Annotated in this window: 54 protein-coding genes, 1 tRNA gene and 2 pseudogenes (1 of these 57 running past the window's edge); 40 read left to right on the top strand and 17 right to left on the bottom strand. The window is 67.4% G+C overall.

All coding sequences use genetic code 11. The annotated features are described in order from the left end of the window. Positions 1-1,006, bottom strand: the 5' portion of a protein-coding gene (locus ACIHAO_RS24320; protein WP_396561368.1) for a hypothetical protein. Its footprint begins 845 nt before the window's first position; 1,006 of the gene's 1,851 nt are visible here — the first part of the coding sequence; it begins with the start codon at positions 1,004-1,006; its stop codon lies beyond the left edge, outside the window. Between the two features lie 111 nt (positions 1,007-1,117). Between ACIHAO_RS24320 and ACIHAO_RS24315 the strand changes: the two genes are divergently transcribed. From ACIHAO_RS24315 to ACIHAO_RS24305, 3 genes are all read left to right on the top strand, one after another. Next, positions 1,118-1,243, top strand: coding sequence for a hypothetical protein (locus ACIHAO_RS24315; protein WP_396561366.1), 126 nt, complete (start codon positions 1,118-1,120; stop codon positions 1,241-1,243). Positions 1,244-1,653: 410 nt separating this feature from the next. Then, positions 1,654-2,487 (top strand): hypothetical protein, encoded by an 834-nt coding sequence (locus ACIHAO_RS24310; protein ID WP_396561364.1) that lies wholly within the window; start codon positions 1,654-1,656, stop codon positions 2,485-2,487. Between the two features lie 79 nt (positions 2,488-2,566). Continuing rightward, on the top strand, positions 2,567-6,643 hold the full coding sequence (locus ACIHAO_RS24305) for a caspase family protein (RefSeq protein ID WP_396561362.1): 4,077 nt from the start codon (positions 2,567-2,569) through the stop codon (positions 6,641-6,643). Between the two features lie 68 nt (positions 6,644-6,711). Here the strand turns inward: ACIHAO_RS24305 and ACIHAO_RS24300 are convergent, their stop codons facing one another. From ACIHAO_RS24300 to ACIHAO_RS24290, 3 genes are all read right to left on the bottom strand, one after another. After that, positions 6,712-7,575: a hypothetical protein gene (locus ACIHAO_RS24300; protein ID WP_396561360.1), complete on the bottom strand. Its 864-nt coding sequence runs from the start codon at positions 7,573-7,575 to the stop codon at positions 6,712-6,714. Positions 7,576-8,173: 598 nt separating this feature from the next. Beyond that, positions 8,174-8,246, bottom strand: a tRNA-Arg gene (locus ACIHAO_RS24295). Between the two features lie 65 nt (positions 8,247-8,311). Further along, complete coding sequence (locus ACIHAO_RS24290; protein WP_396561358.1) at positions 8,312-8,749, bottom strand: MarR family winged helix-turn-helix transcriptional regulator; 438 nt, start codon at positions 8,747-8,749, stop codon at positions 8,312-8,314. A 44-nt stretch (positions 8,750-8,793) separates the two neighbouring features. Here ACIHAO_RS24290 and ACIHAO_RS24285 point away from each other — a divergent pair, with 44 nt between their 5' ends. Further along, positions 8,794-9,918, top strand: a complete 1,125-nt coding sequence (locus ACIHAO_RS24285) for an epoxide hydrolase family protein (RefSeq protein WP_396561356.1) — start codon at positions 8,794-8,796, stop codon at positions 9,916-9,918. 151 nt (positions 9,919-10,069) lie between these two features. Beyond that, positions 10,070-10,987: a cation diffusion facilitator family transporter gene (locus ACIHAO_RS24280; protein ID WP_125785155.1), complete on the top strand. Its 918-nt coding sequence runs from the start codon at positions 10,070-10,072 to the stop codon at positions 10,985-10,987. Between the two features lie 220 nt (positions 10,988-11,207). Here the strand turns inward: ACIHAO_RS24280 and ACIHAO_RS24275 are convergent, their stop codons facing one another. Together ACIHAO_RS24275 and ACIHAO_RS24270 are read right to left on the bottom strand one after the other, a co-directional pair. Then, complete coding sequence (locus tag ACIHAO_RS24275) at positions 11,208-11,921, bottom strand: DUF305 domain-containing protein (RefSeq protein ID WP_396561353.1); 714 nt, start codon at positions 11,919-11,921, stop codon at positions 11,208-11,210. A gap of 8 nt (positions 11,922-11,929) precedes the next feature. Continuing rightward, positions 11,930-12,721, bottom strand: a complete 792-nt coding sequence (locus tag ACIHAO_RS24270; protein ID WP_396561567.1) for a DUF3105 domain-containing protein — start codon at positions 12,719-12,721, stop codon at positions 11,930-11,932. A 203-nt stretch (positions 12,722-12,924) separates the two neighbouring features. On the opposite strand from ACIHAO_RS24270, the gene argS reads away from it, so the two are divergent. From argS to ACIHAO_RS24235, 7 genes are all read left to right on the top strand, one after another. Further along, positions 12,925-14,580, top strand: a complete 1,656-nt coding sequence (argS, locus tag ACIHAO_RS24265) for an arginine--tRNA ligase (RefSeq protein WP_396561351.1) — start codon at positions 12,925-12,927, stop codon at positions 14,578-14,580. 6 nt (positions 14,581-14,586) lie between these two features. Beyond that, positions 14,587-16,020 carry a diaminopimelate decarboxylase gene (gene lysA, locus ACIHAO_RS24260; protein ID WP_396561349.1) on the top strand — a complete coding sequence of 478 codons (1,434 nt, stop codon included), beginning with the start codon at positions 14,587-14,589 and terminating at the stop codon, positions 16,018-16,020. Positions 16,021-16,023: 3 nt separating this feature from the next. Further along, on the top strand, positions 16,024-17,334 hold the full coding sequence (locus tag ACIHAO_RS24255) for a homoserine dehydrogenase (RefSeq protein WP_396561347.1): 1,311 nt from the start codon (positions 16,024-16,026) through the stop codon (positions 17,332-17,334). Further along, positions 17,331-18,392 carry a threonine synthase gene (thrC, locus tag ACIHAO_RS24250; protein WP_396561345.1) on the top strand — a complete coding sequence of 354 codons (1,062 nt, stop codon included), beginning with the start codon at positions 17,331-17,333 and terminating at the stop codon, positions 18,390-18,392. Before ACIHAO_RS24255 ends, thrC begins: the two co-directional genes overlap by 4 nt. Beyond that, on the top strand, positions 18,389-19,270 hold the full coding sequence (thrB, locus tag ACIHAO_RS24245; protein WP_396561343.1) for a homoserine kinase: 882 nt from the start codon (positions 18,389-18,391) through the stop codon (positions 19,268-19,270). Before thrC ends, thrB begins: the two co-directional genes overlap by 4 nt. Positions 19,271-19,705: 435 nt before the next feature. Further along, positions 19,706-21,736, top strand: a complete 2,031-nt coding sequence (gene rho, locus ACIHAO_RS24240; RefSeq protein ID WP_396561341.1) for a transcription termination factor Rho — start codon at positions 19,706-19,708, stop codon at positions 21,734-21,736. A 92-nt stretch (positions 21,737-21,828) separates the two neighbouring features. Continuing rightward, positions 21,829-22,362, top strand: coding sequence for an AAA family ATPase (locus ACIHAO_RS24235; protein WP_396561339.1), 534 nt, complete (start codon positions 21,829-21,831; stop codon positions 22,360-22,362). Positions 22,363-22,425: 63 nt separating this feature from the next. Here ACIHAO_RS24235 and ACIHAO_RS24230 read toward each other — a convergent pair whose 3' ends face one another. Continuing rightward, positions 22,426-22,971 (bottom strand): CHAP domain-containing protein, encoded by a 546-nt coding sequence (locus tag ACIHAO_RS24230; RefSeq protein WP_396561337.1) that lies wholly within the window; start codon positions 22,969-22,971, stop codon positions 22,426-22,428. Between the two features lie 222 nt (positions 22,972-23,193). Between ACIHAO_RS24230 and rpmE the strand changes: the two genes are divergently transcribed. Then, complete coding sequence (rpmE, locus tag ACIHAO_RS24225) at positions 23,194-23,421, top strand: 50S ribosomal protein L31 (RefSeq protein ID WP_007028345.1); 228 nt, start codon at positions 23,194-23,196, stop codon at positions 23,419-23,421. An 80-nt stretch (positions 23,422-23,501) separates the two neighbouring features. Next, the gene (gene prfA, locus ACIHAO_RS24220; RefSeq protein WP_396561334.1) at positions 23,502-24,572 is read left to right on the top strand and encodes a peptide chain release factor 1; all 1,071 of its coding nucleotides are present in this window, start codon (positions 23,502-23,504) and stop codon (positions 24,570-24,572) included. Positions 24,573-24,617: 45 nt separating this feature from the next. On the opposite strand, the gene ACIHAO_RS24215 is transcribed toward prfA, so the two are convergent. Both ACIHAO_RS24215 and ACIHAO_RS24210 read right to left on the bottom strand, forming a co-directional pair. Next, a complete protein-coding gene (locus ACIHAO_RS24215; RefSeq protein ID WP_396561332.1) occupies positions 24,618-25,355 on the bottom strand; it encodes a hypothetical protein in 738 nt (245 codons plus the stop codon). A 506-nt stretch (positions 25,356-25,861) separates the two neighbouring features. Further along, entirely contained in the window at positions 25,862-26,248 is a 387-nt protein-coding gene (locus ACIHAO_RS24210) for a hypothetical protein (RefSeq protein WP_396561330.1), read from the bottom strand. Between the two features lie 173 nt (positions 26,249-26,421). Between ACIHAO_RS24210 and ACIHAO_RS24205 the strand changes: the two genes are divergently transcribed. Then, positions 26,422-27,654: an arabinofuranosyltransferase gene (locus tag ACIHAO_RS24205; protein WP_396561328.1), complete on the top strand. Its 1,233-nt coding sequence runs from the start codon at positions 26,422-26,424 to the stop codon at positions 27,652-27,654. Positions 27,655-27,657: 3 nt separating this feature from the next. Here the strand turns inward: ACIHAO_RS24205 and ACIHAO_RS24200 are convergent, their stop codons facing one another. Together ACIHAO_RS24200 and ACIHAO_RS24195 are read right to left on the bottom strand one after the other, a co-directional pair. Continuing rightward, positions 27,658-29,091 (bottom strand): hypothetical protein, encoded by a 1,434-nt coding sequence (locus ACIHAO_RS24200; protein WP_396561326.1) that lies wholly within the window; start codon positions 29,089-29,091, stop codon positions 27,658-27,660. A gap of 31 nt (positions 29,092-29,122) precedes the next feature. After that, positions 29,123-29,904, bottom strand: a pseudogene (locus tag ACIHAO_RS24195) (alpha/beta fold hydrolase). A gap of 59 nt (positions 29,905-29,963) precedes the next feature. Between ACIHAO_RS24195 and ACIHAO_RS24190 the strand changes: the two are divergent. The 18 genes from ACIHAO_RS24190 (at position 29,964) to ACIHAO_RS24105 (ending at position 46,036) form a co-directional block, all read left to right on the top strand. Continuing rightward, positions 29,964-30,311 (top strand): MerR family transcriptional regulator, encoded by a 348-nt coding sequence (locus tag ACIHAO_RS24190; RefSeq protein WP_396561324.1) that lies wholly within the window; start codon positions 29,964-29,966, stop codon positions 30,309-30,311. Positions 30,312-30,318: 7 nt separating this feature from the next. Beyond that, positions 30,319-30,867 carry an HD family hydrolase gene (locus tag ACIHAO_RS24185; protein ID WP_396561322.1) on the top strand — a complete coding sequence of 183 codons (549 nt, stop codon included), beginning with the start codon at positions 30,319-30,321 and terminating at the stop codon, positions 30,865-30,867. A gap of 84 nt (positions 30,868-30,951) precedes the next feature. Next, positions 30,952-31,818, top strand: a complete 867-nt coding sequence (gene prmC / locus ACIHAO_RS24180; protein WP_396561320.1) for a peptide chain release factor N(5)-glutamine methyltransferase — start codon at positions 30,952-30,954, stop codon at positions 31,816-31,818. 193 nt (positions 31,819-32,011) lie between these two features. Continuing rightward, the gene (locus ACIHAO_RS24175) at positions 32,012-33,997 is read left to right on the top strand and encodes a M6 family metalloprotease domain-containing protein (protein WP_396561318.1); all 1,986 of its coding nucleotides are present in this window, start codon (positions 32,012-32,014) and stop codon (positions 33,995-33,997) included. A 116-nt stretch (positions 33,998-34,113) separates the two neighbouring features. Further along, the gene (locus ACIHAO_RS24170; RefSeq protein WP_276363696.1) at positions 34,114-34,764 is read left to right on the top strand and encodes an L-threonylcarbamoyladenylate synthase; all 651 of its coding nucleotides are present in this window, start codon (positions 34,114-34,116) and stop codon (positions 34,762-34,764) included. Positions 34,765-34,836: 72 nt separating this feature from the next. Further along, positions 34,837-35,988, top strand: coding sequence for a glycosyltransferase family 4 protein (locus ACIHAO_RS24165; protein WP_125792169.1), 1,152 nt, complete (start codon positions 34,837-34,839; stop codon positions 35,986-35,988). A 56-nt stretch (positions 35,989-36,044) separates the two neighbouring features. Then, the gene (locus ACIHAO_RS24160) at positions 36,045-36,500 is read left to right on the top strand and encodes a hypothetical protein (RefSeq protein WP_125785138.1); all 456 of its coding nucleotides are present in this window, start codon (positions 36,045-36,047) and stop codon (positions 36,498-36,500) included. A 378-nt stretch (positions 36,501-36,878) separates the two neighbouring features. Beyond that, the gene (gene atpB / locus ACIHAO_RS24155) at positions 36,879-37,676 is read left to right on the top strand and encodes a F0F1 ATP synthase subunit A (RefSeq protein WP_396561315.1); all 798 of its coding nucleotides are present in this window, start codon (positions 36,879-36,881) and stop codon (positions 37,674-37,676) included. A 61-nt stretch (positions 37,677-37,737) separates the two neighbouring features. Continuing rightward, on the top strand, positions 37,738-37,995 hold the full coding sequence (locus ACIHAO_RS24150) for an ATP F0F1 synthase subunit C (protein ID WP_125785136.1): 258 nt from the start codon (positions 37,738-37,740) through the stop codon (positions 37,993-37,995). Positions 37,996-38,028: 33 nt separating this feature from the next. Further along, a complete protein-coding gene (locus ACIHAO_RS24145; RefSeq protein WP_396561313.1) occupies positions 38,029-38,595 on the top strand; it encodes a F0F1 ATP synthase subunit B in 567 nt (188 codons plus the stop codon). A 6-nt stretch (positions 38,596-38,601) separates the two neighbouring features. Further along, positions 38,602-39,423 (top strand): F0F1 ATP synthase subunit delta, encoded by an 822-nt coding sequence (locus ACIHAO_RS24140; RefSeq protein ID WP_396561311.1) that lies wholly within the window; start codon positions 38,602-38,604, stop codon positions 39,421-39,423. Positions 39,424-39,533: 110 nt separating this feature from the next. Further along, positions 39,534-41,171, top strand: a complete 1,638-nt coding sequence (gene atpA / locus ACIHAO_RS24135) for a F0F1 ATP synthase subunit alpha (protein ID WP_396561309.1) — start codon at positions 39,534-39,536, stop codon at positions 41,169-41,171. 11 nt (positions 41,172-41,182) lie between these two features. Beyond that, positions 41,183-42,118, top strand: coding sequence for a F0F1 ATP synthase subunit gamma (locus ACIHAO_RS24130; RefSeq protein ID WP_396561307.1), 936 nt, complete (start codon positions 41,183-41,185; stop codon positions 42,116-42,118). Then, on the top strand, positions 42,118-43,542 hold the full coding sequence (gene atpD / locus ACIHAO_RS24125; protein ID WP_125785131.1) for a F0F1 ATP synthase subunit beta: 1,425 nt from the start codon (positions 42,118-42,120) through the stop codon (positions 43,540-43,542). Before ACIHAO_RS24130 ends, atpD begins: the two co-directional genes overlap by 1 nt. A gap of 114 nt (positions 43,543-43,656) precedes the next feature. Then, the gene (locus tag ACIHAO_RS24120) at positions 43,657-44,022 is read left to right on the top strand and encodes a F0F1 ATP synthase subunit epsilon (RefSeq protein ID WP_125785130.1); all 366 of its coding nucleotides are present in this window, start codon (positions 43,657-43,659) and stop codon (positions 44,020-44,022) included. Positions 44,023-44,047: 25 nt separating this feature from the next. Next, positions 44,048-44,482 carry a DUF2550 domain-containing protein gene (locus ACIHAO_RS24115; RefSeq protein WP_125792177.1) on the top strand — a complete coding sequence of 145 codons (435 nt, stop codon included), beginning with the start codon at positions 44,048-44,050 and terminating at the stop codon, positions 44,480-44,482. 75 nt (positions 44,483-44,557) lie between these two features. Next, positions 44,558-45,793 (top strand): 3-phosphoshikimate 1-carboxyvinyltransferase, encoded by a 1,236-nt coding sequence (gene aroA, locus ACIHAO_RS24110; RefSeq protein WP_396561303.1) that lies wholly within the window; start codon positions 44,558-44,560, stop codon positions 45,791-45,793. 90 nt (positions 45,794-45,883) lie between these two features. Beyond that, positions 45,884-46,036 carry a hypothetical protein gene (locus tag ACIHAO_RS24105; protein ID WP_396561301.1) on the top strand — a complete coding sequence of 51 codons (153 nt, stop codon included), beginning with the start codon at positions 45,884-45,886 and terminating at the stop codon, positions 46,034-46,036. 81 nt (positions 46,037-46,117) lie between these two features. On the opposite strand, the gene ACIHAO_RS24100 is transcribed toward ACIHAO_RS24105, so the two are convergent. Further along, the gene (locus ACIHAO_RS24100; RefSeq protein WP_396561299.1) at positions 46,118-46,690 is read right to left on the bottom strand and encodes a cob(I)yrinic acid a,c-diamide adenosyltransferase; all 573 of its coding nucleotides are present in this window, start codon (positions 46,688-46,690) and stop codon (positions 46,118-46,120) included. Positions 46,691-46,751: 61 nt separating this feature from the next. On the opposite strand from ACIHAO_RS24100, the gene murA reads away from it, so the two are divergent. Beyond that, a complete protein-coding gene (gene murA / locus ACIHAO_RS24095; RefSeq protein ID WP_396561297.1) occupies positions 46,752-48,026 on the top strand; it encodes a UDP-N-acetylglucosamine 1-carboxyvinyltransferase in 1,275 nt (424 codons plus the stop codon). 63 nt (positions 48,027-48,089) lie between these two features. On the opposite strand, the gene ACIHAO_RS24090 is transcribed toward murA, so the two are convergent. The 4 genes from ACIHAO_RS24090 to ACIHAO_RS24075 form a co-directional block, all read right to left on the bottom strand. Further along, positions 48,090-48,962 (bottom strand): trypsin-like serine protease, encoded by an 873-nt coding sequence (locus ACIHAO_RS24090; RefSeq protein ID WP_396561295.1) that lies wholly within the window; start codon positions 48,960-48,962, stop codon positions 48,090-48,092. Between the two features lie 78 nt (positions 48,963-49,040). Then, positions 49,041-49,691: a hypothetical protein gene (locus tag ACIHAO_RS24085; RefSeq protein ID WP_396561293.1), complete on the bottom strand. Its 651-nt coding sequence runs from the start codon at positions 49,689-49,691 to the stop codon at positions 49,041-49,043. A 62-nt stretch (positions 49,692-49,753) separates the two neighbouring features. Continuing rightward, on the bottom strand, positions 49,754-50,377 hold the full coding sequence (locus ACIHAO_RS24080) for a LysE family translocator (protein WP_396561291.1): 624 nt from the start codon (positions 50,375-50,377) through the stop codon (positions 49,754-49,756). Next, entirely contained in the window at positions 50,374-51,000 is a 627-nt protein-coding gene (locus ACIHAO_RS24075) for a LysE family translocator (protein ID WP_125785121.1), read from the bottom strand. Before ACIHAO_RS24075 ends, ACIHAO_RS24080 begins: the two co-directional genes overlap by 4 nt. 373 nt (positions 51,001-51,373) lie before the next feature. Here ACIHAO_RS24075 and ACIHAO_RS24070 point away from each other — a divergent pair, with 373 nt between their 5' ends. The 6 genes from ACIHAO_RS24070 to ehuA all read left to right on the top strand — a co-directional run bounded on the left by ACIHAO_RS24070 (position 51,374) and on the right by ehuA (position 57,191). Next, positions 51,374-51,940, top strand: coding sequence for a hypothetical protein (locus tag ACIHAO_RS24070; protein ID WP_396561288.1), 567 nt, complete (start codon positions 51,374-51,376; stop codon positions 51,938-51,940). 81 nt (positions 51,941-52,021) lie between these two features. After that, positions 52,022-54,043 carry a protein meaA gene (locus tag ACIHAO_RS24065; RefSeq protein ID WP_396561286.1) on the top strand — a complete coding sequence of 674 codons (2,022 nt, stop codon included), beginning with the start codon at positions 52,022-52,024 and terminating at the stop codon, positions 54,041-54,043. Between the two features lie 117 nt (positions 54,044-54,160). Further along, entirely contained in the window at positions 54,161-55,054 is an 894-nt protein-coding gene (gene ehuB / locus ACIHAO_RS24060; protein WP_396561285.1) for an ectoine/hydroxyectoine ABC transporter substrate-binding protein EhuB, read from the top strand. 13 nt (positions 55,055-55,067) lie between these two features. After that, a complete protein-coding gene (gene ehuC, locus ACIHAO_RS24055; protein WP_125785116.1) occupies positions 55,068-55,763 on the top strand; it encodes an ectoine/hydroxyectoine ABC transporter permease subunit EhuC in 696 nt (231 codons plus the stop codon). Next, positions 55,763-56,419: an ectoine/hydroxyectoine ABC transporter permease subunit EhuD gene (ehuD, locus tag ACIHAO_RS24050; RefSeq protein ID WP_396561283.1), complete on the top strand. Its 657-nt coding sequence runs from the start codon at positions 55,763-55,765 to the stop codon at positions 56,417-56,419. Before ehuC ends, ehuD begins: the two co-directional genes overlap by 1 nt. A 7-nt stretch (positions 56,420-56,426) precedes the next feature. Continuing rightward, positions 56,427-57,191, top strand: coding sequence for an ectoine/hydroxyectoine ABC transporter ATP-binding protein EhuA (ehuA, locus tag ACIHAO_RS24045; protein ID WP_396561565.1), 765 nt, complete (start codon positions 56,427-56,429; stop codon positions 57,189-57,191). Between the two features lie 72 nt (positions 57,192-57,263). On the opposite strand, the pseudogene ACIHAO_RS24040 reads toward ehuA, so the two are convergent. Next, positions 57,264-57,386 (bottom strand): annotated as a pseudogene (locus ACIHAO_RS24040) (IS110 family transposase); the annotation flags it as partial.

Here is a 57,386-nt window from a genome sequence, read left to right as displayed (position 1 = left end):
CTTGGTCCTCGGCGACCAAGGCGGCTGTGACGAGCAAAGCCAACGGGTGGTGCCCCAGGTCGTCAGCGAGGGACGCCGCGTCCTCGGGCGTGATGGCTGGCAAAACCAGTGACAGCAAAGCAGCGGACTCGGCCGGCGCCATTTCGCCGACTTCGATGTGGTCGATACCGGGGAGGCGGTGGGTGGTGGTCAGCACGACTGTCGTGTCGGTCTTGGTCGCGGTCAGGAACTGAGCGATCTCAATGTCCCCAGCGTCCTCGATCACCACGAACCGGGGGCTGCTTGGTGACAGCACCAGCTCTCGGAGCGAATGCCTCGGCACGTGATAGTTGATGTTTTGCACGGCGAGCCGGTCCAACTCGGCGATGATCGACTGCTGAAGCGCCTCCTGACTCGAACCGAGGAGTCGCACGACCGACGAACCAGGAGCCCGATACTCATCGGTGAGCCGCCGTGCCAGCGTCCGCTTACCGACGCTCGGCGGGCCCGCAAAGGCGATCACCGGCGAATGGGACCTGAGCAGCTCCCGGAATCGGTTCTCCAGTTGCGGACGGGGCACGAACGGCTCCTGCTCGGCCGGGGCGGCAACGAGCACGTACCGGTGTTTCTCGACGAGACTGAGAATCGCTTCTGCCACGTCGCCGAGGCGCTGATGCCTCACGTGTGGCTTGCGGTAGGAACCGTAGGCAATGCCTAGTATCCGTGCCGCTCGCTTCTCACGCTCGGTGAGTTTACCCTTGTCGATGTGCGTTCCTGAGGTGCCGAACGCGACGAGCAACGCGTTTTGCTCGGCTTTCGAGTAGCGGCTAGTGATCGCTTCGGACGCGATGGCATCCCGCAGCAGCGCACTGACCACCTGGCTGGGGCGCGGCAGGGCAGCGGCGGCGAGGTTCGCGGTGTGCACCAGTTGCAGCAGCGCGGCGACGTTGGCGTCATCGTCGCCCAGATTGGACGCGCCGACCTTCCGCACATGTTCGAGCACCCCGACGACGTCGTTTAGTCGCACGCTCACTCCGTTCATGAACTGAGCAGGATCCGCTCAGGGAGGCGGCGTTTCCATTGGCAGCCTTGGACATGAGCCGGCTCGTCCTTGTCCGCCCAGCACCAGGAGACGCACATGACCAGCATCAATCCTCGACGTGGCAGCCGATGGACCCGCCTCGTCCTCATGGCCGCGGCCGTCCGCGGCACCTGCGCTGGCGCGGCTCGCGCCGTCGCCGACTATTTGATCGATCTGTTCTGACAGAGGGGCCGGGGGATTGCCTGGCGACGATTCTCCCGGCCCTCCGTCCCACTATCGCTCCCACCTTAGACGGGGTTAACACTGTTTCGGAGGTTCGCCCGAACGGCGGCACCCGCCTGCGGTCCCTTTTGAACCTTTTACAGCGAAAGTGGCGGGCTTGCCCGCGCCCTCTCACCGAACAAACTGTAGGACCGGGCACAACTCGTCGCGCGCTCCGCTGACGTCCGCTTCTCGGCATGAGCGGACGTTCGGTCGCGACCGCCATGATCGGTCCACAGTGGGTGTCTGATCAGGAACTGGATGCACGACTACTCCGTTTAGGTGCTTGAGGTAGCGCAACGGCGCGGTTCGCATGCTGATCACTATCTGCTGCTACAACATGAGGTCCCTCTGACCGATGAGGGGTGTTCGTGAGCGAGATAGTGTGTGTGCACGGAGTGGGCAAGCAGCTAGCCGGCGAGCAGATGCTGCACACCCAGTGGGCACCTGCGATCGCCGATGGCCTCACTCGCGCTGGCGCGACCGCGCCCCACGTGACGATGGCGTTCTATGGCGACCTGTTCCGTCCCGTCGGCGAAGTCCTCGCGGTTGGCGACCCGCTGTTCACTTCCGAGGACGTCGAGTCCGGGTGGGAGCATGACATGTTGCTCGCCTGGTGGCGGGAGGCCGCCGTCGTCGATTCCCGGGTCGCGCCGCCGGACTCCGACACCCTCGCGCGCGTGCCTGGCTCGGTCCAGACGGCGCTAAGACAGCTTTCGCGTTCGAAGTTCTTCGGCGGTGTGGCGTTGCGGGCATTGGTATTCGATCTCAAGCAGGTCAGCCGTTACCTGCTACACCCCGCACTACGCCGCGCCGCCCGCGATCGCGTCGGCAGGGCGATCACGGACGACACGCGCGTCGTGGTCGCACATTCACTCGGCTCGATCGTGGCCTACGAGACCCTCGCCGCCAGCTCGGGGCACGGTGTCCACACCTTGGTCACGATCGGCTCGCCGCTAGGCATCTCGAACCTGATCTTCGAGCGTCTCGACCCTAGTGGTGGCCTGTGGCCAGGCACCGAGAGCTGGACTAACATCGCCGATCACGGCGACATTGTCGCACTGGAAAAGGATCTACGGCCACGGTTTGGGCCACGGGTGATGAATGCAATCGTCCACAATGGATCCCACGCGCACGACGCCACCGCCTACCTGACTGACAAGCTCACCGGCACTGCGATCGCGGGAGGGCTGCGTGCACGCTGACACAAGTGGTCCACGGCGGTACCTGATTGCGACTGCGACCGCTCAGTACACGAACGCCCCCCAATGGAATCGCCCGGGCTTGGCCGCTGCTCGCGACGAAATCGTCTCGTTGTTCACCCAGGACCTCGGCTATACCCACGTCAGCGACCTTGGCCTCAATCCGACTAGCAACCAACTCATCACGCTGCTGCGGACGTTTTGCCGACACAAGGATCGGCGCCCGGACGACTTGGTCGCCGTCTACATCGGCGGCCACGGCGAAGTCCTCGACGCCACCCACGACCACGTACTGCTCACCGCCGACACTGACCCCGATGACGTCGCGGACGCTTTGCAGACGGCGCAGTTGGCCCGGAAGATGCTGCTCAACACCCGTGTGCGGCGGGTGCTGCTGATGTTGGACACCTGCTACTCCGGACATGGCGGCGACGAGTTCACAGCCGCCGCGATCACCGCAATGATCCGGAATTGGGGAGAGGAGCGCGGATCAGGCCTAGCCGTGATCACCTCAGCGCAACCGTCCGAGCAGGCGCAGACCGGCGCGTTTCCCCAGCTGCTGCGTGCAGCGGTCCACAGCCTGCCCACTGCAGGGTATAACCCCGACACGCTGCCGCTGGGCTCCGTCGTCGAGGCGATGAACTCCAGCAAGGACAAGCCCGGTTACCAGACCATCGGGTCAAGCGTGGCAGCACTGACCGGTGATACACCGCCGTTCCTGCCGAACCCGCGTCACGACCCACGGATGACCGAGGTCGACCTGGCGATTCAGCACGCCAGCGAATGGGACGCCTACGCTGAGCGGCGGGACATCGAGTTCCGAAGCCGGTTGCTGGTCCGTGCGATGGGCGGCCACGACGCACAGGGCTGGTGGTTCGCCGGACGCCATACCGCGCTGCTCGACATCGCGAGCTGGCTGCGACACCCCGACCCGCACTCGCCGCTGCTAGCCGTGACAGGTGATCCGGGATCGGGCAAGACCGCCGTCCTCGGGCTAATTGCCAGCCTTGCCCACTCCACCTGGCGCACGACCGTTCCCCTGAGCACCCTAGGGCTTCCTGCCGCGGCGGTACCCGCACCCAGCGCTGTGGACGTCGTCATTTACGCCCAGGGGCTCACCACCGACGAAGTGTTGAAGGGCATCGCCGCCGCTGCAAGACTCCACGCGAACACCCCAGGCGAACTCCTGGACGGGCTCAGTGGCACTGGTGCCCCGTTGACCGTACTTCTAGACGCCGTTGACGAAGCCGTGGACCCCGACCATCTCACCCGGAACCTGCTGCGGCATCTAGTTGAGCACGCCGCAGGCCGGCTGCGCCTGCTCATTGGCACACGCCCTTACCTGCTCGACCGCCTCGGGCGACAACGTGACGACGCCGTGGATCTGGACTCCGATCGGTACGCCGACCTCGACGCATTGACGACCTATGCCGCCCGAGGCCTCCTCGAATCCAACCCATACAGCCCGTACCGTGTGCAGCCCCACAGAGTCCGTGCCGTCGCCGAGGCGGTTGCTGCGGCTGCAAGTCCCTCGTTTCTGGTCGTGCGCATCACCAGCGCCACCCTCGCGGCCCAATCGGATATTGCCGATCCTCGTGATCCCGCCTGGCTCCGTGACCTTCCGCGCCTGCCTAGCGACGCGATGCGACGCGATCTCGAGACCCGGCTGGGAAGCAACGCCACCACAGTGCGTGATCTGCTCCGGCCGCTCGCCTTTGCAGAAGGGCAGGGTTTGCCGTGGGAAGACATCTGGGCCGCCGTCGCCACACGCGCGGCCGACACTACGTACACCGACGACGACCTGTTCTGGCTCCGCCAGCACGCAGGATCGTACTTCGTCGAAGCAGCTGAGGCCGGCCGCTCCACTTACCGGCTCTACCATCAAGCGCTTGCCGAGCACCTGCGCTCCGACGTTGATGCCACCACCATGCACCGCGCTATCGCTGAGGTGTTGCAGAACCGGGTACCCCGCACTCTCGACGGCCGATGCGACTGGGCCCGGGCTCACCCCTACACCCTGCGGCACCTGGCCGCCCACGCCGCATACGCAGGCGTACTGGACAGACTAATCGCTGATACAGGCTACCTCGTCCACGCGGATCCGGGTCCTCTTCTCCACGCTCTTCACCAGACAGCCTCCGACAACGCCGCGATCACCGCCGCGATTTACCGCTGCTCCGCTGACATCCATCGCACACTCCCACCGCTGCGGCGCCAGCAAGTTCTAGCCATCGACGCCGCCCGCTTTAGGGCAAGTGACCTCCACCAGGATTTGTCTGCAGGGCTTGCCTGGCCACCGCGCTGGGCAACCGGACTCCAAACCACGCCAGCCCTTCGCACCACGTTCAGCGGCTCGGAGGGCGCATTGGCTTGTAGCGTGCTGGACGGTCGCCCCGTCGCCATCACCAACGGCCGCGGTGGCGCAGTGCAGGTGTGGGACCTGGCCACCGCCGAACGCATCACCACCTACAGCGGCCACACCCGACGAGTCGTCGCAGTGGCCTGCAGCGTGCTCGACGACCGCCCAGTCGCCATCAGTACCAGCCAAGACGGCACTGCGCAGGTCTGGGACCTGGCCACAGCCAGACAGATCAACTGCTTCAGCCACCGCACCAATCAGGTAAGCGCGGTGGCCTGCAGTGTGCTCGACGACCGCCCAGTCGCTGTCACAACAGGCCATGATGGCGCCGCACGGGTCTGGGATCTGGCCACTGCAAACGAACTCAGCTGCGTCACAGGCCACGCTGGACGGGTAAGCGCGGTGGCCTGCAGCGTACTCAACGGTCGCCCAGTCGCCATCACCACGAGCTACGATGGCACCGCGTGGGTGTGGGATTTGGCCACTTCCGAAAGTGTCGCCGTCTATACCGGTCACATCAAGCCAGTCGTCGCGGTAGCTTGCAGTGTGCTCGACGACCGCCCTGTCGCTATCACTACGAGCCAAGACGGCACCGCGCAGGTCTGGGACCTAGCCACAGCCAAACAGATCAACTGGTTCAGCGGCCGCACCGAAACAGTCGTCGCGGTAGCTTGCAGTGTGCTCCACGACCGCCCCGTTGCCATCACCTCGAGCTGCGAGGGGGTTGCGCGGGTGTGGGATCTGGCGACAGCCGAACACATCACCACCTACACCGGCCACACCAGCGAGGTAGTCGCGGTGACGAGCAGCGTGCTCGACAATCGTCCCGTTGTCGTCACCTCCAGTAAAGACGGCACCACTCGGGTGTGGCGTTCTCTACCGTCAGCCTTCAAACTGCCTGCCTTCACTGGTCATTCTGCCAAAATCTCTGCGGCAGCATATGGCGTGCTTGGCCGCCGCCCGGTCGTGGTGACCGGCAGTGCGGATAGCACCGTGAGAGTGTGGGACTCGGCTACCGCCGAACATATTGCGACCTATACCGGCCACACCAAACCAGTCGTCGCGGTAGCTTGCAGTGTGCTCCACGACCGTCCCGTTGCCATCACCTCGAGCGGCGAGAGGGTTGCACGGGTGTGGGATCTGGCTACCGCCGAACACATCACCACCTACACCGGCCACACCAGCGAGGTAGTCGCGGTGACGAGCAGCGTGCTCGACAATCGTCCCGTTGCCATCACCTCCAGCAACGAGGGGGTCGCACGGGTGTGGGATCTGGCTACCGCCGAACACATCGCGACCTATACCGGCCACACCAGACGGGTGGATGCGGTGGCTTGCAGTGTGCTCGACGGCCGCGTAGTCGCCATCACGGCAAGCAGCGATAAGACCGTTCAGGTTTGGGATCTGGCTACCGCCGAACACATTGCGACCTATACCGGCCACACCAAACCAGTCGTCGCGGTGGCTTGCAGTGTGCTCGACAATCGCCCCGTTGTCGTCACTACCAGCAAAGACCGCACCGCGCAGGTGTGGGATCTGGCTACCGCCGAACACATCACCACTTACGCCGGCCATGCCAGATGGGTAACTGCGGTGGGATGCAGCGTGTTCGACAACCGCCGCGTCGCCATCACCACCAGCCACGACGACACCGCACGGGTGTGGGATCTTGCCAACGCCAAAGAGATCAATATCTTTGACCTGCGTGACACCCAATGTCTGGCCGTTGGACCGGGCGGCGAACTTGTGATCGCCACAGGCTGGGACCTCGTAGTGCTCGACCGGGCGGCGAAACACTGAGATGCCGGGTCCACGGTCCCTTGTCGCGCGACCAACGATCGCGTGATGAGGTTGGCAGGCAGCCGCTCTCAGATGCAGTCCGGTTGGATGAGTTGGGCCGACGGGAGGAGGCTGGCCGCCAACGAGAAAGCCATCGCGATCGGCCGTCGGTTGGCGGAACAGTGGCCAGGATGGTCGCGGCGGTGGCGCTGAACACGATGCGGGCGACCGGATCCGGCCCGTCGGGCCCACATCCGGGTCCAGTATTCAGTCCTCTGTGGATAGTACGGGACGGTGGCCGTCGCCATCAGCGCCCGAATCTTGTTATCCTCGCCAAGCCGTCCGGCGGACGGTGACGATGCCACCACGGGAGGTAGATGGTGAACGCGGTCGTTACCGCGGAGGGGTCGGACACCGGCAGCGACCAGACGAGAGCAGTCGAAGGTGTCCGCGACGGTGATCGTCACGTCGTAGACCTCCCCATCGAGGCATGGGCGGCCGCCGACTTCGTGTAGGAAATCCTTGTCGCTGAACGTTCGGGCGCCCGGGTCCTCCCAGGAGTCGTGATTGCCGTCGTCCCAGGAGCGCTGCAAGGCCAGTTGCAGCCCGAGCCGCCACGCGGAGCTATAGCTGTTGGAACCTTGCGTTCGCAGCAGCGGCTGATTGCCGATCACCTTGTGGCTACGCGGAAGAACCCAGTTGAAATGGCAATGAGACAGCTTGCCTTCCCAGCTGTGATGGGTCAGACGCAAGGGCCTAAGATCGCCCAGGTCCAGCAGCGACGTTGGCTCTGGGCCCGACCAATCAAGATCCAGCACGTCCACCTTCTTCCAGTCCAGATCGATGCCGGTGATCTGTCCGGCAGTCCAAGTCCCAAGCGCGTCCGAGTACGCCGCGACAACGTCACCGACCACGATGGGCCGCGGCGGCGAGGAAAACGATCTAGCAGCCATGCGAAGAACCTACCGATCCGCAAGCTGCTCGCGACCTCGGCACGACAGTGGCTAGACACACCCGCTCATCGGCATGAGCGCGCGCATGGTCATTCTTCGACCGATTCCAGTACTGCACTGCGCTCGCGTGGCGCAGAGGTGCAGAGCCGAAACGTCGCCCGGGACGTCTGATTTGAGTCGAACCGTAGCGTCCCTGCTTGGTCGATACAGGGCGGGAGCTCGACAGTGAGGGACACAGGACCTTCAAGTGACGCCTGCGCCGCCGGGCGCATTGCCTGCCCGTTGTTGGCTACCTCGTGGGCAGTGCTCACGATGCACTTACCGTTCGGCGCCGTGCTGATTGTGGGTTTGCAGGACGTCCGCACTCAGGAACTTGCCACGAGGCGTCCACGAGAGCAGCTTCGTCGTGCCAAATTTCGCGATCGAACTGCGGAAAGCTGGTGATGAAGTTGACAGGGAGGACTGAAGAGACTTGAGAGGCTGTACACAATCGAGTGAAGCTGGCTAAAGGTGCTGGGCCAGCCCATTTGGCGAGTTCATGTCACGAATCATGGTATGATCGATGTAGATGAACAGCAGAAAGCGCTGTTCATCAGTGTGCCCTCGGCAGGATTCGAACCTGCGACACCTGCCTCCGGAGGGCAGTGCTCTATCCCCTGAGCTACGAGGGCGTTGCCGCCTGGGCGACGTTGGAAGCTTAGCGCATGTCTCCCGGGCCTCTCGCGAGTGGTGGTCGTTAACCGTTGTGGTGCTCGACGACGCGGGCGAGCAGCCTGGTCAGCTGCTCGCGTTCGGCGGGGTCCAGTGGCGCGAGGAGCGTGTCCTGCGTGTCTCTGACCAGGTCTTCCAGCTGGTCCAGGCGCCGGATGCCGGGGTCGGTGAGGCTGATCAGGTTGCGTCTGGCGTCGGCCGGGTCGGGGGCGCGGTCGACGTGGCCGGCGGCGGCGAGTTCGTTGATGACGGCGACGACGTCGCTGCGGTCGATGCCGGTGCAGCGGCTCAAGGTGGCCTGGCTCGACGGGCCGTTCTCGTCGATGGCCGCCAGGATCCCGTAGTGGTACCGGCGGGAGCCGCTTTTCGCGAATTCGTCCATGGTGAGCCGGTGGGCCACGGTGGCGGCCTGGTTGACCAGCCAGCTGGCCTTGGTGCGGAGCCGGACGGGTGCGGTGGTCATCGGGACAGCGTAGCGTTGGTGTCACCAACGAACTGGGAGGGCGCATGATCGAACCGTTCGAGGTGGCGATCCCCGAATCCGCCATCGCCGATCTGCGAACCCGGCTGCGCGCCACGCGCTGGCCCGAACCGGCCACTGTGGATGGTTGGGAGCAAGGGGTTCCGCTTGAGTTCGCGCGCGAGCTGTGCCGGTACTGGGCGGAGGACTACGACTTCGGTTTGGCAGGGCGCGTCAACGTCTTTCCGGGTTTCAAGACCACTGTGGACGGTCTCGGGATCCATTTCCTCCACGTTCGCTCGCCGGAGCCGGACGCGACGCCGCTCGTGCTCACGCACGGCTGGCCGGGTTCCGTGGTCGAGTTCCTCGACGTACTCGGACCGCTGACCGATCCCGCCGCGCACGGAGGCGATCCGGCGGACGCCTTCCATGTCGTGGCGCCGTCGCTGCCGGGGTTCGGCTGGAGCGACAAGCCGTCGTCGGCGGGGTGGAACGTCGAGCGGATCGCCCGGGCCTGGGACGAGCTGATGGGGCGGCTCGGCTACGGGCGTTACGCCGCGCAGGGTGGCGACTGGGGTGCCGGGGTGACGAACATGCTCGCCAAGGTCGCGCCGGAACACCTGATCGGGGTGCACGTGAACATGGCGGGTGTCCCGTACGACGAGACCCGGCTCGGAGAGCCGACGGCGGAGGAGAAGGCGGCGATCGCCGATCTCGCCCGGTTCCGCGCGGTCGGGTCCGCGTACTCGCAGCAGCAGGCCACACGTCCGCAGACGGTCGGCTACGGCCTCACCGACTCGCCGGCGGCGCAGGCGGTGTGGATCGCCGAGAAGTTCTGGGAGTGGACCGACAACGACGGCTCGCCGGAGACCGCTCTGTCCTGGCGGCAGATGGTCGACGCGATCTCCGTCTACTGGTTCACCGGGACGGCGGCCTCGTCGGCGCGGATCTATTGGGAGAGCAAGGAGCGGGACCTCTCGGCTGTTGAGGTTCCTTCGGGTATCTCGATCTTCCCGAGGGAGATCATCCGGCCGTCACGGCGCTGGGCGGAGCTGCGCTACACCGATCTTCGCTGGTACGAGGTGCTGTCCAAGGGCGGTCACTTCGCCGCGTTCGAGCAGCCTGAAGCCTTCGTCGGCCAGTTGCGGGGGTTCTTCCGGTCGCTTCGGTAGCGGTGCGTGTCGGTTCCAGGTTTCGGGAAGGCCCTCATGGGGGATGGTTTCCATGTGTGGCTTAAGACATGGTGAACTTAGGCTCACCTGTATTGCACATATGCGCATGTGACAATATATTCGGCCTGTCGACTTCACGAGAGGCGGAGCAATGGGTCACGGGCACGGGCATGGGACGGCGTCGCCGTCGAGCGCGTCAGGCCGCTACCTCAAGAGCTTGACGATCGCCCTGGTCATCGGCGCCGGTTTCATGGTCATGGAGTTCATCGTCGGGTTCGCCACGGGCTCGCTCGCGCTGATCTCCGACGCCGCGCACATGTTCACCGACGTCCTCGGGGTCGGCATGGCGCTGGCGGCCATCATGCTCGCCCGGCGAAGCGGCCCGACCCTCACCCGGACCTTCGGGTTCTACCGGGCCGAGGTGCTCGCGGCGCTGGGCAACGCCATCCTGCTGTTCGGCGTCGCGGGTTACGTCCTGATCGAGGCCATCGGCCGCATCAGCGACCCGCCCGTCGTCCCCGGCCTGCCCGTCCTGCTGGCCGCCGCGGCGGGTCTCGTCGCGAACATCGTCTCCTTCCTGGTCCTGCGCAAGGGCGCGGAGGAGAGCATCAACGTCCGCGGCGCGTACCTCGAAGTCCTCGCCGACCTGATCGGCTCCGTCGGCGTGCTGCTGAGCGGCGCGATCACCCTGCTGTTCGGCTGGCGCTACGCCGACCCGATCATCGGTGTCGCGATCGGCCTGTTCGTCCTGCCCCGCACCTACGCCCTCGCCCGCCGCGCGCTGCGGATCCTGTTCCAGCACGCGCCGAAGGGGGTCGACGTCGCCGGGATCCAGGCCGAACTCGGCGGCCTGAAGGGCGTCGAGGACGTCCACGACCTGCACGTCTGGACGCTGACTTCGGGGATGGAGGTCGCTTCGGCGCACCTCACCATCGCGCCGACCGTCGAGCAGGCGGCCGTGCTGACCGAAGCGCAGAACCTCCTGGCGGACCGCTACTCGATCGAGCACGCGACGTTGCAGATAGAAGTGCCCCAATGCGCGCAGCGCTGCCGGGAGCTTTCCTGGTAGCGCCGCCCGCGATCGGCTCAGCCGAGGAAACTCGGCCTTGCCAAGTACATGAAGGCCCCCTTCCTTGCGCCAGGCGCAAGGAAGGGGGCCTTCATGTACTTCACGCGCATCGAGGCCACCGCGGCGCCCTCTCCAGGCTGGGGGTCACCCAATGCCGTGAAGGCCTCCTTGAGGGACCCTGGGTCCCTCAAGGAGGCCTTCACGGAACAACAGAAACGCCTCAAGCAGGAAGCGGAGCGGCACCGCGCTCCTGCAACAGCCCCTTCATCAGGGTGATCTCGGCACCCTGCGACACCAGCATGCTCTGCGTCAGCGACTTCACGTCCGCGATCGCCGTGTGGTCGTGGCCGTACTGCGCCATCGCCGTCCCGCCCTCGTGGTGCCGCAGCATCAGCTGGAGGAAGAAGACGTCCATTTCCTTGCCGGTCAGCGACCGCAGTTTGGTCAGTTCGGCCGTTGTCGCCATGCCGGGCATCGGGGCGCCGTTCGACGGCTTCATGCCGGCGTCACCGTGCGCGCCGTGGCCCGCCATCGGTTCGGTCATCCAGGTCATGTAGGCGCCGGTCGCCTGTTCGGGCCGGCCCCACAGGCCGAGCCAGCCCTTCATCCGGCCGACCTGGCCGGTCTGCGTGCGCTCGATGTCGAACGCGAGGGTCTTGATCGCCGGATCGGCCGTGTGGTCCCGCGCCCAGCCCGCCATGGTGACGGCCTGGAGGTGGTGCACCGACATGTCCTGCGCGAAGCCGACCTCGACCGAGCCCGCGGCCGGGGTCGTGGGCTCCGCGTCGGAGTCGATCAGCCTGGTCGTCAGTGCGCCGAGGCCGAAGCCGAGGATCAGCATGACGACCAGGGCGGCCCCGATCACCAGCCATCGGCTCTTGGCCGACCGCGAGGTGTCGTCCGGTTCGTCGACGTACTGGAGATCGGGGTCCACTTGGCTCACTACTTGCTCGCGGGCGCCGAGGGCTGGGTGGCGGGCGCGGACGGCTGACCGGCGCCGGGCTGGTCCTGCTGCGTTCCGGCGGTGCCCTTGTAGTCCATCGGCTTCGCGTCCGGGCCCGGCGGGGCCGGGTCGAAGTCGCCCGGCTCGATCTGCGCGTCGCAGGTGGCGTCACGCTCGGGGTACGCGCCGAACGGGTTGGTGCGCAGCGCGGCGATGAACTGGTCGATCCGCTCGTCGGAGGCGGAGTCGAGCTTCAGCTGGTGGCCCCACGACTGGACCGAGATCGGCTTGTCCAGGTTCGGGTACGGCGACATCACCGTGTACGGCTTGCCCTCGACGCGGACCCGCAGCAGCTCCAGCGCGTCGCCGGAGATCTGGGCCGGGTTGTAGGCGATCCAGACCGCGCCGTGCTCGAGACCGTGGACCATGTTCTCGTTGCGGACGGCCTTCTCGTAGACGACGCCGTTGCACGCGGCCCAGGCCTGGTCGTGCGGGCCGCCGAAGGGCGGGGTCTTGTCGTAGGCGACGCGCTCGGCGGCCGTGACGTGCACGGATCCCTCGTAGGTCGCCGTGGTCACGCCGGCGATCCGCTTCGAGGGGTCCGGGTCCTGCTGCGAGGGCGCGAAGGCGGCCGCGGCCTCTTCGCGGGTCTTCTGCTCGCGCTTCGGGGCCGAGGCGACCATGTAGTAGGTGACCACCGAGGCAGCCAGGGCGACGATCGCGACGACGGCGATGATCGTGCCCCAGGGCGTGCCCTTCTTGGACACGACGGAACTACGGGCGGCCTTCATGGCGTTCTTCGACGACGCGCCCTTTTTTCTGGTTGTCCCGTTAGCCATGGCTCCTGCGTTCTCCAAAGGGGGTGGTCCCTGCGCGGGCCAGTGTAGAGACCGCGCGTCTGATCACCGTGAACAGCCGGAAGATCACCGGCTTGGCTCACACCTTCCGGCGGTCGCTGCGAAGCCCGGACCAGGTCACACCTAGAATTCCGCGAGTGACTCCCGCAGCTCTCGCCGACCTGGTCCGTAACTCCGCCGTGCAGGTTCTCGCCGCGCGCGGCCTCGACGATTCCGTGCTGCCGGAGAAGGTGACGATCGAACGTCCCCGCAACCCCGAGCACGGCGATTACGCGACCAACCTGGCGCTGCAGGTGGCCAAGAAGGCGGGGATGAAGCCCCGTGACTTCGCCGACGCGCTGGCCGAAGCCCTCGCCGCGACCGACGGGATCGACTCGGCCGAGGTCGCCGGGCCGGGCTTCCTCAACCTGCGGCTCGCCGCGGACGCGCAGGGCCAGATCGTCCAGCAGGTGCTCGACGCCGGTGAGAGGTACGGCCTCGGCGACACGCTGGCCGGCCTCAAGATCAACCTCGAGTTCGTGTCGGCGAACCCGACCGGCCCGATCCACCTCGGCGGCACGCGCTGGGCCGCGGTCGGCGACGCGCTGGGCCGCGTGCTGTCCGCGCAGGGCGGCCTGGTCACCCGGGAGTACTACTTCAACGACCACGGCGCGCAGATCGACCGCTTCGTCCGGTCACTGGTCGCCGCCGCCAAGGGCGAGCCCGCCCCCGAGGACGGCTACGCGGGCGGCTACATCAACGACATCGCCGCCGAGGTCATCCGACAGGAGCCGAGCGCGCTTTCGCTGCCGGACGACGAGCGGGCCGAGACCTTCCGCCGGGTCGGCATCGAGCTGATGTTCACCGAGATCAAGCAGAGCCTGCACGACTTCGGCACCGATTTCGACGTCTACTTCCACGAGAACTCGCTGCACGACTCCGGCGCCGTCGCGTCGTCGGTCCAGCAGCTGAAGGACTCCGGCAACCTGTACTTCGAGGACGGCGCCTGGTGGCTCAAGTCCAAGGAGCACGGCGACGACAAGGACCGCGTCGTCATCAAGAAGGACGGCAACCCGGCCTACATCGCCGGTGACCTCGCCTACTTCCAGGACAAGCGCAAACGCGGTTTCGACCTCTGCATCTACATGCTCGGCGCGGATCACCACGGCTACATCGCCCGCCTGAAGGCCGCCGCTGCCGCCTTCGGTGACGACCCGGCCGTGGTCGAGGTGCTGATCGGCCAGATGGTCAACCTGGTCTCCGATGGCAAGCCGGTCCGGATGAGCAAGCGGGCGGGCACCGTGATCACCATGGAGGACCTGGTCGGCACCGTCGGCGTCGACGCGGCCCGCTACGAGCTGATCCGCTACTCGGTCGATTCCACTTTGGACATCGACCTCGATCTGCTGCGCAAGCACTCCAACGACAACCCGGTCTACTACGTCCAGTACGCCCACGCGCGGCTGGCCTCGTTGCAGCGCAACGCTGCCGACCTGGGACTGAAATCCGATGGCGAAGTCGACTACGGCCTGCTTACGCTGCCGGCCGAGGGCGATCTGATCCGCACGATCGGCGAGTTCCCGACCGTCCTCCGCCGGGCCGCACTGCTGCGCGAACCGCACCGCGTCGCCCGGTACCTCGAAGAACTCGCCGGCGCGTACCACAAGTTCTACACCGTGGGCCGTGTTCTTCCCCAGGGCGACGAGGAGGCCACCCCCCTCACGTTCGCCCGGCTCGCGCTGTGCCAGGCCGCCCGCCAGGTGCTGGCGAACGGCCTGGACGTGCTCGGTGTCTCTGCTCCGGAACGGATGTAACCCAGAATGGCTCACCCCGCGGGCCCCCGCCACGCCGACGTCTACCCCCACGCCGACGCCTCCGGTTTCCCGCCGTCGAGTCCGGAAGAACTCGACCGGCTGTACCCGAAAGTCTGGCCCCGTAACACCTTCCGCGGTGGAGACGGCGTCGTGCGCATCGCGGGCGTCGACGTCCGCGAACTCGCCGAGAAGTACGGCACGCCGCTGTTCGTGGTCGACGAGGCCGACTTCAAATCCCGCTGTGCCGACTACGCGGAGGCGTTCGACGACCCGGCGCTCGTGCACTACGCGTCCAAGGCGTTCCTCTCCATCGAGATCGCCCGCTGGGTGGCCGAGCAGGGGCTGAGCCTGGACGTCTGCAGCGGTGGCGAACTCGCCGTCGCGCAGCGCGCGGACTTCCCGGCGGAGCGGATCACCTTCCACGGCAACAACAAGTCGCTGCCCGAGCTCGAAGCCGCTGTCGAAGCGGGCGTCGGCACGGTCGTGGTGGACTCCTACTACGAGATCGCGCGGCTGGCCGATGTCGCCGCCCGGAACGACGTCGTGCAGAACGTGCTGATCCGGGTCACCGTCGGCGTCGAGGCGCACACCCACGAATTCATCGCGACCGCGCACGAGGACCAGAAGTTCGGTTTCTCGCTGGCCTCCGGTGACGCGGCCGAGGCCGTGCGCCGGGTGCTCAACGCGCCGTCGCTCAAGCTGATCGGCCTGCACAGCCACATCGGTTCGCAGATCTTCGACGCCGACGGTTTCGAGGTCGCCGCCCGCCGCGTGGTCGGCCTGATGGCCGAACTCGCCAAGGAGCACGGCACCGAGCTGCTCGACCAGCTGGCCATCGTCGACCTCGGCGGCGGTTTCGGTATCGCCTACACCGACAAGGACAACCCGCCCCCGCCCGCGCAGATGATCACGCAGATCCGCGAGATCGTCCGCAAGGAATGCGAGTACGCGGGCCTTCCGGTGCCGAAGATCGCCGGCGAACCCGGCCGCGCCATCGCCGGTCCCGGCACGATCACGCTGTACGAGGTCGGCACCATCAAGGATGTCTCGCTCGGCGACAAGGCCGCCCGGCGGTACGTCAGCGTCGACGGCGGGATGAGCGACAACATCCGCACCGCGCTCTACGACGCGGTGTACGACTGCCGTCTCGTTTCCCGCTCCGCCGACGACGACGGGGACGGCCAGGCCGCCGCCGCGCTGTCCCGGGTCGTGGGAAAACACTGTGAGTCCGGCGACATCGTCGTCCGGGACTGCTGGCTCCCCGACACTCTTGCTCCCGGCGACCTGCTCGCCGTGGCGGCCACCGGGGCGTATTGCTACTCGATGGCCAGCGGCTACAACCGGCAGCCGCGGCCCGCGGTGGTGGCCGTGCGCAACGGCAGCGCCCGCGTGCTGCTGCGGCGGGAGACGACGGACGACATGCTGCGCCTGGAGGTCTAGCAAGTGTCTACTGTGGACGGACGCGTGATCAGGGTCGCCCTGCTCGGCTGCGGCACGGTCGGCGGTGAGGTGGTCCGGCTGCTCACCGAGCAGGCCGACGAGCTCGCCGCCAGGTCGGGCGCCCGGGTGGAGCTGGCCGGGATCGCGGTGCGGCGCCCCGACAAGCACCCCGAGCTGCCGCCGGAACTGGTGACCTCCGACGTGACGAAGCTCGTCACCTCCGAAGACGTCGACGTCGTCGTCGAGCTGGTCGGTGGCATCGAGCCGGTGCGGCAGTGGCTGCTCGACGCGCTCAAAGCCGGGAAAGCCGTTGTCACGGCGAACAAAGCGCTGATGGCCGAGCATTCCGCGGAACTGTTCGAGGCCGCCGACGCGGCGGGCGTGGACCTGTACTTCGAGGCGGCCGTCGCCGGGGCGATCCCGCTGCTGCGCCCGCTGCGCGAATCGATGGCGGGCGACCGCATCACCCGCGTGATGGGCATCGTCAACGGCACCACCAACTACATCCTGTCCGCGATGGACTCCACCGGCGCCGGTTACGCGGAAACGCTGGAAGAGGCCAGCAGGCTCGGATACGCCGAGGCGGATCCGACGGCCGACGTCGACGGCTACGACGCGGCGTCCAAGGCCGCGATCCTCGCCTCGCTCGCGTTCCACACCCGGGTGACGGCGTCCGACGTGCACCGTGAGGGCATCGCCGACGTCACCGCGTCCGACCTCGCCGCGGCGAACGTGCTGGGCCGCACGGTGAAACTGCTCGCCATCTGCGAGCGCGTCACCGCCGACGACGGCACCGAATCCGTTTCGGCGCGCGTGCATCCGGTGATGATCCCGCGCAACCACCAGCTCGCCGGGGTCGGCGGCGCGTACAACGCCGTCTACGTCGAGGCCGACGCCGCCGGTGAGCTCATGTTCTACGGTCAGGGCGCCGGTGGCGCGCCGACCGCGAGTGCCGTGCTCGGCGACCTCGTCGCGGTGGCTCGAAACCGGGTCGTCGGCGGCCGTGGCCCGCGCGAATCCGCGCACGCCGCGCTCCCGGTCAGGCCGATGGGCCAGACGCCGACGCGGTACCACGTCAGTCTCGACGTGGCCGATCGAGCGGGCGTCCTCGCCCAGGTGGCCCAGGCGTTCGCCGGGCACGGTGTCAGCATCGCCGCGGTGCGGCAGCGCGACGCGAACGACACGGCCAGTCTGGTCGTGGTCACCCACCTGGCGCCGGACGCGGCACTGCGGTCCACTGTGGACGACATTGCCGAGCTCGATGTGGTGAACCAGGTCGTCAGTGTGATGCGTGTGGAAGGCGAAGACCAGTGATTCCCCAACCATGGCCAGGAATCATCCAGGCTTATCCCGACCGGATCCCGGTCCCCTCCGGCGCGAAGGTGATCACGCTCGGCGAGGGCAACACCCCGTTGCTGCCCGCCGCGCACCTTTCCGGACTCACCGGATGCGAGGTCTACCTCAAGGTCGAGGGTGTGAACCCGACCGGTTCGTTCAAGGACCGCGGGATGACCGTGGCCATCACGCACGCGCTCGCCAGCGGGCTCCAGGCGGTCATCTGCGCCTCCACCGGCAACACGTCGGCGTCGGCCGCGGCCTACGCGGCCCGCGCCGGGCTCACCTGCGCGGTCCTCGTCCCGCAGGGCAAGATCGCGATGGGCAAACTGGCCCAGGCCGTGCAGCACGGTGCGCGGATCCTGCAGGTGGACGGCAATTTCGACGACTGCCTCGAACTCGCGCAGAAGACCGCGATCGACTATCCGGTGACCTTGGTCAACTCGGTCAACCCGGTGCGCATCGCCGGCCAGAAGTCGGCCGCGTTCGAGATCTGCGACGTGCTCGGCCGGGCGCCGGACATCCACTGCCTCCCGGTCGGGAACGCGGGCAACATCACCGCGTACTGGGCCGGATATTCCGAGTACGCGGGCGATGGTGTGGTGAAGAACACCCCGCGGATGTTCGGCTTCCAGGCGGCCGGTGCCGCGCCGCTGGTGCACGGCGAGCCGGTGGCCGATCCGGACACCATCGCGACCGCGATCCGCATCGGCAGCCCCGCGTCCTGGGACGGCGCGATGAAGGCGAAGAACGCTTCCGCCGGGCTGTTCGAGGCGATCACCGACGAGAAGATCCTCGAGGCGTATCGCCTGCTGGCCCGCAAGGAAGGCGTGTTCGTCGAGCCCGCTTCGGCGACCAGCGTCGCGGGCCTGCTGGCCACGGCCGCGGACGGACGCCTGCCGAAGGGTTCGACGGTTGTGTGCACCGTCACCGGACACGGTTTGAAGGACCCCGCCACCGCGTTGGAGGGCAACGTCGAGGTCGAGCCGCTCGCCGTCGACCCGACCGCCGTCGCCGCCGCGCTGGACCTGCGATGACGTTGATCGAGGTCAAGGTCCCGGCGTCGTCGGCGAACCTCGGCCCGGGCTTCGACACCCTCGGCCTGGCGTTGGCGTTGTACGACCGGGTCGAGCTCCAGATCACCGACGCGGGGCTCAAGATCGAGGTGACCGACGTCGGCGCGGGCGGCGTGGAAGACGTACCGGCCGACGAGTCGCACCTGGTCGTCCGGGCGTTCCGGCGTGCTTGCGAGCACCTCGGTCTCAAGCCGCCCGGCCTGCATCTGCGGTGTTTCAACGCCATTCCGCACGCCAGGGGGCTCGGCTCGTCCGCGGCCGCCGTGGTGACCGGCGTCGCGGCGGCGTACGCGCTGGCGGAGAAGGCTTTGGACGACGACGCGCTGCAACTGGCCGCCGGGTTCGAGGGACACGCGGACAACGCCGCAGCGAGCCTGCTGGGCGGCTTCGTGGTCGCTTGGAACGAGGGCGAGCGGTTCCGTGCCGAGCGGCTCCAGCCGCATCACGACATCCGGCCCGTGGTCGCCATTCCCGCGCTGCGATCCTCGACGGACGCGACGCGCGGACTGCTTCCCGCGCAGGTCCCGCACGCCGACGCGGCGTTCACGGCGGGCCGTGCGGCGCTCGCGGTCCACGCGCTCACCGCGCGGCCCGACCTGTTGCTCTCCGCGACCGAAGACCGGCTCCACCAGCATTACCGGGCGCCGGCGTATCCGGCGAGCAGCGAATTGGTGCGCGCGCTGCGGGCCGAAGGGGTGGCCGCGGCCATCTCCGGAGCCGGTCCGACCGTGCTCGCGCTGACCACCGGCGGAATACTCCCGGCAGGCGTCGACGTTACGTCTTTCGAAGTCACCGAGCTGCCGATCGATCCGGGCGGCGTCCAGGTTGCGGCCCAGTAAAGCCTCGGTCACAGGCAGGCGCCTCGCCCCGCCACGCGGGGGGTGGTTGTTGCACCGGGCCGTGGCGCGGTCTACCCTCGGGGGCGTTCGATCACCGTGCGTTTCCGCACCCGGTGCCGGTCCAGGTGACCAGTGTCATCCTTGGCTCGCATCCTTCGTTGATCCGCCAGTTCCGCACACAGTCCGGCAACAGCACAGCCTGGCAAGCGGGGGCTGGCAGGTCGACGCAGGCGGGTTCCCGGTTCCGGCGGTGCCGAATTCCGCTTCCTCCGTTTGGAGGACGCAAATCCCTGTGCTGGAGGCCTTCTAGCTGTGTTCAACACGGCCGAGGAGCTGATCGCCCGTATCGGGGGCCAATTACGCCGTTTCGCAATCGGACGCGAGCGGCGGTCCGCTGATCCACCTGGAGGCGTGGATCGGTCAGGAAGGACATTTGTGAGCAACACCGATCTTTTGAGCGACGTCGAAGGTGGCGCCGCCGAGTCGAACGGCGCCGTCGCTCCCAAGCGCACGGTCGGCGGATTGACCGGCAAGACCGTCGCCGAACTGCGCTCGATCGCTGGGGACCTCGGCATCGGCGAGACGACGGGGATGCGCAAGGGCGATCTGATCGCGGCCATCCGCGAGCGCCAGGGCAAGACCAAGCGCAAGACCCCCGCCGCGGCGAGCGAAACGCTTCCGCTCGAGGGGATCGATGCCCCGCGCAAGGCTCCCAAGGCCGAAGCGCCCAAGACGGAGGCCCCGAAGCAGGAGGCCCCGAAGGCCGAAGCGCCGAAGGCGGAAACCGCCCCGGCCGAAGCCCCGCGTGCCGAAAAGGCCGCGGAGAACGGCTCCGCGCCCGCCACCGAGCGGACGGCACAGCAGGAGAACGGCCAGCAGGACGGCCAGTCGCCGCAGGAAGAGGGCGGCCGCAGCCGTCGTCGTCGCGGCTCCAACCGTGCCGCGGGTTCGCCCGAGCAGGGTGGCCAGCAGCGTGAGCGTGGCGAGCAGCGTGACCGCGGTGAGCAGCGTGAGGGTGGCCAGCAGCGCGATCGCGGTGAGCAGCGCGACCGTGGTGACCGGGGTGACCGCAACGAGCGTGGCGACCGTGGTGAGCAGGGCGGCAACCGTCAGGGCAACCGCGACGGCAACCGCGGCCAGGACCGCCAGCGCAACCAGCAGGGCGGCGGCCAGGACAACAGCCAGCGTCAGGGCCAGGGCCCGCAGGGCGACGACGACGAGGAAGGCGGCCGTCGCGGCCGTCGCTTCCGCGACCGTCGCCGCCGGGGTTCCGGCGGTGGCCGCGAACAGGGCGGTTCGCCCGACACCGAGATCCGCGAGGACGACGTCCTGCTGCCCGTCGCGGGCATCCTGGACGTGCTCGACAACTACGCGTTCGTGCGTACCTCGGGCTACCTCGCCGGGCCGAACGACGTGTACGTCTCGCTTTCGCTGGTCCGCAAGTACGGCCTGCGGCGCGGTGACGCCATCACCGGTGTCGTGCGCCAGCCGCGTGACGGCGAACAGCAGCGGCAGAAGTTCAACCCGCTGGTGCGCGTCGACTCGATCAACGGCCTGGAGCCGGACGAGGCCAAGCGCCGTCCCGAGTTCACCAAGCTGACCCCGCTGTACCCGAACGAGCGACTGCGCCTCGAAACCGAGCCGCACAAGCTCACCACCCGCGTCATCGACCTGGTGATGCCGGTCGGCAAGGGACAGCGTGCCCTGATCGTCTCGCCGCCGAAGGCCGGTAAGACGACGATCATGCAGGACATCGCGAACGCGATCTCGACGAACAACCCCGAGTGCCACCTGATGGTCGTACTCGTGGACGAACGTCCGGAAGAGGTCACGGACATGCAGCGGTCGGTGAAGGGCGAGGTCATCGCCTCCACCTTCGACCGCCCGCCGTCCGACCACACCTCGGTCGCGGAGCTCGCCATCGAGCGGGCGAAGCGGCTGGTCGAGATGGGTCACGACGTCGTCGTGCTGCTCGACTCGATCACGCGTCTGGGCCGTGCCTACAACCTGGCGGCCCCCGCGTCCGGCCGGATCCTCTCCGGTGGTGTCGACTCGACGGCGCTGTTCCCGCCGAAGCGGTTCCTCGGCGCGGCGCGCAACATCGAAAACGGCGGTTCGCTGACGATCTTCGCCACGACGATGGTCGAAACCGGATCCACCGGTGACACGGTCATCTTCGAGGAGTTCAAGGGCACCGCGAACGCGGACCTCAAGCTCGACCGGAAGATCGCCGAGCGGCGCGTCTTCCCCGCGGTGGACATCAACCCGTCCGGTACCCGCAAGGAAGATCTGCTGCTTTCGCCGGACGAGCTCGCGGTCACCCACAAGCTGCACCGCGTTTTACATGCACTGGATTCCCAACAGGCCATCGACCTGCTGATCTCGCGACTGCGCAAGACGAAGACCAACATCGAGTTCCTCATGCAGGTCTCGAAGACGGCCCTCGGCTCGAACGACGACGACTGATCCTTCGGTCGCCTTCGGCACGGCAATGAAGGGGCCTTTCATAGCAAATTTTGCTATGAAAGGCCCCTTCATCGCATTCAGAGGAGGCCGTGGTGGGTTCGCTGCCGGGACGGATCGTCGTCTACGGGGTCACCGGTTCGGGTAAGTCGACGCTGGCGCGAAAGCTGGCCGAGCGGACCGGGCTGCCGTGCCATTCGGTCGACGACGACCTCGCCTGGCAGCCGGGCTGGGTTCCCGTCCCCGACGACGAGCAGCGACGCCGGATCAGCGCGCTGGTCGCGGGGGACCGCTGGATCATCGACGGGATGTTCGCCAAATGGCGCGATATCGCGTTGCCCCGCGCCGAACTGATCGTGGCGCTGGACTATCCGCGCCGGGTTTCGCTGAGCCGTCTGGTGCGCCGGACCGTGGTGCGCTGCGTCACGCGGCGCCGGATCTGCAACGGCAACGTCGAAACGCTGCGGAGCATGCTTTCCGGCGATTCGATCATCGTCTGGCACTTCCGGTCTTTCGCCCGCAAACGGCGCACGATCCGTACTTGGGTCTCAGACCCCGACGTGCCCGTGCTGCGGCTGACTTCGCCACGCGCGACCGAGTGCTGGCTGACCTCGATCGACGTTCCGTGAAGGCCTCCTTGAGGGACCCAGAGTCCCTCAAGGAGGCCTTCACGGAACACCTGGGCCGAGTGCTCAGCGGTGCGGAACCGCCGCGGGGGTCCAGCCGCGGTAGTTGTTGAAGTAGTGCACGCTCGACGCGTGGCCGATCTTGCCGCCGATGCTGGAGGCGTAGATCCCGCCGGAGCCGTCGGCGATGCCGACGTGGCCCCACTGGCTGATATTCCAGTACACGAAGGAGCCCTTCGGCGGCGTCCCGGTCGTGTGCTTCGGGCTCGCGCCGTTCCAGTGCGCGTTGGCGGAGGCCCAGACGCCCGTGGTCCCGTACGCGTTCTCGACCGCCTTCTCACAGAGGCCCTGGTACGCGGTGGAGCCGATGCGGTTCTTGAACCACTGGACGGCCCCGGCGGGAGTGCCGTCGCCGGCGCCCTGGATGGCCAGGTCACCGTCGGACACCGTGGTGAACGTTCCCGCGGCCGGGTTGATGTCGGCGGCGGTGATGGTGGCGCCCGCTTCGGGGGCGGCCGGAGCGGCCCCGGCTACCGGAGCCAGGGCGAGGGCCGCGATGGCCAGCGCGGCGACGGACGCCGGCTTCGCCACCTTGGCGAGGATGTTGCGCATGATCAGTACCTCCTGTTGAGGAATTACCAACAGTGAGGAAGGTCTCGTGATCAAGTACAAATTTCGTACAACCGGGCGTGATAGTCGATAACTCAACGTGTTGGAATACTCCGGAGGAGGGGTGCGTTGAGTCCACTGCCAGCGCATCTGGCAAAATCATCCGCTGAAGTCCGGCACCGGTTCACCCCGCACGGGGACCCGGGGCCAACGAGAGAGGACACCATGAAGAGCGGTATTCACCCCGAGTACGTTGTCACGCACGTCAACTGCGACTGCGGCAACGAATTCACCACCCGCAGCACCAAGACCTCCGGCAACCTCCACGTCGAGATCTGCTCGAACTGCCACCCGTTCTACACCGGCAAGCAGAAGCTCATGGACACCGGCGGCCGCGTCGCGCGCTTCGAGGCTCGCTACGGCAAGCGCAAGAAGGCCGAAGACGCCAAGTAGCTTGAATCACGGCGCCTACCCGCATGTCCGGGTAGGCGCCGTTTTTCATGGTTCTGTCCAGGTCGTTGAGAGGTGGAGTGGTGGATTCGAGTTCGCTGAGGGGTCTGCTCGAAGAGCACGCCCAGCTGGAAGAGCAGCTGGCGGATCCGTCCGTGCACGCCGACCAGGCGCGCGCCCGCAAACTCGGCCGCCGGTACGCCGAGCTGAGCCCCGTCGTCAAGACGGTCCGCGAGCTCGACTCCGCACGCGACGATCTCGAGACGGCGAAGGAACTGGTGTCGGAAGACTCGTCCTTCGCGGCCGAGGCCGAGGAGATCTCCGCGAAGATCCCCGTGCTCGAGGCCAAGCTCACCGAACTGCTCCTGCCGCGCGACCCGTACGACGGCTCCGACGTGGTCATGGAGATCAAATCGGGTGAAGGCGGCGAGGAGTCGGCGCTGTTCGCCGGCGACCTGCTGCGCATGTACCTGCGCTACGCCGAGCGTCACGGCTGGAAGGCCGAGGTGCTCGACTCGGTCGACTCGGATCTCGGCGGCTTCAAGGACGTCACCGTGTCCATCAAGAGCCGCTCGGCCACCGTCGACGGTGTCTGGGCGCGGCTGAAGTTCGAAGGCGGGGTGCACCGCGTGCAGCGCGTGCCCGCCACCGAATCGCAGGGCCGCATCCACACCTCCGCGTCCGGCGTGCTCATCTACCCCGAACCCGAGGACGTCGAGGTCGAGATCGACCCGAACGACCTGCGCATCGACGTCTACCGCTCGTCCGGCCCCGGCGGCCAGAGCGTGAACACGACCGACTCGGCCGTGCGCATCACGCACCTCCCGACCGGCGTGGTCGTCTCGTGCCAGAACGAGAAGTCGCAGATCCAGAACCGCGCCCGCGCCCTGCAGGTGCTGCAGGCCCGCCTCCAGGCGATCGCCGAGGAGGAGGCCGCCGCGAAGGCGTCGGACGCGCGACGCTCGCAGATCCGCACCGTCGACCGCTCCGAGCGGGTCCGCACCTACAACTTCGCCGAGAACCGCATCGCCGACCACCGGGTGAACTACAAGGCGTACAACCTGGACCAGGTCCTCGACGGCGACCTCGACGGCGTGCTGGACGCGCTCATCACCGCGGACCGCGAAGAGCGACTGGCCGAACACGCCGGCTGACCCGCGACGGACACGCTCCGGCCGAGCTGTCCTTCGGAAGAATCGCTAGCCGGGTTCGGTGTAGAACGGGTCGTCCTCAAGCCTGGTATGGATGGCCCGGACGGACATGCTCACCCGCGAGAGCCTGTCGGCCACCTCGCTCGAGACCCGGCTGAGCGCCTCTTCGCCGCTTTCTCCGGCATGAGCCGGGAAAGCCGACAGCAGCACCGCCTCGCAAGGGCCCGCGTCCGTGCTGATCCGGACCAGCGAGGCCGACAGGTCGGTCGCGGGACGGCCGCACAGATCCACGGCCGAACGCAGGTCACCGGTGGGGACGTAGAGATGCACCCGCGAAATGACATCGGTTTCCGCGCGCGGGGAGAAATCGTGCCGGGGGACGTACGCGGGTTCACGCGGATCGGTGCCGCCGACGGCCGCCATCAGCGAATAAAGCGTGTATCCGTCGGCTTGGGTGTCGTAGGCGTCGTAGCTTCCATATTGGCCGGTCTCCGGCGTACCGTGAATCTCGAAGAATTCCGCGTTCAGGCCGAAGTGGAAAAGCGCCGGTACCGCGGCCCGGTGCAGCGTCTCGGCGAGTTCCTCACCGTCCGCCGGAGGCGTGCGATAACCCACGGAGACCGAATAGCCCTTCCAGCCACCTTCGGGATCCGCCCGGCAGATCTCCAGCTCGGTGGCCTCGAACTCGCCGATGAGACGATCGCCCAGCGCGGCGGCCGCGGCGAAATCCTCGGTCTCGATATTCGCGGATATCCGCGTGACGACTTCCGTTTCCCGGAGATCCATGACTGTTCGGCGAGCCCTTCGGTGACAACAGATGCGCCGCAGTCTACGTGTCGTCCGCGTCGCATACTGTTGCGGGCTGCCGGGAGCCGAACTTATTCGGCTCCCGGCGCGCCAGAGAGTCCTCGGCGAACAATCAATCACTACCGTGTAGCTGATTCGCGATGGACTCGTGGAAAAGCAACTCTTTTTCCGACCCTTGTCGGGAATTTCTTGTTATTCGAACCCGTGACGCCACCACGAACCCCTCTGCATTGGGGCTGCTCAGTTCGAACAGTAGATCTGGCGATTTGAGTGCTTCGGGATATGGACCATGACTCTCCACTACCTTCAGGGAGAAGGGTGCCCGGTAGAAACGACTGACCTCCAGTCGGTCGACATTCTCGAAGTACACCCGTATCACCTCGTCGTCACCGCTTGCGCTCTGTAGTACCAGCTGAGAATGACTGACAGTGTACTGCCAAAGCTGAAAGGCTTTATCGCTGTGCCAAATCGAGTTGTTCATCGACTCATTTCAATGGGTTGTATGGCAACGGCTTTCCGTCTCTGTGGAATATTACCCTACTCCATGCGGAAGGTGTGATTTGAATCTGATATAGCTCCCAGGCGGTCGCATGGCCGACATAAGGGTCGGCTGTCGCGCCGACTTTCGCCATCTCTTTTGGGTTGGGGATGTCGTCTAGATTGAAATGAATCCTCGTTTTCCCATCATTCAAGTAGTCGAGAAATTTCTGATACCATATCTTGGTTCCGGGCCAATGCTTGTGATAGGGGGCCCCTGTTTTAAGCGAGAATTCGAAAAGTGCCGCCTCGCTCCTGCTTGTGCTATCGAGGCCGAGTGCGATGTCGTCGCATCCAGAGTTGTGGACCAAGGCGGTTGCGCCCTTGGTCGACACGAAGAACGTATGGATATTGGCAACCGTGAGATTGTGGACACGGGTTGATTCGTCATACGACCTGACACTGGAAATTTTCGTAGGTCGCCCCGTTGTGCCCAGTACGTGCTGGCCACGCTTCAGGTCTTGGGCAGCTGATCAGCCTGTGGCTCGGCGGGACCTGGTGGCTCCTGGTGCGGCGCGGTAGCGAGCAGCCGTTCGGTCCGCTGTGGTCGACGGCGGTGGTCATCGGGCTGGGGCCGCTCGTTCGCCCGGACCTCGCTTTGTTCAGTTTGGCGGCCATGGCCGGATTGCTGGTGCTCACCTGGCGAGGTTGGCGGCCCACGCTGCTTCTGCTGGGCGCCGCAGCTGTACTTCCGGTGTCGTATCAGGTGTTCCGGATGGGTTACTACGGCCTGATCACCCCGAACACGGCGCTGGTGAAGGAGGCTTCCGAGGCGCTGTGGGACAGCGGATGGACGTATTTCGGGGATTTCGCCGGTCCTTACCTGCTGTGGATTCCGGTCGCCGCGTGCCTGCTCGCCGGGTTCGCGTTGGTGTGGCGGAAGTCCGTGAGTCGCCGGGTGGTGGTGCTGGTGGCCGTCCCGCTGGTGGGTGCCGTCCTGCTGGCGGCGTACGTCGTCCGGGTCGGTGGGGACTTCATGCACGGGAGGATGTTGCTTCCCGCGACGTTCTGCCTGTTGCTTCCGGTGATGGCGGTCAGGGTCACCAAGCTGACGTCCGTGCCCGTTCTCGCGATCGCCGTCTGGGCCGTGGTTGCCGGTGGCTGGCTACGAGCCCCTTACGCGGGCTTGGAAGAGCCGATCGACGAGCAAGAGGTCATCGCCGACGAGCGAGCCGCTTATGTGGCGGCCAGCGGGACCGAGCACCCGATCCTGGCGCGGGACTTCCGGTTGTTCGCGGAGATGACCGACGACGCGCGTAAGCAGCTGGCCGCCAAGCGGGACCCTTCCATCCATGTGTATGCGCCGTCGACGGGATGGGTTGCCTACCCTTCGGCGAACGGTCGCGACGTGCTCACCTACTTCAACATCGGCGGCCCCGGCATGCTCCTGCCGCTCGACGTGTGGGTGCACGACTCGATCGGGCTCGTCAACCCGGTGGCGGCGCACAGCACCACCGTGCCGGGCAGGCGGATCGGGCACAGCAAGTTCGCCGGGTCCAACTGGGAGGTCGCCGGCCTCGGCGCGGAGCCGACGGAGGCCGCGGCGGCACGGGGCCAGTACAAGCAGGAGAACCTCGACGCGATTCAGAGGACACTGGGCTGCCCGCACAACAGGGAAATGCTCGACTCCGTCCGCGCGCCGCTGACCTTCGGACGATTCTGGGAGAACCTCATCCACTCCGTCGGCCGAAGCGGACTGCGCTACGACCGGAACCCCGAGAAAGCACAAACATGCGGCTGAAGATCAGCCGGAGACGGACGCCTTCTCCGGTTCGCGTTCTTCGACGACCGGCGCCTCTTCCTTGCGCCGCGGCAGGAACGAGAGCGCGGCGAAGGCGGCGGCGAGCAGGGTCGGGTAGATCGTCAGCTGCTGGTGCTTGACGTTTTCGATGCCTTCCGCGAGGCCGGAGACCAGGATCTGGCCCATCGCGAAGAGCAGGAACATGAGCACGACGATGCCGACGTCGCGGCGTCCGGTGCGGTTGCGGAAGGCGCGGAGCCCCGCCCAGCCGATGAGCAGCCAGATCGGCAGGAGGGCGAACAGCCCCAGCGGGGCGAGCCAGCCGGTGATCCCGGACAGCACCGGGACGCGGTACTCCTTGGCGAGCGGCGGCTGCCCGGCGTGTTCGCCGAAGCTGCCGAGGTTCGGCACTCGCGCGGTCAGCGTCTCCTGCGCGGACCGGTGCAGCATCTGGACCACGCGCCCCGGGTGATCGAGGTAGTACTGGGCGACGTTGCGGCGGCTGATCTTGTCGCGGTACTGGGCGTACTCGGGGTCGCGCCAGGCCGCGTTCGCGCTCCACCAGCCCGTGCCGATGTACTTCGCGAACTCGGGCGGGAGGCCCAGTGCGGCGAGGTCGGCGGTGGTGTCGTGCTTTCCGTCCACGATCCCGTTGAACACGACGTGGTACATGTTGGCTTCGCGGTATTCCGCGTTGGCCGAGTCGCCCGCGCCCTGCACCAGCGCGGTCCCCGTGCCGACGACGGCGAGGACGGCCAGCGGCAGGACCCACCTGGCGAGGCCTCGGGTGCCCGCCGGGCGGACGAACAGCAGCGCGAGCGCGAACAGCGGGATCAGCAGCAGGGTCTGCGACTTCGCGTTGATGCCGATCATCGCGCCGAGCACGGTGACCGCGGCGCCGGTGTAGCGCCACGGACCGGTGCGGTGCATGAGCAGCAGCCCGCCGGCGAGCAGGAGCATCCCGACGAAGGCGGCGCCCTCGCTCAGCACCGAGGCGAAGTACCCGAAGAAGGCCGAGTCCGCCGCGACCAGCAGCAGCGCGGCCGTGGCGATGACGCTGTTCCGGACCGACAGGCGCAGTCCGACGACGATCGCGGCGATCCCGCCCGCGACCAGCAGACAGCCCAGCACGCCCAGTACCAGCAGGTTCAGGATCGCGGATGAGCCGAGCAGCTGCCCGATCTCGCTGGCGATCTTGTCGATCCAGCTCTGGCTGGAGATGTACTCGCTGTTGCAGGCCGGGGCGGGGCCGTACGAGAAGCGGACGAAGTATTCCGAAGGCCTGTCGAGCTCGCGGGCGCCGAGCTGGCACAGGATGCGCCAGCCGTCGCCGTTGTCCGCCATGCCGATCGGACGCGGAACCAGGAAACGGACGAGCAGCACCCCGAGCGCCGCGAAGAACACGCCAAGGGTCAGTCGGATTTCCCGGATCTTCACCCGCGTCACCTTAGAAGATTCCGCAGGGTGATCAGCTCGTACCCTCGCTAAAACCGGCGGAAAGGAACTTCTGGATCACGCCGAGCCATTCGTCGCGGGCTTCCACGCCGATCCCGTGCCCGGCCTCGATCTCGACCAGTTCGGCGCCGGGGATCCCGGCCGCGAGTTCGCGGGAGTGGGCGGGGCAAGGCCGTCCAGTGTCGTGGCGATGACGAGCGTGGGGACCGAGATCCCGGCGAGTTCGGCCCGGGTGTCGACGCCGGCGACCAGGCCGACGTGCTCGGGGCTGCCTTCCGGGATGAAGCCGGCGAGTCCCTCGATGGCGGCTTCGAGCTCCGACGGCGACAGCGCGTTCAGGTGCTTCTCGCCGGTGGCGGCGAAGGTGAGGAACTTCGCCAGCAGCTTCCGGTCGCCGCCCAGCAGTTCGCGCCAGATGTCGACGGCCAGCAGGAGCCGGTTGTCCGGTTTCGTGAACCCGGCGGTCAGGATGAGACCGGTCACCCGATCGGGGTGCCGGGTCGCGGCGCGGACGGCGACTCCGGTGCCGAGGGAGTAGCCGAGGATCGTGAAGCGATCGAGTCCGGCATCGACGGCGATGGAGACCAGTTCGTCCGCGACGGTGTCGAGGTCCAGCGGTTCGGTGCTGCGCGGTGTGGCCCCGGAGCCGGGGTAGTCGGGGCCGACGACGGTGTGGGTGCGGGCGAGGTCGTCGATGATGCCGCCGAAGTTGCCCTCGACGCTGCCGCCACCGCCGTGGGCGAGCAGGAGACCGGGGCCGGATCCGCGGACGACGTGCGCGAAATGATTCGTCATGCCTGCGACGTTAGGTACTGACATCGATGTGAAGGTCAACCACGGATGACGGGGGTCACATGCTGATCGGCGAGCTGTCCCGGCGGACCGGCGTGAGTCACCGGCTGCTGCGCTATTACGAGGAGCAGGGGCTGCTGGTCTCGCGACGCGACTTCAACGGCTACCGCACCTTCGACGACGACGCGGTCACCACGGTGCGGCAGATCCGCGCGTTCCTCTCGGCGGGGCTGAGCACGCAGGTCATCGCGAAGGTGCTGCCGTGTGCGAACGGCGAACTGCCGGAACTCGACCTGTGCCCCACGGTCGTGGCGGAGATCCGGCGCGAACTGGCCGAAATGGACGACCGCATCGACACGCTCCGGCAGCGTCGCGGGACACTGGCCGGATATCTCACCGTCGACGCGTAGGAGAACTGTGGAAGCCCTGGCCAGATTCGGCTTCGAACTGGGTGTGCTCAAGCGGATCCGACGGGCCGGGTGGTGGCAGGCCGGGGTCCGTGACCCCGAATCGGTCGCCGAGCACACCACCCGGGTCGCGCAGCTGGCCGGACTGTTGGCGGCCGAGGGCGGCGCCGATCCGGCCAGGGCGGCGTATCTCGCGCTCTGGCACGACACGCAGGAGACTCGGACCGGCGATCTTCCGCACACGATCAAGGGTTTCGTCGAGAAGCCGGATCCTCGGGCGATCACCGCCGCGCAGACGTCGGCGCTCCCCGGCGCCGCGCGTGACTCGGTACGCGACGCCGTCGACGAGTACGAAGCCGCGGAAAGCCCCGAAGCGTTGTACGCACGCGACGCGGACAAGCTCGAAATGCTGCTTCAGGCCGTCGAGTACCGCGATGTCGGCGTACGGAACGTCGACGAGTGGATCGCTTCGGCGACGAAGAGCCTTCAGACCGAACTCGCGCGTCGTGTGGCCGAAGCGGCGCTGACGTTGTCGTCGCTCTCGTGGCGGGTGCGCTGAAAGCAATCGATACCCTGAGCCCGCGTGTATCGACCCCGGCACGCGTGCCTCGTGTGTCAGGCTTGACTCTGTGAAGGAACACCAGTGAACCGGCAGCCGTTGCGCCTCGCCATCATGGAAGCGACCCGCATTCTCACCGAGGCCGGTGTGGCGTCACCGCGCTCGGACGCGGAGCTGATCGCCTCTCATGTCCTCGGCGTCGACCGCGGCCGTCTGCCGATGGTGCCGCTGGTGGACCCGCCGGTCATCGACGCGATCGGCCAGCTCGTGAACCAGCGGGCCAAACGGATCCCGCTGCAGTACCTCACCGGCTGGGCCGCGCTCGGCGACATCACGGTCAACGTCGGCGCCGGGGTGTTCGTCCCGCGCCCGGAGACCGAACTGCTCCTGGAATGGGGCCTCAAACTGCTGCACGGGCGCGAGTACCCGGTGGTGGTCGATCTGTGCACCGGCTCCGGCGCGCTGGCGCTGGCCGTGCAGCACGCGCGGCCGGACGCCGTCGTCTACGCCGTCGACATCGACGCGCAGGCGCTCGCGTGGGCCCGGCACAACGCCGACGTCCACGCGGACGCGGGGGACACGCCCATCCGGCTGTATTCCGGCGACGTCGCGGACAGCACGATGTTCGCCGAACTCGACGGGCTCGTGGACCTGGTGCTGTGCAATCCGCCGTACGTGCCGGAGGGCACGCCGGTGCCGGCCGAGGTCGCCGAGCACGACCCGCCGCGGGCGGTGTTCGCGGAGGAAAGCGGGCTCGCGGTGATCCGGCACGCGATCGCCGCCGCCGCCCGGCTGCTGCGGCCCACCGGCGGGTTGGCGATCGAGCACGACGACACGCACGGCTCCGCCGTCCCGGCGCTGGTGCGGGCGCGGCGGGTGCTCACCGACGTCCAGGGGCATCTCGACCTCGCCGGACGACCTCGTTTCGTCACCGCCCTGCGCGTCTCCTGAGGTTTCCGCCGCAATTCGGCACCTGGTTGCGGTACTTGCGCGTTGCAACGACCGCAACCAGGTGCCGAATTGCGGCGGGTACGGCCGGATAGTTAGCGAGACTCACGACTTCCGGCGGTGCCCAGGGCAAAGCCCAGCTCCTAACGTCGGTCTCGGCCGCCTCATCGGCGGTCCGACTGGGAGGTGTACCCCGATGCGATCGTCTCTCCGACGAGCCCCACTCAGAACACTCGCCGTCCTCGCCACCGTCGCGCTACTGCCGGGTCTGGTCGCCCAACCCGCGTCCGCCGCGGTGCCCGCGCAGGGCTGGCCCGCCCCGATCGACGGGTCGACCTGGGAGAACCAGGACCACATGACGTGGGACGACTACCGCAAGCCGCCCGGCACCAACTGGGCCGATCCTTCGCTGAAGCCGACAAAGCGGACATTCAAGGGCGCCGTGGTGCTCGCGGACTATCCGGACCAGGAGTTCGCCGTCACGCAGCCGACGCATTCGACGGTGTTCGGCAACCCCGGCCCCGCCGCCAGCAACATCCCCCGAGCGAACGTCGCGAAGTTCTACCAGGACTTCCTGAACAAACCGCAGGCGCTGAACCAGGGCCACACCATCAACGAGTACTGGATGGAGGACTCCGGCGGCAGGATGGGCGTCGAACTGACCGCGTTCGGGCCGTACCGGCTGCCCGGCAAGTCCTTCGAATACGGCATGGAGTTCCAGCCCGACGCCTGTCCGCCCGGCGCGAACTGCAAGCGCGACCTGCGGGCGGACGCGGGCGCCGCCTGGCGGGCGGACGTGGGTGACGTCTCCAAGCAGTTCGACTTCATCTTCTATCTTTCCGCGGGCCAGGACGAGAGCGCGACCTGGCAGGAATTCGGCGTGATGAAGTTCGGCGAGCCGGGGAACGTGCCCGCCGAATTCGGTCCCGGCGTCGAGGGAATGCCGAACGCCGCGTCCACCCGCTATGTCCCGTGGACTTCGTGGAAATCGGCCGCCAGTATCTGGCCGAACGCGGTCACCGGTTCCTCGACCCAGGCGGAAAGCTCGGGTCAGGCGGTTTACGCGCACGAACTGAGCCACATTCTCGGCATCGGCGACAACTACAACAACCCGTTCGGCACTCCGCCGTCCCGGACCTACACCGGTCCGTGGGAGATGATGTCGCGCGGCAGCTTCAACGGTCCCGGCGGACCGCACACGCGCTGGCAGATCCCGGCGACGCAGGGCGGCTCGATGGGTTCGCATCACATGGTGCGCACCAAGATGAAGCTGGACATCATCGATCCCGAAGACGTCCTGAAGATCGACCGGAACCAGCTCGCCTCGAACGGCCCCGTCTCGGCCAGGATCACGGCGCGTTCGGTCCTTCCCGGACAGGGCGCCTACAGCGGCATCAACATCGCGCTCAACGGCGGGGACCTCTCGCCGAAATGCGACCGTGCGAAGGATCCGTTCTGTGATGGTGGCGGCTACGACAATTACACCGTCGAGGTCGTCGACCGGATGGGCAGCGATTCCTTCGCCCCCGATTCCGGCGTGATCATCGCGAAGACGAAGAACAAGGACAACGCGCCGTTCGAATGGATCGTCGACGCGAATCCGGCCGACATCGGCATGACCGACTACAAGAAGCCCGACGGCACCGCGGTCCCCATTCCCATCGGCGACTACCGCCAGCTCAACGACGCGGCGTTCAAGGCGGGCACCGGTTCGGCGAGCAAGTACGAGTACACCGACGAGGCGAACAAGCTGAAGTTCCTCGTCTCGGACGTCGAGCGCGACCGCAAGGGCGTGCTGTCCTACGTCGTCACGGTGGCCTCGCTCGACGGGGCGGGTTCGCAGGCCAGGGGTGTCTCGCTGTGGCCGTCGGCCCCCGCGTTCGCCAAGCAGGGGCTCGCGAGCTGCTCGTTCCCGGTCATCAACACCGGCAACGCGAAGGGCGCGGCGGCGCCGTACAACACCGACACCTACCGCTTGAGCGCCTCCACCAGCGCGAAGGGCTGGGAGGTGCGGCTACCGAACGAGCTGTCCACCGTCCCGTTCGGCGGGCGGTCTTCGGCGACGGCGCACGCCAAACGGGCCGCGGGCGGTGACCACGTCGCGCACATCAAGCTGACCGCGACGTCCATCGCGGACCCGGCGAAGACGGCGACGTCGTTCTGCACCGCTTTCGCCTTCTGACGGTCGCCTCGGCTGCAATGAAGGGGCCTTTCATAGCAAAATTTGCTATGAAAGGCCCCTTCATTGCACGGGCCGGGCGCCTTCGCGTATCCGGCACAGCGCTAGGCTCAGGCGCCATGAGCGCGGTGTACGACTGCAGCAAGCGTGAATCGCGGGCCGACGGGCTCGCCGCGGCGGCGAGCGCGGTGCGCTCCAGCCGCCTCGTCGTCCTTCCGACCGACACGGTCTACGGCATCGGCGCGGACGCCTTCGACGGCGGCGCCGTGCAGTCCCTCCTGCGGGCGAAGAACCGCGGCCCGGACATGCCGGTCGGCGTCCTGGTCGGCTCCTGGTCCACTGTGGACGGACTCGTGCTCGGCACGCCGCCGCAGGCTCGCGCGCTCATCGAGGCATTCTGGCCCGGCGACCTCTCCATCGTCCTGCCGCACGCGCCGAGCCTGCAGTGGGATCTCGGTCAGTCACGCGGAACGGTGATGCTGCGGATGCCGCTGCACCCGGTCGCGCTGGAACTGCTGCGTGACGTCGGCCCGATGGCGGTCTCCAGCGCCAACGTGTCCGGCCAGCCGCCCGCCTCCACCGCGCAGGAGGCCGTCGATCAGCTCGGCGACAGTGTCGCGGTGTACCTCGACGGCGGGTCGACGGGGGAGCCCGTTCCGTCCACGATGGTCGATCTCACCGGCGACGACCCGGTCATCCTGCGGGAGGGCGCGGTCAGCCGTGCCGCCGTCGCGGAAGTACTGGGAGTGCCCGCGGAGTCACTCGCCTAGACCGTTGGCCGCCGTATCCCCCCAGCGCGGTAGCGTGTTCGAGTGACTTGGACCTCGGCGGCGTAACGCATCATGCCTCCTACGCAAGGTCTCCCGATCCGGGAGTACATCCTCGTCGCCCTCACCGCGGCGGCCGTGACCTTCCTGCTCACCGGCGTCGTGCGGCGGGTCGCGATCCGGATCGGCGCGATCGCCAACCCGCGGGCCCGCGACGTCCACGTCACTCCGATCCCGCGGATGGGCGGCATCGGCATCTTCCTCGGCGTCGCCGCCGCGATGGGGCTCGCGCACCAGTTGCCGGCGCTGAGCCGCGGCTTCGACTTCTCCTTCGACTCGCTGGGCGTCCTGCTCGCGGCCGGGGTGATCTCCCTGATCGGCGCGCTCGACGACCGGTTCGAACTGGACGCCTGGACGAAACTGGCCGGGCAGGTCATGTGCGCCGGGATCCTGGTGATCTTCGGGGTCCAGTGGGTGTCCTTCTGGGTGCCGTGGGGTGGTGGCGGCGAATCCTTCGGCCAGGTGCTGGTGCTGGACAAGAACCAGGGCGCGCTGCTGACCGTCGTGCTGGTGGTCGTCATGGTCAACGCGATGAACTTCGTCGACGGCCTCGACGGGCTCGCCGGCGGTCTCGGCTTCATCGCCGCCGCGGCGACGTGTTCCTTCTCCCTCGGCCTGCTCGATTCCTCGGGCGGTGACGTCGGCGCGTACCCGCCCGCCCTCATCGCCGCCACGCTCGCCGGGGCCTGTCTCGGCTTCCTGCCGTACAACTTCCAGCCCGCGAAGATCTTCATGGGCGACTCGGGTTCGATGATGATCGGCCTCATGCTGGCGGGCGCGACGACGTCCGCGTCGGGCCGCGTGCCGTATCCGCAGTTCAGCGGTAAGGACGCGCTCGCGCTGCTCTCACCGCTCGTCGTGGTCGCCGCGGTCCTTTTCGTCCCGCTGCTGGACCTGATCATGGCGGTCATCCGCCGCACCCGGCGCGGCGAGAGCCCGTTCGCCGCGGACAAGATGCACCTGCACCACCGCCTGCTGGAGATCGGGCATTCCCAGCGCCGCGCGGTACTGCTCATCTACTTGTGGGCGGGCCTGCTCGCGTTCGGCGCGGTTTCGGTGACGTTGTTCGACAGTGCCGCGGTCTTCTGGATCGTCGGCTTCGGCTTCCTGCTGGCGACCCTGGTCTCGATCGTGCCGAGGCTGCGGTCGAGGAACCGGACTGCCTGAACGCCCGTATCGGCGCGGGCCTACACTGGCGGGCTGAGACGACCAGGGAGTTTTCTGTGAGCGAGACCGAGAAGACCGTCGAGGCGGAGGAGAACCCTCACGCCAAGGTGGTCCTGCAGGCGGCCAACGCGATGACGCGGGCCTCCCTGATCGCGACACCGCCGGTCGTGCTGGCCTGCATCGTGCTCTTCACCATCCTCAATGGACTCCCGGGACTCGTCGGGGCGGCCATCGGCGGCGTGCTCGCCATTCTGTCCGCTCTCGCGACGATGGGCCTGATGCGCTTCAGCGCGGGCATGGACCCGATGTTCGTGATGGTGATCGCTCTCGGTGGTTACGTGCTCAAGATCTTCCTCCTGTTCGGGGCGCTCACGCTGCTGCGCGGGTGGTCGGATCTGCACCCGATGTCCTTGGGCATCACGATGATCGCGGCCATCCTCGTGTCCGCCGCCGTGGAGTTCGCCGCCTTCCGCAAGACCAAGATCCCGACGATCATCCCCGCTTCCCGCTGACCCCGGGACCGAGGTCCTGACCTGGGACGGGACCTAGGTCCTCGGCCGATCGGGGGCAATGTAGTACGCCTGTACGGCCTGTCGGAACCTGCTGATATGGTCCGCGTATGGGCGGCGGCCTCGGCTGCCGGCTCCTGATGACGAACCCCGAACAGCAGTGTGGCGGCGGCGTTGAATCGTCCCTCTTACCCGCTGGTAGGCGTCTGTCTCCCGGGAGCGCTGCATCGAGAATCCTCGTGTGCGGAACGTGAAACCGTGTTCAGCACATCGTGGGGTGGCCGCCTCCGACGGCCCGATACGTGTCGGGTACGTTAAGTCCAGATCGTGACGATTCCCCCGGCGGAGTGAACGCCGGCCGGGAGAACCGGAAGGAGCCCAGTGGGCGCGCTGGTACTAGCCGAGGGTGCGGAGTTCACGCCGCCTGGCGTCAAAGACTTCAACCTACCGCCGTTGTTCGGCTCCGGCCCTTGGTTGAGCTTCACCAAGCCGATGTTGCTGGTGGTCATCTCCCTGATCATCATCGTCACCTACTTCATGGTGACGTCGCGCAGGCTGAAGGTCGTCCCGAGTAAGGGACAGTTCATGGCCGAGTCTCTTTACAACTTCGGCCGCAACAACATCGCGCGGGAACAGATCGGCTCTGCCGACTTCAAGCCGTTCATCCCGTTGATCCTCGGGTTGTTCAGCTTCGTGCTGGTGAACAACCTCTTCGGCATCATCCCGTTCTTCCAGTTCCCGACCATGGCGCGAATCGGCTTCCCGGTCGCACTCTCGTTCCTTGTCGTTTACCCGGTGTACCACTACGTCGGCTTCAAACGCCACGGGTTCAAGGGTTACCTGAAGAAGGAACTGGCGCCGGCGGGCATTCCCGGATTCGTTCTGCCGCTGTACTCCACCATCGAGTTCGCGCAGAAGTTCTTCATCGCGCCGGCCACGCTGGCCATCCGAGTCTTCGCGGCGATGTTCGCCGGGCACCTCATCATCATGGTCTTCACGCTCGGCGGGAGTTTCCTGCTGACCGAGGGCGAAGGCATCGTGAAGGTCGCGTCACCGGTGGCATTCCTCTTCGCCATCGCGATGACGTTCCTGGAGGCCTTCATCCAGATCCTGCAGGCGTACATCTTCGCGCTGCTGTCCGCAGGGTACATCGGCGCCGCGCTGGCGTCGGAGCACTGAGAAACACCAAAAGCCCCCGATCCGCGTGAGTCGCGCGGACCGAGTTTGAAGGGAAACGCACGTGAGCAACATCGTTCTTGCGCAGGCTGCCGAGGCCGCTTCCAACATCAACCCGGGTCTCGCCGCCATCGGCTACGGCCTCGGCGCGATCGGCCCCGGTATCGGTGTGGGTCTCATCTTCGCCGCCGTCATCAACGGCACCGCTCGCCAGCCGGAGGCGCAGGGCAAGCTTCAGGGCATCGCCTTCTCGACCTTCGTGCTGACCGAGGTGCTGGCGCTGATCGGTATCGTCATCTACTTCCTCGCCTCCGGCGCCTGAGTTTCCCGACTCAATCTCGCTTAAGGAGACGTTGTGCTGAAGACCGACTTGGTGTTGGCCGCGGGAGACGCGCCCAACCCGATCGTGCCGCACATTCCCGAGCTCATCCTCGGTTTCGTCGCCTTCCTTCTGCTGCTGTTCGTTCTGAAGAAGTACGTCGTTCCTCGTTTCGAGACGGCTTACGAGGAGCGGACCAAGCTGATCGAGGGTGGCATCGAGCGGGCCGAGAAGGCGCAGGCCGAAGCCGAAGAAAACCTCGCGCAGTACAAGGCGCAGCTGGCGGAAGCCCGTTCCGAGGCCGCGAAGATCCGCGACGACGCCCGGCTCGAAGCCGAGCAGATCAAGGCGGAGCTTCGCACCGAGGCGGAGGCCGAGTCCCAGCGCATCGTCGCCCAGGGGCAGGCTCAGCTGCAGGCCCAGAAGGCGCAGATCATCGCCGAACTGCGCGCCGAACTCGGCCGTAACTCCGTGGAGCTGGCAAGCCGCATCGTCGGCGAGTCGCTCGCGGACGACGCGCGCCGCCACGGCACCGTGGACCGGTTCCTGGCCGAATTGGAGACCGCCGGTACCAACGGTGCCGGTCTCGGAGCGGGAAAGTAGACCAGAATGACGCTGCATGCTGCGAGCCGTGAAGCGCTCGACCTCGCCGAGAATCGTCTCGGCGAGGTGTTGGCCGCCGCGGGTACCGACCCGGCGACGGTCGGCGACGAGCTGCTTTCGGTCGTCGCCCTGCTGGACCGGGAGATCGGCCTGCGCCGGGCCGTCGCCGACGGTTCGGCCACGCCCGAAGCCCGGATCGGCCTCGCCCGCGGGATTCTCGCGGGCAAGGTTTCCGAGCCGGCCCTGCAGGTGCTCGACTCCGTGGCGGGCAGCCGCTGGTCGAGCCCGCGCGAACTGACCGACGGGCTCGAGGCCCTCGGCCGCTCGGCGCTGCTCACCAGTGCGGAGAAGTCCGGGAACATCGACGCTGTCGAAGACCAGCTGTTCCGGGTCACTCGTATCGTTGCGGGTGCACCGGAGCTCGAACAGGCCTTGTCCGACCTGACCGCTCCCGCCGAGGCGAAGCGGACCCTCGTCCGCACTCTGTTCGCCGACAAGGTGGACGTGGTCACCAAGACCCTCGTCGAGCAGGTCGTCCTGCGCGCCAAGGGCCGCGGGGTCGGCAACGCCCTCGAGCGGCTGGTCCAGCTGGCCGCGGAACGCCGTCAGCGCTCGGTCGCCCAGGTGACCAGCGCGAGCGCGCTGTCCGACGAGCAGCACGCTCGGCTGAGCGAGAAGCTCAACGCCCTGTATGGGCGGCAGCTCGCGCTGCACGTCGAGGTCGACCCGTCGCTGGGCGGCGGACTCGTGGTCCGCGTCGGCGACGAGGTCATCGACGGCAGCACCGCGGGCCGGCTGGACGCGCTACGGCGGCGACTCGCCGGTTAGCCGCGGGCCGGGGGCGGGCCCCGCAGGGGGCGGGGAAAGACCAGCCTGGCTAGCTGACCCACAACAACGACTTTGCACACTGGCACGAACGAAGCGAGAGCGGGATTGAAATGGCGGAGCTGACGATCTCCTCGGATGAGATCCGTAGCGCGATCGAGAACTACGTCTCGAGTTACGCCCCGGACGTGAGCCGGGAAGAAGTCGGCGTCGTCGTCGACGCCGGTGACGGTATCGCCCACGTAGAGGGCCTCCCCTCGGCCATGGCCAACGAGCTGCTCGAGTTCCCCGGCGGGGTCCTCGGCGTGGCGCTGAACCTGGACGCGCGCTCCATCGGTGCCGCGATCCTCGGTGACTTCGAGACCGTCGTCGAAGGCCAGGAAGTCAAGCGGACCGGACAGGTCCTTTCGGTTCCGGTCGGCGAGGGCTACCTCGGCCGCGTCGTGAACCCGCTCGGCGCCCCGATCGACGGCCTCGGCGAGATCGAGACCACCGACCGCCGCCCGCTGGAGGTCAAGGCCGCTTCGGTGGTCGAGCGCCAGCCGGTGTCGGAGCCGCTGCAGACCGGTATCACCGCGATCGACGCGATGACCCCGATCGGCCGTGGCCAGCGTCAGCTGATCATCGGTGACCGCAAGACCGGTAAGACGGCCGTCGCGGTGGACACGATCATCAACCAGAAGGCCAACTGGGACTCCGGCGACCCGAAGAAGCAGGTTCGCTGCATCTACGTCGCGGTCGGCCAGAAGGGCTCCACGATCGCCGCGGTCAAGAAGTCCCTCGAGGACGCCGGCGCGATGGAGTACACCACCATCGTCGCGGCCCCCGCGTCGGACTCCGCCGGCTTCAAGTGGATCGCGCCGTACACCGGTTCGGCCATCGGCCAGCACTGGATGTACGAGGGCAAGCACGTCCTCATCGTGTTCGACGACCTGACCAAGCAGGCCGACGCGTACCGCGCGATCTCGCTGCTGCTGCGTCGCCCGCCGGGCCGTGAAGCCTTCCCCGGCGACGTCTTCTACTTGCACTCCCGTCTCCTCGAGCGTTGCGCGAAGCTCTCGGACGAGCTGGGCGCGGGCTCGCTGACCGGTCTCCCGATCATCGAGACCAAGGCGAACGACGTGTCGGCGTACATCCCGACCAACGTCATCTCGATCACCGACGGTCAGTGCTTCTTCCAGTCGGACCTGTTCAACGCCGGTCAGCGCCCGGCCATCGACGTGGGTATCTCGGTCTCCCGCGTGGGTGGTGCCGCGCAGGTCAAGGCGATGAAGTCGGTTTCGGGTTCGCTCCGTATCGACCTGTCGCAGTACCGCGAGCTGGAGGCCTTCGCGGCCTTCGCTTCGGACCTCGACGACGCGTCGAAGGCGCAGCTCGAGCGTGGTGCCCGCCTGTACGAAGTGCTCAAGCAGCCGCAGTACTCCCCGATCCCGGTCGAGGAGCAGGTCGTCACGGTGTACCTGGGCACGAACGGGCACTACGACTCGGTCCCGACCGAGGACGTGCGCCGCTTCAACCACGAGTTCATCGACTCCGCCCGTCGTAAGCACGGCGAGCTCCTCAAGGACATCCGCGAGTCGGGCAAGTTCTCCGACGAGACCGCTTCCGGGCTGGTCGACGCGGTGAACGAGTTCAAGAAGGAGTTCACCACCGCCGAGGGCAAGAGCCTCGTCGAGGTCTCCGACGCGATGGCCGCCGAGAAGGTCGGGCAGGAGACCGTCAAGGTCAACAAGCCCGCACCGAAGAAGTGAGCTGATAGCTCATGGCCGCACAACTCCGAGAACTCCGGTCGCGTATCAAGGCGACCAAGTCCATCGGCAAGATCACCAAGGCGATGGAGCTCATCGCCACCGCGCGCATCACCAAGGCGCGGGCGAAGGTCGCGGCGTCCCGGCCCTACTCGGACGAGATCACGAACGTGCTCTCGGCCCTGGCCGGCGCCTCGGCCAACCTCGACCACCCGTTGCTGGTCGAGCGCGCCAACCCGAAGCGTGCGGCGGTCCTCGTGATCACCAGCGACAAGGGCCAGTGCGGTGGATACAACTCCAACGTGCTGAAGGCGACCGAGGAGCTCCTCACGCTGCTGCGTGAACAGGGCAAGGAGCCGGTGCTGTACGTGACCGGCAACAAGGGCCTGAGCTACTACCGCTTCCGTGGCCGCGAGGTGACCGAAAGCTGGACGGGCTTCTCCGACCAGCCCGGTTACGTCAACGCCTCGGAGGCCGGTGAGCTCATCGTCGAGTCGTTCCTGAACGGCGCCGACGACGAGGCGGGCAACGCCGACGGCATCCTGGGTGTCGACGAGATCCACGTCGTCTACACCGAGTTCGTCTCGATGCTGACCCAGCGTCCGACCGCCAAGCGCGTCGCGCCGCTCGAGGTCGAGTACACCGAAGGCGAAGAGAAGCCGGAAAGCCTGCTCCCGAGCTACGAGTTCGAGCCCAGTGCCGAAAAGCTCCTCTCCGCGTTGCTGCCGAAGTACATCAACACGCGGATCTTCGCGGCGATGCTCGAGTCGGCGGCGTCCGAACTCGCGGCCCGCCGGACCGCGATGAAGGCCGCGTCGGACAACGCGAACGATCTGGTGAGCACGCTGACGCGGGAGATGAACCAGGCCCGTCAGGCGCAGATCACCCAGGAGATCTCCGAAATCGTCGGTGGGGCGAACGCGCTCACCGCAGCAGGAAGTGATGACTGATGACCAGTACTGAAGCCCGTGCCAAGGGGCGCATCGTCTCGGTGACCGGCCCGGTCGTCGACGTCGAATTCCCGCGCGGTTCCGTCCCCGACCAGTTCAACGCGCTCAAGGTCGAGATCGAGTTCGAGCAGCTCCGCAAGACGGTGACGCTCGAGGTCGCCAGCCACCTCGGTGACAACCTCGTCCGCACCATTTCGCTCCAGCCGCAGGACGGCCTCGTCCGTGGCGCCGAGGTCACCGACACCGGCGGCCCCATCACGGTGCCGGTCGGCGACAAGGTCAAGGGCCACGTCTACAACGCGCTCGGCGAGTGCCTCGACGAGCCCGGCTACGGCGACGACCTCGAGCGCTGGGGCATCCACCGCAACCCGCCTTCCTTCGACCAGCTCGAAGGCAAGACGAAGATGCTGGAGACCGGCCTCAAGGTCGTCGACCTGCTGACCCCGTACGTCGAGGGTGGCAAGATCGGCCTGTTCGGCGGTGCCGGCGTCGGCAAGACGGTGCTCATCAAGGAGATGATCACCCGTGTCGCCCGGAACTTCGGTGGCACCTCGGTGTTCGCCGGTGTCGGCGAGCGCACCCGTGAGGGCAACGACCTCTTCCTGGAGATGTCCGAGGACGGCGTCATCAACGACACCGCCCTCGTCTTCGGCCAGATGGACGAGCCGCCCGGCACGCGTATGCGCGTCGCGCTGTCCGCGCTGACCATGGCGGAGTACTTCCGCGATGTGCAGAACCAGGACGTGCTGCTCTTCATCGACAACATCTTCCGGTTCACCCAGGCCGGTTCCGAGGTGTCGACCCTGCTGGGCCGCATGCCTTCGGCCGTGGGGTACCAGCCGACGCTGGCCGACGAGATGGGTCAGCTCCAGGAGCGGATCACCTCGACCCGTGGTCGTTCGATCACCTCGATGCAGGCGATCTACGTCCCCGCGGACGACTACACCGACCCGGCCCCGGCCGCGACGTTCGCCCACCTGGACGCCACCACGGAGCTTTCGCGTGGCGTGTTCCAGAAGGGCATCTTCCCGGCGGTGGACCCGCTGGCGTCGACGTCGACCATTCTCGACCCGGCCATCGTCGGTGAGGACCACTACCGCGTGGCCTCCGAGGTCATCCGGATCCTGCAGAAGTACAAGGAACTGCAGGACATCATCGCGATCCTCGGTATGGACGAGCTCTCGGAAGAGGACAAGCTCACCGTTCAGCGCGCGCGCCGCATCGAGCGGTTCCTCTCGCAGAACATGCTGGTCGCCGAGGCGTTCACGCAGATCCCGGGCTCGACCGTGCCGCTGTCGGAGACCATCGAGTCCTTCGACCGCATCACCAAGGGCGACTTCGACCACTACCCGGAGCAGGCGTTCCTGGGTATCGGTGGCCTCGAAGACCTCGAGAAGAAGTACAAGGAAATCACCAAGAAGTGATGTTCCGATGAGCGGCGGGATCAGTGTCTACTGTGGACGCTGGTCCCGCCGTTCGCATAGTTGGAACTTTGACTATTACACTCGGTGCCAGCACCTGAAGTGAAGGGAAGCTACGTGGCTGAGATTTCTGTCGAGCTGGTAGCCGTCGAGCGCCGTCTCTGGTCGGGTACCGCCACGTTCGTGGTGGCGCAGACCACCGAGGGCGAGATCGGCATCATGGCCGGTCACGAGCCTGTCCTCGGTCAGCTCGTCGAGGGCGGCGTCGTCAAGGTGACCACCACGGACGGCGAGACCGTGACCGCCGCGGTGCACGGCGGATTCCTGTCGGTCACCGCGACCGGCGTGAGTGTCCTCGCCGAAAGCGCGGAACTTTCGCACGAGATCGACGTCGATGCGGCCAAGAAGGCGTTGAGCGGCGACGACGAGCAAGAGCGGGCTAGGGCGACCGCCCAGCTCCGCGCGGCCGGTCAGTCAGTCTGACCGGGCGAAGGACAGGGGCCGGGCCGTGGAAATCGCCGTGGGTGTTCTCGGGGCCCTGACCATCCTGGCCGTTCTCGCGGCCTGGTATTCGTTGCGGTGGGTCCGGATGCGCCGCGGTGGTGGCGTGAGCGTCGCGCTGCGGTGGCGTCCGGACGAGGCGCGGTCCAGCTGGCATCTGGGGCTGGGCCGCTACGAGGGCGACGAGTTCGTCTGGTTCCGGGTGTGGAGCCTGCGGACCGGCCCGGACCGCGTGTTCCAGCGGGCGAGCATGGAAGTCGCGGACCGTCGCGACCCCTCCGGCACGGAGGCGTACGCCGTCCCCGAAGGCTCGATCGTCCTGCGATGTGAGTCCGCCACGCAGGAGGCGATCGAGATCGCGATGGGCCCCGGCGCCCTCACCGGTTTCCTCTCCTGGCTCGAATCGGCCCCGCCGGGCCGCCGCCTCCCGCGCGCTTCCTGAGTTCCGCCTTCAAACACGCGAGTCACGCCTCTGATCACGTGAGTTCGCCGTTCGCGCACGCCGTATGCTCACGCCGTGACCACCGTCGACATCCCCGGTTCGAAGTCGATCACCGCCCGAGGCCTGTTCCTCGCGGCCGCCGCCCACGGGACGACCGTGCTGAGCAGGCCGCTCCGTTCGGATGACTCCGAGGGCTTCGCCGAAGGACTCCTCAAGCTCGGCTACCAGGTCTCGCGCTCCGAGTCGGAGTGGACCATTTCCGGCAGGCCCGAGGGCCCCGCCGTCGACAGCGCCGACGTCTTCTGCCGCGACGGCGCCACCACCGCGCGTTTCCTGCCCGCACTGGCCGCCGCCGGGCACGGCACCTTCCGCTTCGACGCCTCCGAGCAGATGCGCGCCCGGCCGCTCGGGCCGCTGACCGACGCGTTGCAGGAGCTGGGCGTCGACCTCACCTTCGAAGGCTCGCCCGGGCACCATCCGCTGGTCGTGCGGGCCGCCGGGATCAAGGGCGGGGAACTGACGCTGGACGCGGGGCTGTCCTCCCAGTTCCTGACCGCGTTGCTGCTGGTCGGGCCGCTGGCCGCCGAGGGGTTGCGGATCACCGTGACCGACCTCGTTTCGGTCCCGTACGTCGAGATCACCATCGCCATGATGCGGCGCTTCGGCGTCGAGGTCGTGCGGGACGGCGACACGTTCGTCGTGCCGCCCACGCCGTACCGGGCCTGCCGCTACGAGATCGAGCCCGACGCTTCGACGTCCAGCTACTTCTTCGCGGCCGCCGCGCTGACCGGCAACTCGGTGACCGTGCCGGGCCTTGGCGAGGGCGCGCTACAGGGCGATCTGGCCTTCGTCGAGGTCCTGCGGCAGATGGGCGCGGACGTCGAGGTGGGGCCGGACGCCGTGACCGTGACCGGAACCGGCGGGCTGCGCGGCGTCACGGTGAACATGCGCGACATCTCCGACACCGTGCCGACGCTCGCGGCCATCGCGCCGTTCGCGGACGGGCCGGTGCGGATCGAGGACGTCTACAACACGCGGATCAAGGAATGCGACCGGCTCGCGGCGTGCGAAGAGAACCTGCGCGCGATGGGGGTTTCGGTCGAGACGGGGCGCGACTGGATCGAGATCCAGCCGGGTGTGCCGACGGGGACCCTGGTGAAGTGCCGTCGGGATCACCGGATCGCGATGGCGTTCAGCGTCACCGGGCTGCGGACGCCCGGGATCACGCTGGACGACCCGGGTTGCGTGAAGAAGACCTTCCCCGGCTTCCACGACGCTCTCGCTTCGCTGCGGGCTTCCTGGGGCATTTAGTCCTCTGAATGCGGCTCGCGAAAACATGGGATCATCACGAAGCGGCATTTCTACCGGGTTTCCGACGTGATCCGCGTCTATTCTCGGCCTATGACTCAGAGCGAGGACGCGAACCGCTGGAGCCACCTTCCCGAGCCCGTGTCCCTGGAGGACACGATCACGATGAAGGCGATCGACCCGGGCAAGGACGGAACGCCCGACGTCGACCTCGAGCGTTATTGGGCAGCACGAGAACAGGGCTGAGCTCCACCTCATCACGCAATTCGGCACCTGGTCGCGGTAGTTGCTCACGCAACGACCGCAACCAGGTGCCGAATTGCGTCGTCAGGACGCTCCGCCGGGCTGCCACAGGATGTCGCCGTCCGGATTCGCCAGCCGCGACAGGATGAACAGCAGGTCCGAAAGCCGGTTCAGGTACTTGATCGCCAGCTGATTCGTCGTGGCCTGCTCGGCCTCGAACAGTGCCCAGCCGGAGCGCTCGGCCCGTCGTGAGACCGTGCGGGCCTGATGCAGGAACGCCGCGCCCGGGGTGCCACCCGGCAGGATGAACGACGTCAGCTTCGGCACGCGCTCGTTGAATTCGTCGCACCAGCCTTCGAGCCGCTCGATGTACCGCTCGGTGATGCGCAGCGGTTCGTACGGCGGATTCTCCACGATCGGCGCGCACAGATCCGCGCCGACGTCGAAGAGATCGTTCTGCACCGCACGCAGCACCTGCGTGATCTCCTCGGAGAGGCCGCCCATCGCGAGCGCGAGCCCGATGACGGAGTTGGCTTCGTCGACGTCGGCGTACGCACCCAGCCGCGGCGAGGTCTTCGGCACGCGAGAGCCGTCGCCGAGTGCCGTGGTGCCGTTGTCGCCGACCTTCGTGTACACGCGGTTGATGCGAACGACCATGAAGCCGACTCTACCGGCCCGGCGTAAGGCAAATCCGGGCGAGAGGGCATGATTGGCGCCCATGAGCGAGCACTTCGACGTGCACGGCGGAGCACGGCTGGTCGGCGAGGTCGACGTGGTCGGGGCCAAGAACAGCGTCCTGAAACTGATGGCCGCGGCCCTGCTGGCCGAGGGCACGACGACCATCACGAACTGCCCCCAGATCCTGGACGTCCCCCTGATGGGCGACGTCCTGCGCAGTGTCGGCTGCGACGTCGTCATCGACGGCGACACCGCCAAGATCACCACCCCCGCCGAGCTGTCGCACCGGGCCGATTCGGCCGCGATGGGCAAGCTGCGCGCGTCCGTGTGTGTCCTCGGTCCGCTGGTCGGACGGCTCAAGCAGGCCGTCGTGGCGCTGCCGGGCGGAGACGCGATCGGTTCCCGTCCGCTGGACATGCACCAGAACGGCCTCCGCAAGCTGGGCGCCACCAGCACCATCGAGCACGGCTGCGTCGTGGCGAAGGCCGACGGGCTGCGCGGCGCGCAGATCTGGCTGGACTTCCCGAGCGTCGGCGCCACCGAGAACATCCTGATGGCCGCCGTGCTCGCCGAGGGCACCACGGTCATCGACAACGCCGCGCGCGAGCCCGAGATCGTCGACATCTGCACGATGCTGACCGAGATGGGCGCGAAGGTCGAAGGCGCTGGCACCTCGACGCTCACCGTCGAAGGCGTCGAGAAGCTGCACCCCACCGAGCACCGCGTGATCGGCGACCGGATCGTCGGCGCGACCTGGGCGTTCGCCGCCGCGATGACCAGGGGCGACCTGACCGTCCGCGGCGTCAACCCGCACTACCTCGACTTGGTCCTCGACAAGCTCCGCCTGGCGGGCGCCGAGGTCGAGACGTTCGAGGGCAAGGGTTTCCGCATCGTCCAGAACGAGCGCCCGAAGGCCGTCGACTGGGTGACGCTGCCGTACCCCGGTTTCGCGACCGACCTGCAGCCGTTCGCCGTGGCGTTGTCGGCGGTCTCCGAAGGCACGTCGATGATCACGGAGAACATCTACGAGGCCCGGTTCCGGTTCATCGAAGAGATGATGCGGCTTTCCGGCGACGCGCGCACCGACGGGCACCACGCCGTCGTCCGCGGTGTGGAGAGGCTTTCGAGCGCTCCGGTGTGGGCCGCGGACATCCGCGCCGGCGCCGGGCTGGTGCTGGCCGGGCTGTGCGCGGACGGCGTCACCGAGGTCTGGGACGTCTTCCACATCGACCGCGGTTACCCGCATTTCGTGGAGAACCTGAACCGCCTCGGCGCCCGGATCGAGCGCGTGGCGGGAGAGCCCGACCGGGCTTGATCAAACGCGCGTGAAGGCCCCCTTCTCTCGGCTCAGCCGAGGAAAGGGGGCCTTCACGCGCGATCAGGGCAGGGCGACGAACGGCGCGAGGAAGTCACGCGACGTCGGCGAGTCCAGCCGGTAGGTGACGTTCGTGGCGTAACAAGGCCCGTCACCGGTGATGGTGGTCGAAACCAGGACGCGCTCGCCGCCGATGGTGGCGAAGTTCGGGCCGCCGGAATCGCCGTAGCAGGCGCCGCCGTTGCCCTGGGGAGCCGTCATCGCGAGCCGCACCCACGTGTTGTTCAGTGCGTTGAAGGTGACCGGCGCCTTCATCCGCACCCCGCCACCCGGATGCGTGTGCCCACCCGGCCCGTTCACGGCTTCTTGCGTGCCGTAGCCGGCGACCACGAACGGCGTCGAGTTCAGCGCCTGCGGGCCGAGCGCGTCGAGCTGTCCGGCGCCGGGCAGCTTGGCGGGCTTGAAGGTCCAACGCGCGGCGACCTGCTTCGCGGGCAACTGGACGACGGCGATGTCGTGCGAGTCGGCCGAGTTGCCCGGGTAGCCGCGCTCATTGTGCGCGACCCCCTCCACGGCGACGGCCTTGGCGATCGCGGCCGGATCACCGGGGTACTTCTTCGCCGCCGCGTCGAGACCCGCTTGCACGTCCTGGTCGAGTGAGACGAAGAACCGCACCTTGGCGGGCCAGCCGGTGGTGCAGTGCGCGGCGGTGAGGAACGTGTCGGCGTCCACCATGGTGCCGGAGCACACCCAGTCGACCCGGTCGGGCGTGGCGGGGTCGCCGTCGTTGTCCCAGGTGGCGACCAGGGCGCCGACTTCGGTGCGCTCGGGTGCCGGGGTGGCGTTGTAGGAGTTGATCGCGGGCGCGGCGGTGGCGCTGCCCAGCAAGAGGGCGGCGGCCAGCGTCGCGACGGTGGCGGCGGGGGTGAACCTCACGAACGACCTCCTCGGCTAGGTGCTTCTGGAGACGGGATTCAACGTGGTGGACGCCGCGAAGTCATCCGCCGAAAGTAGTCACGCGTCCCTGCGCCGCCGGGTTCCGGCGAAGACCGCCGCACCGCCCGCGGTCAGCAGGCCGAGCCCGGCCGGCAACGCTGGTTCGAGATCGAAACCGGTCTTGGCCAGTGACGGAGACGTCGCGATGGCGGCGTCGGCGCTGGGTGCGACGGCCGCGGCGGGGGCCGCCACCGGTACGACCGCGGGAGCCACGACTTCGCCGCGCGATCCCCCGGACGGGGGAGTCTCGACCGGCGGGTTCGTGGCGGGCGGTGTCCGGTCCGGCACGCAGGCCGTATGCGCCGGATTGCCGCGCCCGACGCCGTGGTTGCGGTCGCATTCGTAACCCGCGTTGGCGTCCGAGCCGCCGGGCAGCTGTCCGGGAGGGTTCTTGTCGTCGGCCTTGCCGACACAACCGGCACAGGGTTTCCCGGCGGCTTTCCCGCCGCCGTTCCCGTTGGCGGACGGCGAACCGTCGCGGGTGGAGTCGTAGGGCCCGTGCTTGTCGGCACCGTGCCCGGAGAAGTCCGCTTTGGACGGTGTCTGCGGTTTGGTGTGTCCTGGAGGAGCGCCGCCGTTGCCGCGCTCGCCGGCATCGGCGGGGCCCGCGCCGAGGAGAAGGAGGGAGAAGGCGGCTCCGGCGAGAACGCCGTAGGTCTTCTTGTTCATCGAAGCCTCCCTGAGGTCGCGCCATTGCGACATACGGAGTATCGCGTGAACGACCGAAGGGGTTACTCGAGCACCAACGCCGCGCCGAACCCGACCAGTGCGGTCCCGGTGACGCCGTCGAGCGCGCGGCGGACCTTGCGGCGTTCCAGCCAGGTGCGCACGCGGTGCACGAAGAACAGCAGCAGAAGCTGGGCGACGGTGCCCGCCGCCGCGATCGTGTAAGCCAGCAGCAGGGCGTCGCCGGTGCCGGTGACACCCGGGATCAGGAACTGCGGCAGCACCGACAGGTACAGCACGAGGACCTTCGGATTGGTGACGTTGGAGAGGAAGCCCTCCCGCCAGCGACGGAATCCGCTCCGCCGGGCGGCGGCGGTCTCGGCGAGCTGCCCGTAATCGCCGCGGTAGGCACCGATCAGCGCCCGGATCCCCAAGTAGCAGAGGTAGGCCGCACCGGCCCACTTCACGGCTTCGAACACCGGCCGCGAGTTCATGATGACCGCGCCGAGACCGAGCGCGGCGGCGGTGGCCTGCGCGAGATTCGCGGCGCCGACCCCGAAACAGGCCCAGCCCCCGCCGCGGATGCCGCCGGAAAGCGCGTTCTTCAGCACCACCATGTTGTCCGGACCGGGGACGAGCGCCAGCGCCAGCATCATCAGCGCGAAACCGCCGTAGACACCCCAGGTCATGACTCGAGCACCAACGCCGCGCCGAAACCGACCAGCGCGGTCCCGGTGACGCCGTCGAGCGCGCGGCGGACCTTGCGGCGTTCCAGCCAGGTGCGCACGCGGTGCACGAAGAACAGCAGCGTCATCAGCCAGATCGCGCCCAGCACCGCGACGGTGTAGGCGAGCAGCAGCGCGTGCCACGCCGACGTCGTCGCGGGGTCGAGGAACTGCGGCAGCACCGACAGGTACAGCACGAGCACCTTGGGGTTGGTGATGTTGGAGAGGAAGCCCTCGCGGAAGCGGCGGAATCCGCTCGCGCCCTGCTGCTTGACCGCCGCGACGCCGGAGTAGTCGCCGCGCCAGGCGCCGCGCAGCGCCTGGAAACCGAGGAAGACGAGGTAGGCGGCGCCGACCCACTTGAGCGTCACGAACACCGGCTGCGACTGCGCGATGACGACACCGAGACCGAGCGCGGCCGCGGTGCCCTGGACGGTGTTGGCCACGAAGATCCCCGCCGTGGCGAGGAAACCGCCGCGGGTGCCGCCGGACAGCGAGTTCTTGAGCATGATCATCGTGTCCGGTCCCGGCGCGAGCACGATCAGGACGACGATGAGCAGATAGCTGCTGTACGAACTCCAGGTCACGGTCACTCACGCTAGACGGCGCCCGCGGGCGAGTCTCCCGGATTTCGGTCACAGTCTCCGGTGCGGTGGCCTTGGGCCGGGCAGGTGTCCTTGCCTGCCTGAGTACATGAAGGGGTCCTTCCCGTGCAGCCGCTGTGGCTGTGGTGCCTGTGGGGTGGACGTGGCGGTTATCGAGTCCGTGAAGGCCTCCTTGAGGGACCCAGAGTCCCTCAAGGAGGCCTTCACGGACTTGGGCCTGGCACCGACCGCAGCCGGAATCCACGTAGATACCCAAGACACCCTTCGGGTTCCAACCCGAAGGGCCACTCACGACCGCCTGTACCGACGAACGGACACTGCTCGCCCGCCTCGCGGACGGGTAGGGTGCCTTGGCATGCACGAGGGGCAGATCGACCTCCTTCCAGGCGAACGGGTCATCTGGGCCGGACAGCCGGTGCGCAGGCCCCTCTTCAATCCCGGCGACTACTTCAACGTTCCCGTCGGCCTGCTCTGGCTCGTCGGGGTCACGCTGTTCTTCGCCGGAAACCACGACACGGCGTTCCATGTCGCCGCGTGGGCCGTGCTCACCGTCGCGGGGGTGTTCCATTTCGCCGGCAGGCCGCTGATCCGCTATCTCAGGCTCGCTTCGACGACCTACGCCGTGACGGACGGCCGGGTCATCGAGACCAGTTCGCTGGTCCGCCGTAAGGAAAGGTCCCGGGAGCTGGCCGGGCTGGCCGATCCCGTGGTCATCCCGGGCCCCGGCAAGACCGGGACGATCACCTTCGGCAGGCTCGGCGTGCTGGCGTGGGCGTCGGCGAACTTCGGCGCGGGCACCGGTAGGGATCGCGAGGCGCCGGTCATCCTGGTGGGTGTCAGCGATGTGGCGAAGGTGCGGGAAAAGCTCGCGAAAGCCGTGGACGAGGCACGACAGCGCCACGAACCGGTCGCGGGAGAATGACCCGACTGTGTCTGATTCAACTGCGCGGTCGATGTTACCGGCCGGTACACTCAGGCCGTCGTCCAGCGCCGGAGGTATACCGTGCCCTATCCCACGGACCGTGAACGGGACCGCCCCTGGGTGATGCGGACCTACGCGGGCCACTCGTCCGCGGCCGCGTCCAACGAGCTGTATCGCCGCAACCTGGCGAAGGGGCAGACCGGTCTCTCGGTCGCCTTCGATCTGCCGACGCAGACCGGCTACGACCCGGATCACCAGCTGTCCAAGGGTGAGGTCGGCAAGGTCGGCGTGCCCGTCTCGCATATCGGCGACATGCGGCGCCTGTTCGACGGCATCCCGCTCGCCGAGGCCAACACGTCGATGACGATCAACGCGCCCGCCATGTGGCTGCTGGCGCTCTACGTCTCCGTGGCGCGCGAGCAGGCCGAAGCCGAGGGACGTGACGTCGACGAGGTGCTGGCCAAGCTCACCGGCACCACGCAGAACGACATCATCAAGGAATACCTCTCGCGCGGCACCTACATCTTCCCGCCGGGCCCGAGCCTCCGCCTGATCACCGACATGATCGCGTGGACCGTGCACCACGTGCCGAAGTGGAACCCGATCAACATCTGCAGCTATCACCTGCAGGAAGCCGGCGCGACGCCGACGCAGGAGGTCGCGTACGCGTTGTGCACGGCCATCGCCGTCCTCGACGCGGTGCGGGATTCCGGGCAGGTCGAGCAGGCCGACATGGCCAAGGTGGTCGCGCGGATCTCGTTCTTCGTCAACGCGGGTGTGCGGTTCGTCGAAGAGATGTCGAAGATGCGCGCGTTCACCGCGCTGTGGGACGAGATCACCCGGGATCGTTACGGCGTCACGGATCCCAAGGCGCGGCGGCTGCGTTACGGCGTGCAGGTCAACTCGCTGGGACTGACCGAGGCGCAGCCGGAGAACAACGTCCAGCGCATCGTGCTGGAGATGCTCGCGGTCTCGCTTTCCCGCGGCGCCAGGGCCCGCGCGATCCAGCTGCCCGCGTGGAACGAGGCGCTCGGGCTGCCCCGGCCGTGGGATCAGCAGTGGGCGCTGCGGATGCAGCAGGTGCTCGCGTTCGAGACCGATCTGCTGGAGTACGAGGACATCTTCGACGGTTCGCACGTCATCCAGGCCAAGGTCGACGAGATCATGGCGGGCGCGCGCGAGGAGATCGCGCGGGTGCAGGATCTCGGTGGCGCGGTCGCGGCCGTCGAGAGCGGCTACATGAAGTCGCAACTCGTCGCTTCGCTCGCGGAGTACCGGCGCGGAATGGAGAACGGCGAGCGGATCCTGGTCGGGGTCAACAAGTTCGAGACCACGGAGCCCTCCCCGCTGCAGGCCGAGGGCGCCAAGGCGATCGAAACGATCGACCCCGCCGTCGAGAAGCAGGCCGTCACGGCGATCGAGGAATGGCGGACGCACCGCGACAGCGCGGCCGCCGAGTCGGCGCTGGAGAAGCTGAAGGCCATCGCGAAGACGTCGGAGAACCTGTTCGAGGCGACGATCGAGTGCGCCCGCGCCGGTGTCACCACCGGTGAATGGTCGGGCGCGCTGCGCGAGGTGTTCGGCGAATACCGTGCTCCCACCGGGGTTTCCGCGTCGGCGGCCGCGGGCGAGGGCAACGCGGAACTCCGCCGCGTCCGCGACCGGGTCAAGGCGACGAACACCGAGATCGGCGAGCGGCTGCGGATCCTGGTCGGCAAACCCGGCCTCGACGGGCATTCGAACGGCGCCGAGCAGGTGGCCGTCCGGGCGCGTGACGTCGGGTTCGAGGTGGTGTACCAGGGCATCCGGCTCACACCGGAGCAGATCGTCGCGGCCGCCGTCCAGGAGGGCGTGCACGTGGTCGGGCTTTCGGTGCTCTCGGGTTCCCATCTCGAGGTCGTGCCGCAGGTCGTGGACGGTTTGCGGGCCGCGGGCGCGGGCGACATCCCGGTCATCGTCGGCGGGATCATCCCGCCCGACGACGAGAAGCTCTTGCTGGAGCGGGGGATCGCGAAGGTGTTCACGCCGAAGGACTACGAACTCACCGACATCATGGACGGAATTGTCGGATTGGTGCGGGAGCGCCACGGCCTGAGCACTTAACGTCACCGTTAATCTCGGTACCGTAACGGCCACTGGTGGGTGAGCCGCTCACATTGCCGGGGCAAAGGTACCCACCTACGTTTCGATTAAACCGATTAATCGAAAAGGGGTGCGGCGATGGCGCACGGCGAGTGGTCGAGGCGAGAATTCTTCCGGCGGTCGGCTGTTCTTGGCGCGGTGACGATCGGCGGTCCGGTGCTGTTGTCCGCGTGCACGTCGACCTCCTCAGGGGACGCGCTGCAAGCGGCCAAGGACGCGAAGAAGATCAAGATCGGTATCGCGAACGAAGCGCCCTACGGTTTCACGGACCAGAGCGGCAAGGTCACCGGGGAAGCCCCCGAAGTCGCCCGAGCCGTCTTCAAGGCCATGGGCATCGACAACGTCGAAGCCGAAGCGGTGTCCTTCGACCAGCTGATCCCCGGGCTCAACGCCAGGAAGTACGACATCGTCGCGGCCGGGATGAACATCAAGAAGGAGCGGTGCGACGCGGCGGCCTTCTCGATCCCCGACTACTCGGCGCTGACCGCTTTGCTGGTACCCAAGGGAAATCCGCAGCAGGTGCTGAAGTTCGAGGACATCGCGGCCAAGAAGGTCAAGGTCGCCGTGCTCTCCGCGGCCGTGGAGAAGGGGTACGCCACCGACTCCGGTGTCGCCGAGGACCAGATCGTCACCCTCGATTCGCAGGACAACATGCTCCGCGCGGTCACCGACGGCCGGGTCTACTGCGCCGCGCTCACCGACATCTCCCTCAAAGACGTGCTGAGCAAGAGCCCTGGCGCGGCGGCCGAAGTCACGCCCGGCTTCGATCCGGTCAAGGACGGCAAGCCGGTCGTTTCCGCCGGCGCCTTCGTCTTCCGCAAGGACGACAACCCCTTGCGCGAGGCCTTCAACGCCGAACTCAAGAAGCTGCAGGACAGCGGCGAATGGACCAAGATCGTGACACCGTTCGGGTTCACGGCGGCCAACCTGCCGAAGCCCGACGTCACCACCGAGAAACTCTGCGCGGTGTAACGGGGCTGACGTCATGTCGTCGTCGGTGTCGCATATCATCACGACCGTCCTCAGTGGACTGACCGCGACCGTCACCGCCGCGTTCGGCGGGATCGCGCTCACCGTGGTGCTGTCCTTGGTCGCCGGGCTCGCGCTGAGATCGCCGTCCCGGCTCGTGCGGGGGATTTCCCGGGTGTACGTGGAGATCTTCCGCGGTACCTCGGAGGTCGTCCAGCTGTTCTGGCTGTATTTCGTCCTTCCCGTGCTGGTGGGCTTTCAGCTGGTCCCGATGTTCGCCGGGATCCTCGTGCTCGGGCTGAACCACGGCGCGTACGGCGCCGAGATCGTGCGCGGTGCGGTGAATTCGGTCCCGCGGGCGCAGTTCGAAGGAGCCATCGCGCTCAACCTGACACCCGCCCAGCGGATGCGGCGCGTGATCCTGCCGCAGGCGTTCGCGGAAATGCTGCCGCCGTTCAACAACCTGTTCATCCAGTTGCTGAAGAGTACGGCGCTGCTCTCGTTCATCGCCGTCCCGGAGATGGCACGGCAAGGTGAACTGCTGCGGCCGGTGTTCGGCTCCGAGATCGGCTGGATCTACGGCACCGAACTCGTGCTCTACCTGCTCATCGCCCTGCTGATCACCAGCGGGATGCGAGCGCTGGAGCGGGTCGCGGCGCGGCGCCTCGGCAGGGCGCCGTCGAAGATGACGGCCGCGGCGGGGGGTATCTGATGGACTGGAGCTGGGAAGCGGCCTTCGATTCGATTCCTCTGCTGCTGAAGGGTCTTCTCGTCACGGTCGAGATCACCTTGCTCGCCTCGGCCGTCGCCTACGCGCTCGGGCTGGTGTTCGCGCTGATCCGGCGCACGGGGATCCCCGTGCTGTCGCAGGCGATCACGCTGTTCATCGAGTTCGTCCGCAGTACCCCGTTGCTGATCCAGGTGTTCGCGATCTACTACCTGGTTCCGCCGCTGACGGGTTTCACGATGTCGGCGTTCGTCACCGGTGTCGTGGCGCTGGGCGTGCATTACGCGACCTACGCGGCCGAGGTGTACCGGGCCGGGATCGAGGCCGTCCCGAGAGGACAGTGGGAGGCCGCGACCGCGCTGAACCTGCCACGCCAACGGGTGTGGACGGCGGTCGTCCTGCCGCAAGCGGTTCCCCGGGTGTTGCCCGCCTTGGGCAACTACACGATCTCGATGTTCAAGGAAACCCCGCTGCTGCTGGGGATCGGTGTCCTCGACGTGCTCAACCGGGCGAAAGAGGTCGGCGCCGAAACGTTCCGCGTCGTCGAGCCGTACACCCTGGCCGGGGTGCTGTTCCTGCTGGTGAGCCTGCCGGCTTCGATTCTGGTGAGAAGGTTGGAGCGACGTGCCGCCCACAGTTGATTCCCCGATGATCCGGTTCTCGCAGGTGGTCAAGTCCTACGGCGAGCACGTCGTGCTGCGGGACCTCGATTTCACTGTCGCGCCAGGGGAATTCGTTTCGCTGATCGGGCCGAGCGGGTCCGGCAAGACGACGATCCTGCGGCTGCTGATGACCCTGGAGAAGGTCGACGGCGGCACCATCGAGGTCTGCGGCGACTATCTGAGTCACATGAAGCGCGGCGAGAAACTGGTGCCCGCGGACGAGAAGTACCTGCGGGAGGCCCGCAAGCGGATCGGCATGGTGTTCCAGCAGTTCAACCTGTTCCCCAACATGAACGTGCTGCGCAACATCACCGAAGCGCCGATCCACTCGCTCGGCGTCGCGCGGGACGAGGCCGAGGCGCGGGCCGTCGAACTGCTGGAAATGGTGGGGCTCACGGACAAGAAGGACGAGCACCCCAGCCGGCTTTCCGGTGGCCAGCAGCAGCGCGTCGCGATCGCCCGCGCGCTCGCGATGCGGCCGGACGTGCTGCTGCTGGACGAGGTGACCTCGGCGCTCGACCCGGAACTGGTCGCCGACGTCCTGCGCGTGCTGCGCGAGATCGCGGCGTCCACCGACATCACGATCCTCTGCGTCACGCACGAAATGCAGTTCGCGAGGGACGTCTCGGATCGGGTGATGATGTTCGACCAGGGGCAGGTGCTGGAGGACGCCACACCGGACAAGCTGTTCAACGATCCGGACCACGACCGGACGCGGCGGTTCCTCAAGGCGGTCATCGACCGCGCTTGAGGAAGGGCTGCGGGAGGAGGCTGCGGGAGGGCTGCGGGAGGGCGTCGGTACAGGTGGATGCTCCTATAGATGTCAAGTGGTGGTTAGGGCTTGGTAGATCTCGCGGGCGACGTAGCGTTTGAGGCAGCGGATGATGTCTTTTTTCGAGAGTCCTTCTGTGGTGCGGCGGGTGACGTAGGCGCGGGTGCGTTGGTC

Origin of the sequence: Amycolatopsis sp. NPDC052450, from assembly GCF_044547565.1 — a bacterium.
Taxonomy (GTDB): Bacteria; Actinomycetota; Actinomycetes; order Mycobacteriales; family Pseudonocardiaceae; genus Amycolatopsis.
This window is presented reverse-complemented; position numbering and strand designations above follow the sequence as displayed.

Excerpts from the sequence above, each read along its gene's own strand:
- ACIHAO_RS24175 (WP_396561318.1), top strand. The coding sequence starts at position 32,012 with ATGCGATCGTCTCTCCGACGAGCCCCACTCAGAACACTCGCCGTCCTC.
- ehuA (WP_396561565.1), top strand. The coding sequence starts at position 56,427 with ATGATCCGGTTCTCGCAGGTGGTCAAGTCCTACGGCGAGCACGTCGTG.
- ACIHAO_RS24130 (WP_396561307.1), top strand. The coding sequence starts at position 41,183 with ATGGCCGCACAACTCCGAGAACTCCGGTCGCGTATCAAGGCGACCAAG.
- ACIHAO_RS24285 (WP_396561356.1), top strand. The coding sequence starts at position 8,794 with ATGATCGAACCGTTCGAGGTGGCGATCCCCGAATCCGCCATCGCCGAT.
- ehuD (WP_396561283.1), top strand. The coding sequence starts at position 55,763 with ATGGACTGGAGCTGGGAAGCGGCCTTCGATTCGATTCCTCTGCTGCTG.
- ACIHAO_RS24280 (WP_125785155.1), top strand. The coding sequence starts at position 10,070 with ATGGGTCACGGGCACGGGCATGGGACGGCGTCGCCGTCGAGCGCGTCA.
- ACIHAO_RS24085 (WP_396561293.1), bottom strand. The coding sequence starts at position 49,691 with ATGAACAAGAAGACCTACGGCGTTCTCGCCGGAGCCGCCTTCTCCCTC.
- ACIHAO_RS24105 (WP_396561301.1), top strand. The coding sequence starts at position 45,884 with ATGACTCAGAGCGAGGACGCGAACCGCTGGAGCCACCTTCCCGAGCCC.
- ACIHAO_RS24290 (WP_396561358.1), bottom strand. The coding sequence starts at position 8,749 with ATGACCACCGCACCCGTCCGGCTCCGCACCAAGGCCAGCTGGCTGGTC.
- ACIHAO_RS24215 (WP_396561332.1), bottom strand. The coding sequence starts at position 25,355 with ATGGATCTCCGGGAAACGGAAGTCGTCACGCGGATATCCGCGAATATC.
- ehuC (WP_125785116.1), top strand. The coding sequence starts at position 55,068 with ATGTCGTCGTCGGTGTCGCATATCATCACGACCGTCCTCAGTGGACTG.
- ACIHAO_RS24190 (WP_396561324.1), top strand. The coding sequence starts at position 29,964 with ATGCTGATCGGCGAGCTGTCCCGGCGGACCGGCGTGAGTCACCGGCTG.
- ACIHAO_RS24080 (WP_396561291.1), bottom strand. The coding sequence starts at position 50,377 with ATGACCTGGGGTGTCTACGGCGGTTTCGCGCTGATGATGCTGGCGCTG.
- ACIHAO_RS24300 (WP_396561360.1), bottom strand. The coding sequence starts at position 7,575 with ATGGCTGCTAGATCGTTTTCCTCGCCGCCGCGGCCCATCGTGGTCGGT.
- rpmE (WP_007028345.1), top strand. The coding sequence starts at position 23,194 with ATGAAGAGCGGTATTCACCCCGAGTACGTTGTCACGCACGTCAACTGC.
- murA (WP_396561297.1), top strand. The coding sequence starts at position 46,752 with ATGAGCGAGCACTTCGACGTGCACGGCGGAGCACGGCTGGTCGGCGAG.
- ACIHAO_RS24315 (WP_396561366.1), top strand. The coding sequence starts at position 1,118 with ATGACCAGCATCAATCCTCGACGTGGCAGCCGATGGACCCGCCTCGTC.
- ACIHAO_RS24165 (WP_125792169.1), top strand. The coding sequence starts at position 34,837 with ATGCCTCCTACGCAAGGTCTCCCGATCCGGGAGTACATCCTCGTCGCC.
- ACIHAO_RS24100 (WP_396561299.1), bottom strand. The coding sequence starts at position 46,690 with ATGGTCGTTCGCATCAACCGCGTGTACACGAAGGTCGGCGACAACGGC.
- ACIHAO_RS24270 (WP_396561567.1), bottom strand. The coding sequence starts at position 12,721 with ATGAAGGCCGCCCGTAGTTCCGTCGTGTCCAAGAAGGGCACGCCCTGG.
- lysA (WP_396561349.1), top strand. The coding sequence starts at position 14,587 with ATGGCTCACCCCGCGGGCCCCCGCCACGCCGACGTCTACCCCCACGCC.
- ACIHAO_RS24230 (WP_396561337.1), bottom strand. The coding sequence starts at position 22,971 with ATGCGCAACATCCTCGCCAAGGTGGCGAAGCCGGCGTCCGTCGCCGCG.
- atpD (WP_125785131.1), top strand. The coding sequence starts at position 42,118 with ATGACCAGTACTGAAGCCCGTGCCAAGGGGCGCATCGTCTCGGTGACC.
- ACIHAO_RS24140 (WP_396561311.1), top strand. The coding sequence starts at position 38,602 with ATGACGCTGCATGCTGCGAGCCGTGAAGCGCTCGACCTCGCCGAGAAT.
- ACIHAO_RS24070 (WP_396561288.1), top strand. The coding sequence starts at position 51,374 with ATGCACGAGGGGCAGATCGACCTCCTTCCAGGCGAACGGGTCATCTGG.
- atpA (WP_396561309.1), top strand. The coding sequence starts at position 39,534 with ATGGCGGAGCTGACGATCTCCTCGGATGAGATCCGTAGCGCGATCGAG.
- ACIHAO_RS24170 (WP_276363696.1), top strand. The coding sequence starts at position 34,114 with ATGAGCGCGGTGTACGACTGCAGCAAGCGTGAATCGCGGGCCGACGGG.
- thrB (WP_396561343.1), top strand. The coding sequence starts at position 18,389 with ATGACGTTGATCGAGGTCAAGGTCCCGGCGTCGTCGGCGAACCTCGGC.
- ehuB (WP_396561285.1), top strand. The coding sequence starts at position 54,161 with ATGGCGCACGGCGAGTGGTCGAGGCGAGAATTCTTCCGGCGGTCGGCT.